Origin of the sequence: Carboxylicivirga sediminis (genome assembly GCF_018156225.1) — a bacterium.
Classification (GTDB): Bacteria; Bacteroidota; Bacteroidia; order Bacteroidales; family Marinilabiliaceae; genus Carboxylicivirga; species Carboxylicivirga sediminis.
In genome coordinates, this window is the sequence record NZ_JAGTAR010000002.1 from 230,686 (window position 1) to 282,880 (window position 52,195).

The window sequence follows — 52,195 nt, forward strand, 5'->3', positions numbered from 1 at the left end:
TAAAGTTTAACTGGGATATCCAACCTGAAACATTTAATGTAAACGGCAACCGCATTCTTTACTTTGGTGATCCGGTAAATCCTGTCAACCAGTTTTATGTCACCAGTGGTGCCAGCAACAAGTTTGCCTTCTGGGAAATCGCTATTAAGCAAAACATAGGCGTCGAGTTGGATATGTTCCGTAAACTATCTTTGACATTTGATTTTTACAAAGAACAACGTGAAGGAATACTGAGTGAACAGCTGATGCCAACCTGGGCTGGTATTGATGGTAAGATTATTAGCAACCTGGGTGAGTCAAAAACGCAAGGCTTTGAGTTGGAAGCCACCTGGCGTAACAAAACCAGATCTGGACTTAACTACTGGATAACCGGCATATTTGCCTACACTGAAAACCGTGTTGTAAAACGTGGCGACCCCGATGGCATGCCTGAGTACCAGAAATATGCCGGTAAACCCATTGGTACTGTTAATGCCTTGCTAACCGATGGCTTTTACGGTTCTTGGGACGACCTGTACAATCGACCACAATCTGAATGGAGTGGCAACCGTATACCAGGCGACCTGGCTTATCTGGACTATAATGCTGATGGCGTTATCAACGACCGCGACAGGGTACCGATGAAATATCAGTCGACTCCTAACCTGACGAGTAGTTTGCAATTAGGTATCGAATACAAAGGGTTCCATTTAACAGCCATGTTAACGGCTACCAATGGCATGTATCGTAATATGCCGGGCACCATGCTGTGGGAGTTCCAGAATGGTAATACCATGACATTCAATCATAGCCTCAACCGTTGGACGCCTGAAACAGCCGAAACAGCGGAGCATCCGGCGCTTCACTTGCAGGGTGATAACAAACACAATATGCAAACGAGCCAGTTTACTTATCGCGATGCCAGTTATATACGTTTGCGCAACGCCGAATTTGGTTACACGCTACCAAAAAAGACAGCTCAGAAACTGCTGGGCATGACAAAATGCGAGCTCTATTTAAGTGGAAACAACCTATTAACATTTACCGACTTTGATAACCGCATCGATCCTGAACAAGGTACAACCAATCTATATCCGATTGTTCGCAGATTCAATGCCGGAGTAAGAATAGGATTCTAAAAACACACAGATATGAAACGAATAATATATATAATCATATTGATACCAGTCTTTTTCTTGAGCTCGTGCTACGATTATCTGGATAAAGCACCTGAACAAGAAGTTGACATTAACGTGGTACTGAGCGATTATGCATCATTTCGCTCCTACACCGACTATTTGTATTTCCTACGAAAAGATTATTTTGAATGGTTCCACCGTGGTTTACCTTGTGCAAACTCCGATGAGGCAGCTACAACCAATACCTCGTGGATGGACTCGTTCAAATATAAGAAAGGCGACAACTGGCAGGCACCGGACTACAAAACTACCTACGAACTGGGTTATGCAAAAAAAGCTGACAACAAGGAGTATGGTAAGGAATCTCCCATTATTGCCAATGCTATGCAAGGATTGCGTGTGGCTAACACAGCCCTTGAATACTTTCATGTATTAACCGATGCCACTGAGGAACAAAAGCACCAGATTAAAGGCGAGATACATTATTTCAGGGCTTGGTATTACATGCAGATAATTCTTCGATATGGTGGCATGCCCATTATCGATCAAACCTATGGACCAAGCGACGACATTAATCTTGAACGCCTATCCTATCAGGAATCGAATGAATGGCTGCTCGAAGAGTTTGACCGCGCCATTGAACTATTGCCCGAAACCTGGCCACAAAATGAGTTGGGACGCGCTAACAAAGGCATGGCTTATGCCGGCAAAAACCTGGCACTGCTCTATGCTGCAAGTCCTCTGATGAATCCTGAATTGGGACATGAGTATAATATTGAGCATTGCAAAGCTCTGTGCGATAATGCCATTAATCTTTTTGAAATGGAACAGAAAGGCATCTATCGTCTTTACACGCTGGATGAATACGATGATATATGGTACAGCAAAACCAAACCGGTATCCGACGAAGCCATTGTATACGTGAACTTTAAAACCCGCGAAAAAGGTGATATGAAGGTAGGCGGTGTTTGCCACCGACTGGGAGGTTTCCAATTTTTCGACTCACCCACTCAGAATGCTGTGGACCGCTATGAAACCTTGAATGGTCTGCCCATTAGCGAGGACCCAACGTATGATCCCCAGAATCCATATGTCAATCGCGATCCTCGCCTGAACAAAAACGTTTATGTGAATGGCGATGTTATTGCCCGACAAGGTACTACTGAATTTAAGTTTGAACCTTTTGTAGGTGGATTAGATGACCCCACTAAAGAAAAAGCCGGTAAATTCAGAAGTGCTCGTGGCGGATACCTAATGCGCAAACACTGGCCCTTTGGCGTTAATAACAAGGCCAACGATTGGGACGGCTGGTTCAAGCCATGGATCAACTATCGTCTGGCACAGGCATACCTCGATTTTGCAGAGGCTGCCAATGAAGCTTACGGGCCAACAGGTGCAGTACCAGGCACGAGCATTACCGCACTGGAAGCAGTGAATATTATTCGCAGACGCGCACAGATGCCGGAAGTAAATAGTCAATACACTGGTTCGAAAGACTTATTCAGAGAACGTATTCGCAACGAAAGAGCTGTTGAGTTGATGTTTGAGAACCAACGCAGCCACGATTTACGTCGATGGATGATTGCCACCGAAGTAATGAAGGATCTGAAAAGAGCGCATATTACAAATAATAATGACGGCACATTTACCTATGGAGCTGTTCTGCTCGACGATATTTACCAGCCCATTTTTAAGGAACGTAACTATTGGTATCCGGTACCAAACAACGACGATTTTCTGTCAACATCGTTTGAGCAAAACCCAGGCTGGTTATAATCCTATTTATTGAAAGAAAAACGAAACAAATGAAGATAATATATCATAACATAAGAGTCATGGCAATGCCTCTGTTACTGTTAGTATCGATGTTGTTTTTAATACCTCAATACGGTATGTCGCAAAAAAACAATATCACCATCAGCTCAACCGTAACAGATGCCAATGGCATCCCGGTTGCCAACGCCATGGTACGCGTATTTAACAAGGGAAAGGTCATCCATACCAATAACGATGGCCTCTTCAAACTAGAGGTGAATAGCGATGCTGCTATTTACATTTCGGCCAATGGCTTTGAAACGCAAATGTATGAACTAAGCCAGGGCTTACCAGAGAAAACAATTACGCTTGCTGCCCTTACCCCATTCTTGTTCCCCGAAGACCAGATCAATATACCTTTCGAGACTATTGAAAAGAACAGGCTGACGGGAGCTGTATCTGTAGTTGATGGAGACGAGCTATTAAGCTATCCTGATCTGTCGATGCTGAATTCATTGGCGGGTCGTGTGGCAGGTCTTTATTCAACTCAAAACAGTAGCACACCCGGATGGAACTCTCCAACTTTAACAATCAGAGGATTGGGGGGCTTAGGCAATAATCGCCCGCTTATCCTGGTGGATGGTTTTGAGCGTGAGGCTAATGCTCTGCTACCCGAAGAAATTGAGTCGGTTGAGGTATTGAAGGATGTAACAGCCAAAATGCTTTATGGAAGTAAGGCTGCCGATGGCGTTATTGTTATCACAACCAAAAGAGGTAAAAACAACTCGCGTGATGCCAACATCAGCATGGAATATGGTATAATGGCACCAACCAGCGACCCTCAATGGCTGAATGCAGCTGACTATGCTACCCTGTACAATCAGGCGCGGGCCAACGATGGTTTGGCACCCATATATTCCAACGATGCCATAGCCGCCTACCGCAACGGTTCGTCACCAATATTGCATCCCAACAACGACTTTAATGGCATGTACCTGAATAACCATATGCCAATGAAACGCGTTACTACTGAATTCAGGGGTGGAGGCAAAAGCTCAGCCTACTATGTCAATATGGGTTATACCGGCACCGGTGGTTTAGAAGATATTAAAGAACCCACCGAATACAATAAATTCAATTTGCGTGGGAACCTGGATATTGATGTTACCAGCGTTACTTCAGTTAAAATGGATATCGCAGGTCGTATGGAGTATCGCCGTTCTGCTAATATAACAACACAAGATTTCTTTGGAGCCTTGTCATCGCATCGCCCGAATGAATATCCGGTATTTATTCCCACCGATTCGTTGGCACTACTTGGAGGTAGCTATCTGCACTCTGACAATATTTATGGATTAGGCAATGAAACAGGCTATAAAAAACAGGAAAACAGAAATATACAATTCAACCTGGGCTTACACTTCAACCTGAATAAATACATTGAAGGTTTGTCGGCTGGTGTAGCCTTATCATACGATAACGAAAACTATTACCGCTATGCCAATGCCATAAATTTTGCATCGTACCAGTTGGTACCAACTTACACCGATGAGGAGTATAACCTGGTTAAGTTACGTCAGGAAAACCATGGTTCGCCCGATAAGCTATCGGAAAAAGATAAATCATATAACCACCGCGTAGGTAGCACCTGGAATATTGATTACAGTCGAACATTCAACGGTTCTCATGAATTAAATACCAACCTGGTGTTGCAACAATACCAGACACAGCGTTACAATCAGATTCAGTATGACAAGTTTGCCAACTACGGACTGCGCATTAATTATGCCTACAAAAACAAATACGTAGCCGAGTTAAACACCTCTTTAATGGGTAGCTCTCATTTTACTGGCAGCAATCAGTTTGGTTTATTTCCAGCACTGGGGCTTGCGTGGATCATTAGTAACGAAGACTTTTTAGCCGACAACGCCAGTATTAACTATCTTAAGTTGAAAGCTTCGGGTGGTGTTATGGGCAGCGATAAAGGCCTCAGCTACTTCCTTTATGAGGATCAGTACTCACAAAACGGATCGGTAAGCTTCGGCCCTACCAACAAGAATAATCGCCGCGTTTACCAACTTGACAAATACGGCAATGCGGACTTAACCTGGGAGAAACGTCGCGAAATCAACGTGGGTATCGAGTCGCTACTTTTCAACAATACCTTAAGTGTAGAGCTGAATTACTTTAATATTTTTGATTACGACATCATCACATCACCATGGGCCAATCATCCAAGCTACATTGGGACTAATCTATACAGTGTTAATCATGGCGAGGTAGTAAACAATGGTTTCGAAGGTGATATCATCTATTTCAAAAATATGGGTGATTTCAAGCTATCGGCCGGTGTCAACTTTGTGTATTCAAAGTCAGAGGTCCAAAAAAGCATCGAGTTGCCTTATCCAGCCGAACTGCAATACTTGTCAGGTGTAGGCCAGTCAGTGGATGTAATGCGCGGCTACGCGCACAATGGTTTCGTAACAGATGCTGATATAGCTGCAGGTTACACGTCAACGCTGGGTGCCGTTAAAGCTGGTGACATTATGTATGCCGATATAAACAATGACGGTGTCATTGATCCAAAAGATCTGCAGGTGATTGGCAACTCATTTCCTCGCCTGAATATGGGTATGCACATCAACCTGCAGTATAAAGGTTTTGGATTATATGCTTTAGGCGTATTTCAGAATGGTTTCGATGTGATGAAGAACAACCGCTATTTCTGGAACTATGGCGAACGCAAATATTCTGCTGAGGCCATGAGCAACGATTATGTGCCATTAACTACAACCAATGGTACCAATAACTTTACGGGGTCCAATTACTGGCTGGAAGATGCCGGTTACTTCAAGCTGAAAAATGTGGAATTAAGCTATCTATTCCCCGAAAAGCTACTGCCAAAGCTATATATGAAAAAGGCAAAGGTATTCGTTAGAGGCACAAACCTGCTAACCATCAGTCAATTTGACAACTTGGATGCCGAAAATATTGATGCTGGCATTAATGATTTCCCATTGATGAAAGCCATTACCGGTGGTATTTCTGTAACCTTTTAATGTTAAAAGATGAAGACACAAAAATATAATATTACTAGTCTGTTCCTGATTCTACTCATGGTTTTAGCAAGCGGATGCAGCGATTACTTTGAACCCGAAATAGATAAGAACAGAACTGAAGAGCAAATATGGAGTATACCCGATTATGCCGAAGGCATTTTGATGGCTGCCTATAAGGAGATTCCAGACATGTACAATACTTACGGAGGCGATTTTCTGGACTGTGCCACAGACAATGCCACCTCAAACAGGTATGGAGCTTCTGTTGATAAACTGCGCGCAGGAGGCTGGTCATCTAATTACAATCCTTTGGATGTATGGGGTGCCGCCTTCAACCAGATTCGTAACATTAACCTGTTTATCGAAAATGGCCTGGACATCACCTATGTTGATTACAACAAAGAGATTGATTCAGCTAAAAAGGCACGTTTAAAAGGAGAAGCCTATTTTCTGAGGGCCTGGTACCAGTGGCAACTGTTGCAAAACCATGCCGGACCCAATGAGCAGGGCACTGTGCTAGGTTATCCCATTTTAACACGGGTATATACGCAGGACGAAGAAGTAAAGTTGGCACGCAACACCTATGCCGAATGCGTGCAGCAAATACTGAACGACTGCGATACCGCTGCAGCCTACCTCCCGCTGGAATACCTCAAAGGAGATGAAATTCCGGAAGAGATCAATGACAACCAGATTGGCCGCGCAACTGCCACGGCAGCCCTGGCTCTTAAATCGCGGGCCGCTTTGTATGCCGCCAGTCCGTTGTTTGCTAACAATGAAACTGACAAATGGGCAACTGCTGCTCAACTGGCTAAAGCGACCATTGATGTTATTGGAGCACTGCCTTCTATCGATGAAAAGTTTTATAACGACGAAAATTCGCCAGAGCTGATCATGCGCAAATATGCGCTAAACCGTGCACTGGAAAGCTCTAACTTCCCTGTAGTACTATTTGGGCAAGGACGCACCAACCCAAGTCAGAACCTGGTGGATGCATTCCCTATGGCTAATGGCTATCCCATTAGCGATGACTTAAACAGCGGGTACGATGAATCAATGCCATACGAAGGTCGGGATCCTCGTTTCTACCGCACTATTCTATTTCATGGTGCATTATTTAAGGACTCAACCATTGATATGTCAACAACAGGCTTAAATTCCGAACTGGCCAGTCCTGAGCGTGCCTCACGTACCGGGTATTTCCTGCGCAAATGGATGAGTCCGGATGTTAACCTGGAAGTTGGTAACGCCAAATCAGATAATCACTATTTTGCCTTATTCAGAAAAGTAGAGCTGTACCTGAATTATGCTGAGGCTGCTAACGAAGCATGGGGTCCTGAGGCCGATCCTTTAGGACTGGGCTTAACTGCTAAAGATGCCATTAACGCCGTTCGAAGCCGTGCTGGAATTGGCTCAACAGCTTATGCTGATAATGTGGCGAGCGATGGAGCAGATGCTTTCCGAAGCCTGGTACACAACGAGCGTCGTATAGAGCTGTGCTTCGAGAGCCATCGGTTTTATGACCTAAGGCGTTGGAATAGTTCCCTTGAACAACTGAACACTACCATCAAGGGCGTTAAAGTAGAACGCATTGTCAGCGATGTTGATACCACGTTCCAATTAACACCTATCGATGTGGAAAACTATCAGTATGGCCAGCACATGTTCTATGGGCCTATACCTTTCAGCGAGGTGATTAAATCTGGTGAAATTGTGCAAAATAAAGGTTGGTAACAAATGATTAAGAATATCAACCCCAAACAATTAAAACATAACATAATGAGACAGATATTATTACTACTTTCAGCGGTGTTGTTGACACTCACCAGCTGTGAGAAATACGAGGACTACCAGTACGACTACGAGTACACCGCTACTTACTTTGCCTTACAGAAACCTGTACGCACCATTACACAGGCCAACAACATGGCGCTTCAGGTAGGTGTTACCATTGGCGGAGTACGTGAAAATAACCAGGAGCATATTGTCAATTTTGAAATTGACGAAACCCTGTTGGAAGCGACACCTTTTGCACTATTGCCAGAGGCCTATTATAGCTTAAGTGATGCCAACAAAATGGTTATTCCCAAAGGAGAATTTCTTGGTTTAGTTGATGTTGATTTGAACGAAGAGGCTTTTATGGCCGATGAACAAGCGCACCTCAACCATTATGCATTGCCCTTGCGCATTACTGAAACAACAGCTGATTCAACACTTGGTAATGCTGAAAACCCAATGGCTGGTAAAGACTATACCATACTGGTTGTAAAATACATTAACAACATGCATGGGTATTATTACCAGAAAGGGAACGAATACATTACTGATGCAACAGGTGCTGCCATCGATACGATTGAATATAGCCATGAAGAACTGGTCAGAAACGAAACCAGAATGGTTGCAACCGGCGGCAAAGATAGTGTTGTAATTAACGGCGTTGGCAGCCATTTGGATGGTACTGTGATAGATAAAGTAACTTATACCTATAAGATGGCCTTGCAAAGAGATGCCAACGGAAGCATTAGCATTATAAATGTTGCAGAATCAGACATTAATAATGTGGAAGATTTAGGTAGTAGTTTTGATTTGAGTAAACGCCTGTTTACGCTCCATTATAAATGGATTGATGCCGACGGACTGACGCATACCGTTGAAGAAGAATTACTATTTCGTAATGACGGCATCTTGTTTGAAGAGTGGTCATTAGAATAACAGCATCATTATCAGTGCAAACAGTTAAAGCCCTGCAATAGAGCTATTGCAGGGCTTATTGGCTAAAAACATCAGCAACCTATACACTAAATTTATCTCATCTCAGTTTTACTCTAAAAACAAAATCCTATGAAAGAGCTAACAATCCTACTTTTTATGGTGCTTATAGCCTTGCCGGCACAGTCCAGGGGCCCAAAGTTCCAGAAGAAAGTTACGATGAACTACATTGTACCTAAAAATGCCCTGCAGATGGGTATTGAAAAGGTGGCCGACTCCACCTATCACTACTGGTTTAGGCGCATGATAAACGATGATTATACCGAAACCTTTCAGTTTATGACCACACAAAAAACCATTATGGCTGAAAGGTTTAACCTGGACTGCAAGGAGGGAACCATCATCCGCGATGGGCTCTATCAAAAAAGCTACAAAGGCGAGGTTATATCCGAAGGCAATTATCGCAACAACCACCGCGATGGCTATTTTTGGGTAAAAAACAAAAAAGGCAAGCTCATCCAAAATGAAGCTTATAAGTGGGACGGACAGCATGAGCAAGGCCTCATCGCCTATTTGAACAGCGATGAAACCATTGCGCGTAAAACGTACCTGCGTGATAAAAAAAAGCACGGCAAGGACTTATTCTACTACAAAAACGGCCAGATGATGATGAGCTGCGAGTATGCAAACAATCAGAAGCATGGCGAGCTGACTGCTTATTACCCCGATGGCCAGCTTCGACGGGTAGAGATGTATGAGAACGACTCACTGGTTTCGGGTGAAATGCTTGATCTGAATGGTAGTAAAATACCTTGGGAACCGGCACAACAATCGTCAATTGATGCTGACCAGCTGGCACGTATCAAAGCCGACATTCACGCTATTATAGAAAGAAAACAGCCTGATAAGGCTCGTACCAAGCATTTGTCATTTGGCTTCACCCTCAATTCTGAGGGGAAGATACCCCCAAAATCGTGTCGATACAAAACAACGCTCAACAAAGAGGTTACAGCTGCCATTACCAGATATCTAAGTCAACTTAAACTTGAACCTTGCCGCCATGAAAACCAATCGGTTAATGCATACTATAGAATAAAACTGAATTTTGCTGAAGACATCAGTTATGATATTTCAATGGAGCGATTAAACCAGTATGAAGGCAATACCACACTCTTCTATGGTGCCAAACCCATCGATGATTCCGAACCACTTTATTTTATTGTTGAACAGATGCCAGTTTTTCCTGGAGGTGAACAAGGTCTGAGGAAATACATTTCGCAAAGTGTAAAGTATCCGGTAGAAGCCCAGAAAATGCGTGCACAGGGGCGTGTATACATCTCATTTGTGGTGGATAAAAACGGAAATTTAAAAGATATTAAAGTAGCCCGAAGTGTGGATTATAACCTTGATAAGGAAGCTCTGCGCGTAATCAGTAATATGCCTAAATGGATCCCAGGTTATCTTAATGGCGAGCCTGTAGATGTGTCTTATACAATTCCTATAAATTTTATCCTTCAATGCAATGCGGATAGAATGCTCAATGTTGATAACTTTTAACACCTATCAATAAAACCGTGTAAAAAACCTGACATGATGTAGAGTCCTGTCAGGTTTTTTTATGCCTTATCACATCCTCATCTTTTCCAAGCATACACTCCTTTTTACTAAATAACTGTACAATCATCTGCTGCACACTGCAGCAAGGTTTCCAAATGTTTGGAAGTGTTCACGCTGACGGCAGCAAGGTTTCCAAATGTTTGGAAGTGTTCACGCTGACGGCAGGAAGGTTTCCAAATGTTTGGAAGTGCTCCCGCTGACGGCAGCAAGGTTTCCAAATGATTGGAAGTGCTCCCGCTGACGGCAGGAAAATTTCGAAATGGTAAAAAAGTCATACGGTTCGCATCCTTATAGGCATCTTGATGATAAGGATGCGGCCCATTATGAATTCTATAGCGTTTAATCCTCCAGCTGCATGGCAGGACGCGGCCAGTCGGCATCCACAAAACCGGGCTCTTTCTTCGGCTTGTTCACCACCACCTCTTCGGCCCCTTCGGTATGCAAGTCCCAGTTATCGGTTCTGAAGGGCGATGCCGGAAAGCTCTCGGCATTATACAGCAGGTTCTGTTGCGAGGGATTCATGGCCCATGCATAGCGCACCGCCAAAGGTTTAGCCACCTTGGGTGAGCTCACCACAACAGTATTTCCTTTTATCTCGGCTTGGGCCCAATACCACTTTTTGTCGGCACCGGCAATGGCAAAGCTGTTCAAGGGCGCCTCTGTGGCTTTGGTCAGGCCCTTACCCACCCCATCGAACGACAATACTATACTATTACCTTGGCTTGTATGACTGGTATAATACGGCCCGTGCCCCACCACATCTTTATGGTACACATCGCGCAGCACCGTGCAGGCATGGCGTACACCGATGGGCTTCTTATTTTTAGGGTGCAAGGCTATGGGGCTACCCGTATCGATGGATACCACCATGCCCACATTCTCCATCTCCTGTGCCAGCTCCAGCATCATCTGCCTTGATACAGCCCAGGGAGCTTCCACCCCTTCCACCGCCTGCTTCTGCTCAATGCCCCAACCGGGCAATTGCGTCATCGAAAAATAGAAGTCGCTCTGCGTGTGGCCCTCCGAATGCGTGTACCACAGCTCGCGATAAGTGTTAATCAGGCGCTCAAGCTGCCCTTTAAAGGCCAGGGCCTGTTGCACCGTTTTGGAGTTGCGCTCGCCCTGGTACCAGATGATGCCCCTGATGCCATAACCCAGTAACGGATGCACCATGACATTATAAATATGCTGCGGATACTGATTGCCCAGGTTGGCCGGTTTGGTAATGATGGGCGCCATTAATGTTTTGTTCCTACTCTTCATGGTATCGCCATTGGCCATAGCCTGATGGTAGGTCTTCAAATCGGCGAAATACTGATTCAACATACTATCAGGATCAATACCCAGCTTGCTGGTCTGCCGAAGCGTTACCTCATCCAGTCCCTGCTTATGGTAGCGGCTGCGGGCTATATCGTCCTGTTTCTGCCATGGTATCCAGCCCTCCACGGGCGTGCCGGCATAGGCCTGCACAATGATGCCCACCGGCACATTGAGCTGCCGCTGAAGCGTTGAACCAAAATACCACGACACCGCTGAGGTGGCAGCAGCCGATTCTGCATCTGATTCCTTCCATTGGCCAGTGGGACAATCGTTTTTAGGTTCGTGCCAGTGCTGACGGTCCGATTTATAGATCCGTAGATTCTCCTGTTTAGCGTGCTTAAGGTCCTCTTCAGCCGTAAAGGTGTTGCGCAGGGCCCAGCCCATATTCGATTGCCCCAGACAAAGCCATACCTCGCCAATGGCCACATTCTTTATGGCGATTTGTTCTGATGATGTTTCAATTGTAAGTGATTCGCCTGTGCGGTAAGATGGCGTAGGCAATAGCACTTTCCAGCGGCCAGTCTCATTGGCCAGAGCTGCAACCTCTTCACCCCATGAGGCGGTTACACTCACATTATCGCCAGGCTTTGCCCAGCCCCAAATAGCGTTGGAGGTATTTTGCTGCAACACCATGTTACTGTCAAAAAATGTGGGCAGCTTCAGTTGTGCTGTTCCCGCTACTGGAAGGATACATGCCAACAGCATCAAGCCTAGGTATTTCAAAGAGGTGATACTTCCCAACAAAGACTTAACGATAGATTTCATCATATTTTGGATTGATTTTGTAAACATACTATTATCGTTTTAGGAATTTCCGAACCAGATAGCCCTCGTCCATTTTCAGACGCAGCACATACATGCCTTTAGGTAACATGGCCACATCAATCCCCCTGGTAATAGCCTCATCACTGGCCGAGCAACACACCTTGCCGTTTACATCAATCACTTCAGCACACGAGCCATCGTAGCCCTCTATGTATATTTTTTCGCGAGCCGGATTCGGATATAAACTTACCGACTGCGCCATACGCTCTGTAATAGCTGTGCTCACCGGCTCGCGAGAATTGGGATCGTTATTAAAAAGGATGTCATCCACATAGATATCCACCGGACCAACCTCGCTGGTGTAATCCACCTGTATCCACACTTTGCCGCAAGCACTGTATTCGGCCCCCATGTCAAACACCAGGTCCTGCCAGGTATTCAGCTGAGTAGCATCATAGGCCAGCATACTTTCGGTGATTACCTTGCCCGAGTTGTCGCTTTTCGATAGTTGAAAACGCGTACCCGACGCCCTGCTTTTCAGCACTTTCATGTGCACATAGCGGGGAGCATCAAACTCTTTCACCACGGCCGAGGTACCAATGTAGTTGCGTGTATTATCGGCCCCGCGTGTCACCTTCAGCACCGTATTACTGGTATTAATGCCTGCTTTCAAAGGATTAGCCACAATATCAACCTGCACAGCTCCCAGCACTCCATACTTATAGGATGTGTTTTCAAAATCTTCGGAATAGATAGTACCATCGGGCGGATAAATCGTCCATTTATCTTCAACCACCACCAGATTAGGCGCATGTCCTACCCAGTTAGCATCAGCAATCACCTTCACAAATTCGGCATATGTTTGCGCCACATCGCCGGTTGACTGGTAGGTATTAAACACGGACAGAATGGGATCGCTGCTCTGCTGCATCTCCTCCAGCAGGTATTGCCGATAGGCTTCAATCTCATCGGCATAGCCCGGATCATCAATCAGGTTGTTGAGGCAATCGGGGTCATTGGCCACATCATAAAACTCTTCTGGAATACGTGTCAGGATGAAATCGCAACGCTCCTGCCAGTAGCTGTCGGTTTGCCCCAGGTTAAGCATGGTTTCGAAAAAACTGGCACCCAACGATGAACTGTTGTAGGTGGTGCGCCCATCGTGCCATGGGTTGAAGATATAGGCGTATTGTGTGTTATGCACCTTACGGAAGGCGTAAATATTTTTACCGATGGTGGTATTATAAGTTGTAAAAAGGCGCTTCCGGCCGTTCTGTTGTTCGCCTCGCACGTGCGGTAACAGCGATTGCCCGTCTAATCCTTCTGGAATACTGATGCCGGTGGCCTCGCAGATGGTAGGAAAAATATCCAGAACGGACACCAGCTCGTTGATATCGGTACCGGGCGTTACCAGCTCACTGCCGTTCCAGCGCATTATCAGTGGTGTTTTAGTACTGTGATAGTATATATTTGATTTGATACTTGGTGCTGCCATGCCATGGTCCGACAGGAAGAACACCAAGGTGTTATCAGCAATATTCTGTTCGTCGAGCACCTGCAGTACTTTGCCCACCACATCATCGCAGCGGCGCGACGAACAAAGGTACTCGGCCATTTCGGTGCGCACCGTCTCGTCTTCGGGCAGCCAGGCTGGCATAATGACATCCTCAGGATAAAATATTTTTGAAGGGTGGGATAGCTTTTCGCTCAGCGTAGAGCCCACACTGCTCAATTTATAATAAGGCCGGTGTGGGTCGTGCGAATTCACAATCAGGTAAAAGGGCTTGCCCACATCGTTTAAGGCCGAATCGATAACAGTGGATACCCTGTCGTAAAATACATCGGTGTTACGCTCCATCTCTTCGTCGATGGCCCAGGGGGTCACACCTTCGTAAGGGGTGCTGTGCGCTACCTTACCCAATATACCAACAAAATAGCCATTGGCATTAAATACATTGGGGATGGTAGGTATGTTTTTAATACGTAAATCATGGAAGCCCTCTCCTCCACTACGGTGCGGCAAACGCCCCGTATTAATGGCATTACGCGATGGCATGCAGGCTGTTGAAGCCACGTGGGCATTGCTAAAGATAATGCCGTCGGCCGCCAGCTGATCAATATTGGGGGTGACACCTTCAGCCTGTTGCTCTCCATTGAAGCAGCCAACGGTGTTCCAGTTCATGTCATCGGCTGTTATAATCAGGATATTGGGGCGCTGGCCAGACAAGCCAACACAAAAACTTAGCAGCAGTGCAACTATTGCATATTTCATTTGATTCATCGATTTGGAATTATTTTATGTTAGCACAGCTTAACACAAGACAAGAAAAGGTTCTCATCTGATTTCATATGGCTATAACCCGCCTTCGCTTCATACCTTTTTAATTATTTTGATTTCGCCATCTATCTGGTTAATCACCAAAAAACAAAATCCAGATAACTTGGGCAGGGTATTCTGAGCCCGATACAAATCTTCGTTTACAATAGGGTAGCAAGTTCCATCGGAAAAATGAACCGATGCGAATAAAATGTTAGCCAGCTGACCATTTTGTATAGTCTCTTTCATCTCAATCACGTTTAAGTACTCATCACAACACACTATACTTTCATTAAATAATGAAGTAACAAGAGCTATATACAAACTCCTATCTCCCGTACTTACGAGTGGTTATATTCAGCCACGTGTTTCCGGCACCAACTTCTTTTTGCGTTTTTTAGTCAATCAGTAGGAGAAGGACTAAAAGCTCTTTGGCTGTTACTTCATTACAATTATCTACACTTACTTATTCTTTTGCGCTTTTTTATGCTTCTGCCATTTGGCCATTTGCTCCTTGGTACACACCTTTTTCATGTCAGCCATGTATGCTTGCATATTGGCCTTTCTAACATCCTTAAGTTCTTGTGAACCTTTGGCATGCTCCTTTGATGCCTTTGCATTCTTCAATCGCAACTGGGTCTTCAGTTCAATCATCTGGTTTTGCTGATCCTGACTCAAATCCATCACTTGTGCCATCTCAGTCACTTCCTGCTTTACGGCATCCTGTGCTTTCTTGCTCAACTTCTGTGCATTTACGTTAGTCATCAGTGCCAATGCACAAATCATCATCGTCAATTTTAAAATCTGCTTTTTCATAACTCTTTCCTTTTAATTTAGTTGATTATTTTATCCTATTAAATGGCACCTTGAATAAGCCACGATCGGGCATTTGCGAATCCATACGATGGAAAGCATCCAATAGCTCATTAAACTTCTCGGGGTAGGCTTCCGACAGGTCGTGGCGTTCCCAGGGATCGTTTTTGATATTAAACAATTTAGGTTTGATGCTGTGCTTATCCATGACCATATCCTTGGTCATGTGCAACACCTTCTCCTGGTCGTTCCAGGTAATCTTCCAGTCGCCTTCGCGATAAGCATAATCATCCTGATAACGCCAATACAGGTAGTCATGCGGGCTTTCCTTCTTTTCATGGTTCAGGTAGGGCAACAAATTCACTCCATCGTAGCCGGTTGAAGGCATATCAATCCCCAGAAAACCGGTGATGGTTGGTGCAACATCAATAGCTATCACCGGTTCGTTGTAGCGTTTGCCGGCAGGCACCTCGCCAGGCCACTTCACACAAAACGGCACACGGATGCCCCCTTCGTAGGTATCCCCTTTATAGCCGCGCAGGCCGTTGGTTTTACTCATCACAAAGTCGCCGGTGTTAATTTTGGTTGGCCCCGCAATAGTAGCGGGTGAGCCATTATCCGACAAAAAGAAAATAGCCGTATTCTCGCTGATACCGCACTTTTCCAGGATCTCCATCAAGGCGCCCACACCGTCGTCAATGGCCAGTGTCATAGCAGCCAGTATGCGTCGGTATTTATGGTCGTATTCATACAGCTCATCCACACGGGCCAGGTCCTCCTCAGTTGCCGACCACGGATAATGCACCGCGTTGTAGGCGACGTATAAGAAGAAAGGCTCATTGTGATTGGCCTCAATAAAACCGACTGCTTCTTCATTAATTTTAGTCGTCAGGTAATCGCCTTTTTTGTAGTTCACAATCTCGTTGTTGCGATGAATGGGCCAGTTATCTTTACGGGCCTTGTAGGTTGTATCGGCCCAAAAGTAATCGTGTCCGCCAGCCAGAAAACCATAGAAATAGTCGAAGTTGCGGTTCCACGGCAGAAACTCGTCCTGCGCCTTACCGAAGTGCCATTTACCAAGGGCACCGGTTGTGTAGCCGGCTTTTTTCAGCATGTCCTGCAGCATGGGCTGGTCCGTTGGAAAGCCCCCTTTGGAATTAGGCCCGAAATTACCATTGATACCAAATTTATTCTGGTAGCGTCCTGACATCAATCCGGCGCGTGATGGGCCACACACCGAGCAAGTAACGTATCCCTGGGTAAAGTAAGTTCCTTCGGCCGCCAGCTTATCAATATTGGGCGTTATCATATCCAGTGCACCATGGTAGCCCACATCCCCATAGCCCATATCGTCCACCAGGATAATGATAAAGTTAGTTGGCTTTGGTTTGTTGGAAGCTATGACACCACCACTAAACATCCATAAAAGGCCTAGTAATAAAGGTATTTGTCTCATCTTGATTTCTATTTACATTTATGAATTTCGGATAGTTCTGATACACCCACCTCATTAAAGGCTTCAATGGCAAAGTAATACTCTTGCTTGCTATTCAGTGCCCTTACCTCACGTTCACACCCTTCATCGGCCCACACCTGGTAGCACGAGTACAGCTTATCGGGTGCGATGCCCCACAGGATGTTATAGCCAACAGCTCCATCAACCACTTGCCAACTGATAAAGGCATTACGGTCATCTGTATCGCGCTTAGCTATCACTGCCTGAGGCTGAGCTGGTAATTGGCCTCGCCCTTTCCCGAATATCCTGATGTCTGACAGAGCCAGGTTTTGAGTTGGTGTATGAATGTTTTCAAATTTGATGTAACGTGCCTCAATACTTTCAGGCAGCTCAATGTATGGGTTAGAGCGATTAACCATTTCGGCACTTTTATCTGCAATCAGACTCCACTTTTTGCCATTTAACGATGTATACACCTTATAGCGATTATACACCTTCTTCAGATGACTCTCCAAATCGCCTCTCACGGGATAAGGTGCATATAAGGAAGTATCGTGCTGCAGATAATCGCTGTAGTTCAACTGAATGGCATTGACCTGGCAAGCATCACCTAAATCGATGATGGCATACTCACCAGCCTTATTATCCTTTGCCACCCAATAGGTCCTGGGGTTTTCATCCGTCAGGTGCTGTCCGCCTAATGCATCATCCTTCTGCGATGAAACCTTTACATCTTTTTTATAGGATAGTAGCATCCAGCCTGCAAACAAGTCGTTGCTATCGGTCCATTTCTCATTGGCCTTCAACTGGGGGAAATCGGCAAAACGGCTGTTGGCATACATCAGGCCATCCTGATCAAAACAGGCCGGCAGCATGCTAATGCGGCGCTCAAATACCCAATTGACACCAATCCAGCTGGTTCCCGTATTCCAGTAGTTGCCATGCTTATCCTGAAATAAGTTACCATGCCCGGCGCCATTGAGAAAACCTCCCGGCTTATAGGCCACCGGGTTATTAGGCGCATACTCCCATGGTCCGAGAGGAGAATCGGCAGTGTATACCCCATTGCCATACATATTTTCACTGGTACCTGGTCCGGCATAAGTCAGGTAATACTTCCCGTTGTACTTATCCACCTCTGGTCCTTCGATATAAGGGTGCATATTGGAACGATGGTCGCGACCAAAGCGCTCCCAGCCATGTAGCTCAGGATACAGGTAGATCATTGCTTTCTTACGACTATCCAAATCAAAATGTGAAGATGTTTTTGTACTAATAAGCTTTGTGCCATATAAGGGATACAAGTTGGATGAACCCCAGTAAATGTACCATTGCGACTGTTCATCGTCGTAAAACAGGCCCGGATCCCAGATGTTGCCATCAGCAGAGGTTGGAAAGGTCAGACTTTCTTCATAAACAGCCCATTCGCCTGCGGCTGGATTTACACTGTAAAACACCGGTACTTTTCCTTTACGGCTTGAGGCCATCAGAAACAAGGTATCGTTATGCGAAATGGCTGCCGGTGCAATCATATCTTTGAAATACAATTCCTGCCCATTCCAGTTTTCAACACTGCAGGTTGAGCTCTGTTCTTTAAAATAGCTGACCGGCCAATCGCCTTTGGGAATGATGCGTGTCCAGCTGACCAAATCATCAGAACGCCAGTAACCACGTGCCGAAGTAGAAAACAAGTAATACCCTTCATGCTTACCATTGATATGGTGATTGATAAACACCGGGTCGGCACTTCCCCGGGCGATAATAGGTGGGTGATCTTTAAAATTAGAGCGATTATGAGGTATGAACTCACCATACTGGTAATCCACATCAACGGGGTTACACCAGGTCGTCTGTCCCTCTGCCACGGTTTGAACCAGGCTAATGGCACATATGAATAATAGTAGGATTCGAAACATAGTAAGGATAGAAAAGGCAGCCCGCACTTAACAATACAGGCCACCTGATTAAACAATTATTTCATATGTCTCAATCGCTTTAGCGACTTTTGAAGGTACTCATCAGTTAATTCATCAGAATCCTGATATTTCACTCTTAGTTCTTCCAAACGTTTATGCAGGTCCGTCTGTAAATCAGCATACTCAGGCTGCCCATAGATATTATTCATCTCATTGGGATCTTCCTGCAGGTCATACATCTCCCACTCATCCACATCGTGATAGAAATGAATTAGCTTATAGCGCTCGGTGGCAATACCATAATGACGCTTCACCAAGTGCCAGCTTGGGTATTCATAGTAGTGATAGTAGTGCTCCTTACGCCAGTCGGCAGGTGTTTCACCTTTTAACAATGGCACAAAACTGCGGCCTTGCATATCTGTTGTATTCTCTACTCCGGCAATTTCCATGAATGTTTGTGCAAAATCGAGGTTAGAAACTATATCACCGTTAACACTACCCGGCTTAACAACATGTGGCCATTTAACTAACAGAGGGGTGCGCAAAGACTCTTCGTACATAAAGCGTTTGTCAAACCAACCGTGCTCGCCCAGATAAAAACCTTGATCGGAAGAGTAAACAACAATTGTGTTGTCTTCTAATCCGGCTTCCTTCAAATAATCCAGCACACGTCCAACGTTTTTGTCTACTCCGGCAATACAAGCCAGATAATCCTGCATGTAACGCTGGTACTTGAAACGCACTAAATCTTTCCCTTCAAGCTTGGCATTATTATAATATTCGATGATTGGGTCATACACTTCATCCCAGGCTTTTTCCTGTTCTTCATTCAAGCGGGCAGTGGTACCCAGTTTTTCTGCATTGAACATTTTTAAGTCGCGATCCATGCGCATAGTCACCTCAATGGACATATCCTGCTCTTTAGCTGCTCGCCCTCGGTTTTCGTAGGTATCAAACAAGGTAGGTGGCTCAGGGAACGTTACGTCCTTATAAAGTGATAACTCATTAGGTCCGGGCTCCCACTCACGATGAGGCGCCTTGTGTTGCAGCATCAGCAAGAATGGCTTGTCTTCGCTCTGTGCCTGCTTCATGTAATTAATGGCTTTATCGGTAATGATTTCAGTCACATAACCGGTTTCAGTGTGCTTACCTTCGGCTGTTTGAAATTCAGGATTGTAATAAAACCCTTGCCCCGGTAATACCTCCCAGTAATCGAAACCGGTTGGTTCAGAGCCCAAATGCCATTTACCTACAATCCCTGTTTTATAACCAACCTGTTGCAGCAGCTTTGGGAAAGTGACTTGTGAACCGTCAAACCTGGTTCCGCCTTCGTTGGAAACAAAACCATTGAGATGACCATACTTCCCACTCAAAATTGCGGCACGCGATGGACCACAAATAGAGTTGGTGACCAGGCAGCGGTTGAATAGCATACCATCAGCTGCAATGCGATCGATATTTGGTGTTGGTGCATATTCTTTAAGCATCCCACCGTAGGCGCTGATAGCTTGGTAAGCATGGTCATCGCTAAAAATAAACACAATATTGGGCCTGGTAGCTTTTGTTTCTTTCTTTTTGGCTGGCTGACAGGCAACCAACAGAACGATTGCAATCAGTAGCATCAATAGACTTTTTCTCTTCATAACAAGTTAATTATTTACGTATACGGTTTTTAGGAGCACCCCACCACTTTGAGTCAGGTAGCTGGCTGTCCCACTCATCAAAAATTCGTTGCATTTCTTTGGCCAGTTCAGGAAACTGAGCTGCCAGATTATGTTGTTCGTTAGGATCATCGGCCAGATTAAACAGCTCAGCAGCATCGGTATCTTTTCTGCCCCTGTCGTTCCAGCATAGCTTCCAGTCGCCCTTTCGTATGGCATAATCATCGTCCCTTCGCCAGTATAAAATATCGTGTGGCGTGCCATCATCTTTACACATAAGAAAAGGTAACAGGTTAACACCATCGAAATCATTATCCTTATCAAGCTCAAGATAAGCCGCTAAGGTTGGTAATATATCCAGGTTAATAACCGGCTTATTGTAAGTACACGGCTGTAATATGCCGGGCCATTTTATCAGGAAGGGCACCCTTATACCTCCTTCGTAGGTATCACCTTTCCAACCACGCAGACCTCCGGTTGATGACATGTAATCATCGGGTGTACTGCCTTTTGCCTGCCCCTTAGGCGAACCATTATCGCTAATGAATACAACAACAGTATTTTCAGCAATCCCCTGCTCTTCGAGTGCTTTCATTACTTCACCAACACCATCGTCAAGAGCCAGCACCATGGCAGCAAACTTACGTCGGTTGGGCAACTCAATGTGTTGCAGGCGCTCAATATATTTATCAGGCACTTCCCATGGATGATGTACCGCATTGTATGCCAGGTAAAGAAAGAAAGGCTCCTCTCCGGCTTTTTCAATAAAATGAACCGCCTTATCGGTGAAAACTTCTGTGAGGTAACCGTCAAATGTTACGGGTGTATTATTATCAAACAAAGGCCATATACCTTTTTTGTCTCCCATTTCAAGACCCGATTTGTAGTAGGAATGTGAGCCGTTAAGAAATCCATAATAGTAGTCAAAGCCTTTTTGGCTGGGGCGCTTCGACTCAGCCACGCCCAAATGCCATTTGCCTACCATGGCTGTTGTGTAGCCTTTTTCTTTTAGTAATTCAGAGGCCAGCAGCTGGTCGTCAGGAATACCCGAACCCTGCGAAATTGGTGAGTGCGGCCAGCCTGAAGCACTGCAGTTCTCACCCAAACCAAAGCGTTGTTGATATTGGCCAGTCAGCAGTCCGGCACGCGAAGGGGCACAAACGGATGCAGAAACATACCCCTGATTAAATATGACCGATTGCCTGGCTAACTTGTCAATATTAGGCGTTGAAATATTTTCAGAACCATTGTAGCCCACATCACCAAAGCCCATATCGTCGGCATAGATAATTATAACATTAGGCTTTTCAGAAGCTTTCTCTGAAGGTGCTGCATACAGCATTAAAAAACCTTGATTTACTAGTAGAAGCAGAATAAGCTGCAGTAATCTTAATTGTTTTGACATGTTGTTTCAATTTATCAACCATAACGAAAATATCAACAACTACATGCAGCTTCAATTAATTGACCTTAACATCAATTTCAACACCAAAAAAAATAGTTTATTTTACCCATACGGATGCATACTCTTTTAAACATCAAACACCATAAGCTCCTAATAGAATGCTCAATAAACCATTTACATATTTTAAAATGAAATCATAAACTCAGTCAGGTTCTCATTTGGGCCCAGATGTAATTTCCGTCGGATTTTATACCGATGTACTTCCACACTCCGCGGCGAAACATTCATTAAAGGCGCAATCTCCTTAGTTGAGAGGTTCATTTTCAGGTAGGCACATAAGCGCAGATCTTTTGGAGTTAAATCATCGTAGGAACTTTTGAGTCGTTTAAAAAAGTCCTCGTGCGCCTTATCAAAGTGCATGCGAAACACATTCCAGTCATCTTCATCCTCAATGCTGTGGTCAATCATGCGCAAAATTCGGTTCATGTACTTCTCGGGATAACTAACTTTTAAGTGCTCACTTTGCTTCAGTATTTCCTGCTTTACCTCATTCAATACTTCCTTGCGTTTGATGGTAGCAATGGTGCGGTTAGCCAGCTCGGTACTCTGGTGCTGTATTTCTTTCTGCAGCAACTCATTCTTCAGGCGAATCATTTTTTCTTCGTTGCGCAACTGTTCTTCTTTGTGCTGCTCATTCCATGCTTGCTTCTCGTCCTCAATCAACTTATTATGATAGCGCTTTAAAATCCTATTAATAAGCCATGAGATGCCAACCAATATTATAAGAGCCAGAATAGACACACAGATAATAAACCAGGTTTTGGCAAAGTAGGGCTCTTCAATCTCAAATGAATATTGGACAGGGTACAATTGTTGTCCGAATTCCCCTTCTCCTTTTACCAGCAGTGTATATCTGCCCCATGGCAGCTTCGTGAAATTGATTTTATTTTGAGGATTCCCTTTTATCCAATTCTTATGATAGCCGTCTAATTTATACCAATAGCTTGATTTGTGATTGACCGAGCCAACCGACATATATTCAAATATCAGGCGACTATTGGCATATGGTACTAGTGCAACAGTGTCATGCCTATCCAGGGGTAATTTGTACATGTTATCGTCCAGGCGATAGGCTGCATTTTTAATATAAATGGTATCAGCCAGGGTTTGTTCCTGCTCAAAAGCTGAGTTATAAACAAGTGCCAGTCCGTTTTCTAGTCCAAAAGCCGTGGTAGTATCATTTAAAGCTACTATTACCGGGTATTTCTCATCAAGCGAGTTATGTGGATCGTTGAAGGCAAACTCAAATTCCTTTTTTACTATGCCGCTATTAATATTGAAAAGTGCCACTTTGGGAGGTAATGCAAACCAGTAGGACTGAAACCCTCCTTGCCTGACTGCGTTGGCAAAAGCATACTCACCGAGCTGCTCTTCTATGCGCTTATAGCGTACAACGGTATCGCGCAGCTCATCAAAAGTGAACAAACCATCCCGGGTTGTAAAAATGATTCGGCCATCCAGCTTTGACACTTTGCTTCCGGCATTCTGTGGCAAACCCTTTTCGAGTCCATAGCGCTCTTTTTTTAGTGGTTCATCAATATTAGAGATACTAACTTTAAAGACCTCGTTGCGCCTGGTGTGCGAAACCCAAATATTATTGTGATGATCAATTGACATACTGCGCGATGGTTCAAAAAATCCTTTTAGAATACTCTTCAAGGTAAATCCATCCCTTTGTTGGCCAAATAAAGCCAGTGAAGTATAAGAATTCTGCAGAAGATAATCTTTGCCTTCAAGGCTAATTGATACAAAGTTTTGGCCGCCACCGATATCAGCAATTTGTTTCACTGCATCACCTTTGATTTGAAAAGTGCCCAGGTTATGACCGCACAACAACACGTTCCCCTGATTATGTAGTGACCACACCTGCCCCTTCAACTCTTCAATGGCTATAAAATCAGCTGAATTTAACTCACTCAATGAAACCCCATTAATGGGATGATAATAAACACCCTGATTAGTGCCAACAAAGAGTTTATTTTGATAGATGGCAGCTGCATGCACCACGCCCCAATTGGCTGCATTATTAGTAATATAATGAACAGGACGATTAAACTCTACACATGCAATACCCTTATTTAGTGCGACCCACAAACGCTTTTGCCTATCACACTTTAGAGCATGGATTGTATTACTTTCAAGTCCATTGCTCACATTAAGATGTTCAACTACCTGTCCTTGTTTATTAATTTTAAATATACCCTTATCCAGGGTGCCGATGTAATAAAAGTTCCCATCAAACGCGCCAGCATTGATATTATAATCCTTCATTTGTTGCTGCGCTTCACATTCCCATTCCCTTATCTGGCTTTTACCATCCCAAATGTAAAGTCCTTTTTTAGCCGATCCTAACAAGAACTGTTCACTTCCAAACGGAAGAAACACTCTTGTGTAAGCACGGTTTAGGACCTTGCTTCCCGCAACTTCGGCAAACTCGCTGTTGCTAAATTCGATGATATTTCCACGTGTTTTTTGAGTAATAATCCTATTGCGAACATTGCTCAAAAAGATGATACCGCTTCCTATCTCATGAACCGTAACGGTATCGTTTTTATAGATATACAGCGTATTGAATGCCTGAAAAATAACCTCATCATTTTGTGTATGAACAATCTTCCAAATCATATCATTATGCAGAACGTCCCGAGCCAGTGTATCCGATAAAGAGGTATATTTCAGATTACCCCAGGCATTAGCCTCCCAGTAACCAAACTCCTCAAAAGAGCCCGTGTAAATACGCTCACCACTAATTAAAACTGAACGAACACTGCCCTGACCAGGTGTTTTGTACAATTGCCAGGTATTGCCATCGAATTGCAGCAGTCCGGCTTCATTACCGACATAAACAATTCCTCTTTCATCAAAATCAACAGACCAGTTTTTACTAAACCCGCCATATGTATCTTTCAGAATATTATTAACCTTATTGGCTGCTTGAAGTGCACTAAAGTTAATACTAAGAAGACTGACTATAATCGCGACTGACCGAAAGAACTGTTTACAAATCATCATATTATTCCCGCAAAAAAAGCAATATACAAAAACAAGTACTGGAAATATCTCATACTATCTAAAAGCTAATCATAAACTCTGCCAAATTACTTTCTGCCGGTAAATTCAGTTTCTTTCTTAGTCGATAACGATGTACTTCAACACTCCTTTCAGAGATATCCAGGAACGGAGCAATTTCTTTGCTCGATAAGTTCATCTTCAGGTATGCACATAAGCGCAAATCTCGCGGAGTTAATTCAGGATATAACTGTTTCAGTCGGGTAATAAAGTTATTATTGGCTTTATCAAAATGCTGTTCAAACATAGCCCAGTCGTCTTCATTATGCATATTTGATTCAATCAAATCAACCAGCTTCTTATAATACTTATCCGGATATCGTATCCCAAGCTTCTCTTTCTGTGCTGTTAGTTCCTTTTTAATAGTGGCAAGCACTTCTTTGTTACGAATAGCATTTAATGCGCCGGTAGCTATGTAGGTATTCTGTTGTATAACTTCATCTTCGAGCTGAGTTTTTAATTGCTTTAACTCATACACTTCAGTTGCATCAACTGCATTTATTTCCTGTCTGGCAGGGTTCAGATATTTGTTAAGATTCCGTTTAAAGCGCAGCAAAAGGAGTAAAAGCAGACTTAAAGCAAGCAGACACCATATAATAATAACGCCTGTTTTTAGATACCAGGGTTTTAGCACAATGATGCTGATAAGCCTTTCTTCTGTTGCTTTACCCCATTGATCATAGGCGAGTATACGAATATGGCTCATGTTTTGGGGCAAGCGGCCTAAATTAAACTCTGGCTCACTGCCCTGGTAAGAAATACTATCTGCGTCAGTAATTACGTCCAGTTGATATTCCATCTGCCTTCCGGGTGAAGCAAGTGTAGCCACACTCACCTTAACGTCCTGATTCACATAAGGAAGAGTAATGATATTACTCGAAGGGTTCACTACCGACATTTCCTTTTTTCCTGCTTCATACGACAATTGTACTTTTACACCATACACGTTTTGCTCACTTTTCTGCAAAAGGTCATCATGATAGTAGATACCCAATCCATTTTCCATGCAAATAAATGATGCCAGGGAGTCAATAGTTATGATATTCTCAAAATTCTCAACCATCCCCAAGTGTGGCTCAACAAATTTATACTGCAATACTTTGGATATACTACCATCTATTGTGCGGAACAATGCCAGGCTATTATTATTAATCAACCAGTAGGCGTCCTGCTTTTGTTTAACAATTTTGTGCGCACTCTTGAATTTACCTAAGCGCTGGTTCAATTCCTGGTAATAAACAATTGAGTCTTTTAGCCCATCATAGGTGTATACACCCTCAGAACTGGTGATAATGATTCGCTTATTAAACTCATACACCTCACTTTGCATGTCCTTTGGCAACCCATGCTTGGCCGTGTATACATTATAGCTATAGGCATCTCTTAGGTTATGTTGCAAACGTATATTGTAAAGCTCACTCTTTCGATCGTGTTGCAGCCATATTTGGTTTTTATGATCGACCGCCAGCGACATAGTCGGTTCTGAAAAACCTTCAACCGTACTTTTGAATTGCCATCGCCCATCAGAGCCTTTCTCAAGCACCACAAGGTCAGAATAGGTATTCTGCAGCAGGTATTCTTTACCTTTAACCTTAATCGTCTGAAAACTTCTTCCCCCTGCATGAGTCGTAATCTTCTGCACCTTATTGTCATCAATAAGAAAAGTACCTTTATTATGACTACAAAGCAGTTGTCCATCCATCACCTGAATAACCCAGGCTAATCCCTGCAGTTCTGATAATTGCTTAAATCCATCAAAAGACAAGAGTTGTTCACCTGGCGTATATGGTTTATACCAAACACCTTTATTTGTAGCCAAATACAATTTTCTCTGATGATAGGCTACGGAATGAACAGCCCCTATACGCTTTTCAGAATCAATCAGCAGTTTAAGCGGCGCATTTAATTCGAGGTAACCAATTCCCACACTCATGGTAAACCATAACCTGTTGTGAGCATCAAACTTCAGAGATAGAATGGTATTATCCTGCAGATAGTTGTGGGTATTTACTTTGTATACTATTTCCCCCTCGGAATTTATTATCAAAAGTCCCGAGTGAATGGTGCCAACATAATAATATCCATCATGGAAAACGGCACAATTAATATCTTCGTTTATGAGCTGCTCATTTGCAGGCACCTGCCAGCTTTGCAGCACATCGTCATTCCACACAAAAACACCTTCACTTTTGGTTAGTAACAAAGCAGCTCCATCTTTATAGGGAACAACAGCTTTTAAACGTCTCTGTTTGAGCAAATCTGACTGTAACACCTTTTGATAGCCGTAGGGTGTAAGCTCAAGTAATTCGCCTCTTCTGGTATTACCCCACAGTCGTTTATCGTACTTCTCAAGCAAGGTTGGTGGATTATTCACCTCGATTTTTTGCACCTGTTCGCCGTCAAACTTAAGCGTCATACTGAAGCCCTGGAAGACAATGTTGTGCTCTACATCTTCGTAAATGCGCCAGATTTCCTGGTTATGAAAAGTGACATTCAGTAGTTTATTATTGATGGAGGTGTAATACAACTGACCTTGAGCATTACGTTGCCAAAATCCAATTTCTTCGGAAGAACCGGTGTATATTAAACCATCGGAAGCTACACATATGGACCGAACTCTTGAATGAGCAGGTAATTCATTGAGTGTCCACTGTACGCCGTCGAAACTTAACAAGCCCTGATCATTTCCTATGTAAACATATCCATCATTGCCATGATCGATACACCAGTTGCGATTACTGGCCTGGTATTGGTGCTTATGGAATGTGGTGACCTGTGGCAAAGAAAAATCAATGGCACATAAGGCACTTGTAAAACAGTTTAATACCAATAAACATGTTACTAAAATTGCCTTATGTACCATTGTAATTCCCTTTTTTTGTTACGAATAAAATTAACAATTCATATGAAGAATCATATACACATTAGCTTATTTCTTATGGACGGCACTAAAGCTAATGTCATCCAGATAAACGGGCTGTCTAAGCATTCCACTGGTTGATTGAAAGATAAAAGCTATTTGTCCAACAGCTCCTTTAAACGCCTGACAATCGAATTCCAGCTTTTGCCAGCCTTCATCTGCTTTTGCTTTATTTACTGGCTTAAACCTCACTGCTTCGCCTTTATTACCTTTTATCTCAACAAGCACTTCACATGGTTCTTTCATTTTTACATTTAAATTCAGGTAACGCTGTCGGCGCTGAAAAGCAGATGTTTTCATGATGACAGCCATTTGCTGATTGCCCGCCTTTGCTTCAGGCTGAAGCATAAGACAGTTATCTGAACCATTCAGTGCATCCTTTCGTGGATTGCTTTTAAAAATAGGCTGTCCCATATTTTTCCATGGCAAAAATTGCTCAGCATTGATGCTTTCAAAATCTTCATGCGGATGACGAACATATTTACCGACTGCAGGGCTCCAGCCCCATTGTTTTGGTCCAGCTGCATCTGACCATTTAGTATACTGCTCCTGAAGCTCTTTTACCACTTCTGGATGCTTTTCATATAAGTCAGTGGATTCTGTATTATCTTTGGCTATATTGAATAACATCGGGCGGCCTTTTACCTCGTTTTTAACCAGCTTCCACTCGCTGTTCCTAATGGCCCATCGATGGTTGATACGCCAGTACATCACATCGTGCACACTTCCTTCTTTTTCAGTGTTGATGTAAGGCAATAAATCATGCCCAGCAATAGCCTTGTCCTTCTTCACCGACACGGCATTCAGGATAGTTGGTAAAATATCAAGCGTACTGACTGCCTCATCAAACACCTTATTTTCTTCTATTTGAGCAGGCCATGACAGGCAAAATGGCAAACGAATGCCTCCTTCAAACAGGGTACCTTTTTCTCCCCGATATGGCATGTTATAGGAGTAATTACCCTTTATTTTACCACCATTATCACTCACAAAAAAGATGAGCGTGTTTTCACGCTTACCAGATTTTTCCAGTGCATCCAGTACTTTTCCCACATTGGCATCCATAGCATACTGCATGGCGCATAGAGTGCGTCGTTTTGGATGATTGATGTTTTTAAATGGTTCCTGATAATGTGCCGGGGGCTCCTGGAGTGGTCCGTGAACCGCATTAAAAGCCAGGTATAGAAAAAATGGTTCCTGACTCTCCTGTTTAACAAACTGAGCAGCCTCTTGTCCGAAAGCATCTGTAATATAACGCTTTTCTGAACTCACCGGTTGCGTATTCCTGAATAAAGTTCTACTCTCATTATCACCGGGGTAATAACTTGCGGCACCGCCCAAGAAACCATAAAAATAATCGAACCCGCGGTTGGTAGGAAAGTAGGCATCGGCCTCATGACCAACATGCCATTTACCAATACAAGCTGTCCGGTAGCCTTCCGGTTTCAGGTATTCGGGAATAATCTTCATCTCGGGCGGAATACCCGCCAACACATCTGGCCGTGCTCTGAACGGGCCAGGGTTATCATCAAAACCAAAGGTTTGCTGATAGCGTCCTGTGAGCAGTCCGGCCCTGGATGGTCCACAAACAGGTGCTGTCACATAGCCACTTGTGAAGTAAACCCCACTTTTGGCCAAAGCATCGATGGCAGGTGTTGGTATCTCGTTACTCTGCTGATGATAGCCAACATCGGCATTGCCTAAATCATCAGCTACTATGATGATAATATTAGGTTGCTGGGCCCAAAGCACCGGGCTCAGCAACAATAAAGCAAATACTAATAAGTTTCGCATTACAAATGGCATTATCGTTTTTAAATCGTTTCCTTGTATTGTTCCTGCAACTCATCCAGGCGTTTCTTCAGGTTGCGGGTAATCTCCTCATAACCTGGCTGCCCATACAAATTATTCATTTCTGATGGATCTCGCTGCAGATCATACAATTCCCATTCATCCATTTTATGGTAGAAATGAATGAGTTTATAGCGTTCGGTGCGCACACCATAATGTCGGCTCACTGAATGAAATCCGGGAAATTCATAAAAATGATAATACAAGGCATCGCGCCATTTATCCACTTTCTTATTTAGCAATAAGGGTTTGAACGAGAGCCCCTGCATATCATCAGGTTGTTCCAATCCACAGAAATCAAGAATGGTTTGTGCAAAATCCAGATTTTGAACCATCTGATCGATTTGCGTGCCGGGCTTGACAGCTCCGGGATATTGAATCAGAAGTGGCGTGCGGAAAGACTCCTCGTACATAAAACGCTTATCGAAAAAGCCATGCTCACCCAGATAAAAACCCTGATCGGAGGTGTAAATAACGATGGTATTTTCATCCAGGCCACTCTTTTCCAGATAGTCTAACAGACGTCCTACATTCTCATCAACCGCAGCAATGGTGCCCATGTAATCCTGCAGATAACGCTGATACTTCCAAAGAGCCAGTTCTTTGTCGTTGAGATTCATTTGATGAAAAGCATCGTTGACAGGACGATAGGCTTCCCAGAATTTCTCCTTCTGCTCATCGGTTGCACGATTAAACAGGTGAGGCCATGGGTCGTAGCGGAAACTATCAACACCGGCTGCCACGGTCATTTTCAGATCGTGACCTTCGTACATATCACGATAGATATTCATCTTTTGCTTATCTGCAGCCACACGACCGTCATAGTTGTCAAAATAAGTATCGGGTACCGGAAAACTCACCGAATCATACCTATTGTAGTGACGCTCGGCAGGCCACCAGTTACGGTGTGGCGCTTTGTTTTGCACCATCAGCATAAAGGGCTTGTCCTTATCACGCCCTTTCTGAAGCCAATCCAATGACTTGTCCATAATGAGGTCGGTTGCATAGCCATGGTTCATAACTGTATCTTTCCCGCTAATGAAATCGGGGTTGTAGTATTCGCCCTGGTCATTGAGCACCTCCCAGTAATCAAAGCCCTGGGTTGGCACGCCTTTCAGGTGCCACTTACCAACTATCGCCGTTTCGTAGCCAGCGACCTGCAGGTACTTTGGCAGCGTTGGCTGGTTTTGATCAAACTTATCGCGATTGCGGGTAAAACCGTTGATATGGCTGAATTTCCCTGTCAGAATGGTGGCACGACTTGGCCCACACAATGAGTTGGTACAATAGGCCTTATTAAAAATTGCCCCATTTTCAGCAATGCGGTCGATATTAGGAGTTGGTGCTACTTTTGAAATACCATGTCCATAGGCACTGATGGCCTGTATGGCATGATCATCCGATGTAATCAGAATAATATTCGGATGTATTTTGGTGGGTTTGGTTGCCGAGCACGACAATGAAACCGCCACAAAAACAGCCAGTACAATTTGGGTTATTCGCATATTAATTTTCATCTCTTCTGGTTCTTGGTCTGTTACTTACTTCAGGGTAAAATCGATTTGATTATCTGTATCTGAATTGGTTCCCACATAAACGGTGAAGTCACCAGGCTCTGTGCCAAAGCTCATATCCTGTCTGTAAAAAGCCAGCATATCTTCCGTAATGGTGAATGTTAATGTTTTTGTCTCGCCTTTCTTGATGAACACTTTCTCAAAAGCTTTCAACTCTTTCATCGGGCGGGTTACCGATGCCACCTTATCGCGGATGTATAACTGTACCACCTCGGCACCATCAAGATCGCCGGTATTGCTCACTTCTACCGTTAAAGTGATATCGTCACCCGAAGACATGCTGGACTTATCCAGCTTTAGATTTGCATACTCAAATGTGGTATAGCTCAAGCCATAGCCAAATGGAAACAGCGGTGTGTTTGGCACATCCAGATAGCGCGATTTATAGGTATCTTTGGGCTTCTCAGGGTTAAACGGACGACCAGTGTTTTTATAATTATAATAGATAGGAATCTGCCCGACATTACGCGGCATGGTCATCGTTAGTTTACCTGATGGCACTTGTTTTCCGTAAAGCAAATCGGCCACTGCACGGCCACCTTCCGTTCCCGGATACCAGATGTTCATCACCGCATCTGCCAGCTTAACTTCTTTCTCGATGGTCATTGAGCGCCCGGTCATGTAAACCAATACAAGCGGTTTGCCCAACTTAGCAATCTGCTGAATCAACTCTTTCTGAACACCCGGAAAATCAAGTTTGGTGCGACAAGCTGCCTCGCCCGACATGCTCCATTTTTCCCCCATCACCATCACTACTTTATCAGCATTTTTGGCTTGCTGAATGGCCTTGGCAAAACCTGAGCGATTATCGGAGTTTACATCACAGCCTTTCGAAAATGTAACATTTCCGTTTCCTCCATTGGCTATTATGGCATCTAATATGGTAGCCTGAATGGCCTGCGGCTTGCCGGCTGCTTTCCAGGAACCAAGCAAGTCTCTTTTTGAGTTGGCTAGCGGCCCGATTACGGCAATTTGTTCGCTTTGCTTCAAAGGCAGGGCAGCCTGCTCATTCTTTAATAAAACACACGATGCTGCGGCCATTTCATAAGCCAGTTGACGGTTTTTATCTGAGAGTATTTCAGCCTGCTCAAATGCCTCATTGCAATATTTGTATGGATCATCCATGATGCCCAGCTCAAACTTCAGACGCAGCACATTTCGAACAGCATTATCCAGCTCCTCCATCGTTACATCGCCACTCTCAACAGCTTGCTTCAGGTGATCCATGTACACACCACCTTCCATGTCCATATCAACACCAGCTTTCATGGCCAATACGCCAGCCTGGTACTCGTCCTTTGCCACGCCATGAGGAATCAGTTCATTGATGGCTGTATAGTCGGTCACCACCATGCCATCAAAGCCCCACTCATCTCGCAAAATATCTGTCAACAAATATTTATTGGCCGATGCCGGTACTCCATCTAAATCATTAAATGAAGTCATCACCGTGCGGGCACCTGCGTCAACCGCTGCTTTGTATGGAGGCAGATAGGTTTCTCGAAGCACCCTGTCCGACATATCCACACTGTGGTAGTCGCGCCCGGCTTGAGCAGCTCCATAAGCTGCCATGTGCTTCACGCAAGCAAGCACCGTTTCATTGCTGCTGATATCATCGCCCTGAAAGCCCTTCACCCGTGCTTCTGCAATTCGTTGACCCAAATAAGGATCTTCGCCGGCGCCCTCAGACACGCGCCCCCAACGCGGATCGCGACCGATGTCACACATAGGCGCAAAAGTCCAGTGCAAACCTGATGCCGCCGCCTCACGTGCTGCCATACGGGCACTTTGCTCAATGAGTTCTAAATCCCAACTAGCCGATTCGCCCAAAGAAATTGGCGTGAGTGTTTGATGCCCGTGAATAACATCGTAGCCAAACAAAAGCGGGATACCAAGACGAGTCTCATTGACAGCCATCTCCTGCAACTTGCGTGTATAAGCTACAGTATGGGCATTAAATATATTACCACAGCGGCCTTCCTTAATGGCCTCTTCTTCACCTTCCCTTAAAACCGGGCCTGTTACATCCCATCGACTGGTAAATAAAACTGTCTGACCAATTTTTTCATTGATCGTCATTAAGTTCAACAGACTATCAACACGCTGTGATAGGTTATCATTTTTAGAATGGTATTGGCGCCCTGACTGCTTGCAGCCGACGATCAACACCAATAAACTCAATCCAATTAAGATGCTTCTTACTGTATTCATCTTATCATTTCTTTTTTATAATTCTCTTTCCTTATTCCGTTTCCAATCGCTTTGTTTATAGTGTATCTACCTACTCCATATCAATTAGCAAGAGCCGGTACAATATACTCATGCAAGTAACTGAATGGCTGTTTGGTCCCATAGCTTGTAAACACGGCTACAGTCTTGAGTTCGGGCAGAACGAATATAAATTGTCCTAATGCCCCACGAGCTGATATCACTTCGTAGGATTTCCCCTGATAATCGACCTGATGCTGCCACCAGAAATAGCCATATTGGTTTTTACCATTGTTGACCTTAGCCGTTGTGGCTTTAATAATCCAATCTTTGGGCACCACCTGCTGCTGCATCCAACGACCCTGATTAAGTGTAAGAACACCCAATTTGAGCATATCGCGCGAACGTAATTTGAGACCAGCCGCCGCTTTTGTTAAACCGCATGGGTTTGTTTCAAAATCATAATCTTCAATCCCTAAAGGCACAAAAAGATGGTCGTGAACATAGTCCTCAAGTTTGCTGCCGGTTGTATTATAAATGATGTGATTAATAATCTCCGGATCGATGCCCTGGTATTTATAGTGTTGACCCGGTGCAAGCAAAGAACAATTGGATAGAATTGATGGTATACATTGGTTTACCCCTAGTTCCTTACTCATTGTATGGTCTTCATTCAACCTTATTCCAGATTGCATGGAAAGGGCATCGGCTAATGAGATATCTTTTGCAAAATCTGACAAATCACTGGTGCTTAGCTCGGGCAAGTACTTCAATATCTTATCCTCCTCACTATCCACTTTACCTTGAGCAATAGCAATTCCCAAGGCATAAGCTGTTACACTCTTCGTGATTGACATCTGAAAATGAGGCTTATCCCATGCTGCATCAGCAAAGTACTCTTCCACCACCAGTTTGCCATCTTTAAAAAGTAAAAAGCTATCGACACTGCCCTTTTTGCTTGATCTGATACGCTCAGGATCGTTATACCAATCCAGGTTATCTTTTTCAATAAGACGAATAAGCTGCATCAATTTTTCCGTTTCAATAATCACATTATCAACAGCCGCCACTGCCAGCCCATCGCCTCTGTCAAACGGCACCTGATATGCCTGATTGTTACGCTGATTAAAATCCGCCAGATGCACCCTTCTTGCTTCAGAAGGGCGAGTTACCTGCGCCTTTTCACCAGCTACACCGTCAGCTTTTTGATGCTGCGCCATCACCATTAAATGAAGGCTTATCAGGAGTAGCGATATGGTGATGATTCTTTTCATTATTACTTGCCGATAATTGTATTAGTTTTTAACTAACTTTTTGGTGATAAAAGCCCGGTCGCTACTCAGACACACCAAATAGTTGCCATTGGCCAGATCACCAACTGAAAAATCAACACGTGACGTATGCGCTGTTAACACATTGACCTCTTTCACCAGTGTGCCGCTGATATTATAAACCCTTAAAGAATCATAGCCTTGTCCGGCACGGATGCCATCTAAGCTTACTTGATTAGAAGATGGATTAGGGCTTAACACCACCTCATCCTCCATCTCACGGTCGCGAATAGCACTTGGCTTTTCTGAGAAAAAATCGTTGTACTTGTTAAAAAAATCGGTTCCCAGAAATTGTGGCAATGCTGCCAGGCCAAAGAACATGCACGAGTAATCAACCCCTTCCACCTTGTTGGGTTTCCAATCCAAATCGCTGTAGCTATATTTCCACAGAATAGTGGTGCCCGGTAGCACATCTACCTGACCAATCTTGCGCGGATCTTTCAGCATCGACAACAGGTCTTCTCGCACTCTATCGGGTGCTGCAGGCGAAAATCCAGCGAGGATATGAGGTGATACATTCAGGTTCTTATTCTGGTCGGCTGAAGTACCCATGTTTTTAGGTAAACAAATGCGATCAACCTGATACTTGCTATCGGGCGCTCCAACGCCGGCTCCTGTACCATATTCATAAGGCTGCCAACCAAGCGCTTTCAAATCCACGTCGCCCGCATCACTGCGGTCGGCCCACCAGGCCGAGTCCGCTTTCATGGCCATCCGCATTTCGTCAATATAGGCCTTATTGGACGAGAAGTGATTGACAAAATTATGGTTGAACATGAATGTAAACATAGACGTGAAGCGGGCCAGAGATGGCGAGGCCACTTCAAAATCACCATTTTTACCATTGTAAACAGCATGTTTCAGGTTAGATGGATTCTCATAATGCTTCATCCAAAGCTTATGTGCTGGCGAATTCTCGTCATCAGCCTGATTTTTAGCGAACCAGGCAACAATCATGTATTCATTAAACGGCACGGTCCAATTTCCATTAGGTGTGCCGTCCTCGTACATACCGAGGGCGATTTGTCCTTTATCCACATCGCCCACAAATACAGAGTGATCGGTTGTGTTATACAAGTTGGTTGCCAACTCATATATTTCGGTGTTATCCTTAAAGTAGTTACGGGCAAACAACGCGCCACCCAACATCAGATCGGTATCGATGGGGCTCCAGTTTGAGCCACGTGCTGCACCGGTATTAATGTCATAAAAGTGGATAAAACAGCCTTTAGCAGTGCGAGGCAGTTTAAACCCCGGAACTTGTCCAGATACCGCTTTCAGAGTTTGTATCACCTTCTCTTCAGCACTTGGTTCCCAACCCATGGCATGCCCTACACATAGCGACATAAGCCCCATTCCGATATTGGCTACCGAGCCCCGGTCGGTTGTGCCTTCCATCTTTACCATATCGTAATAGGCTCCGTTGGTATGGCGCAGGGCCTGGTAAAACTTATAAGTATTGTGGAATAATTCTTCCAGTAACTGATCGTCGGTTTTTTGTGCCTTTACGTTAACCGCAAGGGCTAAGGTAAAAACCAGTAATATCTTTAATAGATTCATCTTGTACAGTTTAAAAGTTAATGCTTAGCCTTTTTCCCCTTCTTATCAGCAGCCTTGTTTTTCTTCTTCAGTTCTGCTTTTCGCTTGATTTCTTCCAACTGCTCATCTGGCATCAGGCTTCTTTTTGTCGGGAATTCATTCTGCATATAATCATTCACCAACTTCTTATCCTGACGATTATCAAATAGAGTGAGCGCCGGGTCTTTCTTTTCCACCATCCAGTTGCGTAATGCCTGCTGCAACTCAGCCAGCTCCTTCTGATAATTGGGATCATCAATCAGGTTATTGGTGGCATCAGGATCATTCACCACATCGTATAGCTCCTCCGGTAGGCGGTAGCGATACATTTTAGCCCACTCGAGGTACTCGGCGAATTCAGGATCCTTCTCGATGGTTTTTAATATCTCGCCTTCGTTGGAGTTGGAATAGCGATAGCCCGTCATGTGCCATGGGTTGAAGATGTATCTGAATCGCTTGTTATCAACTGAACGCATGGGTGTGGCTTTTCCGCCAATTTTATAATCAATCTCACCAAAATGATAGTCGCGGTCTTTTTGATTTTTGCCTTCAATCAGTGGCATTAAAGACTTGCCATCGGTTTGCTCATTAATTGTGATGCCTGTCGCATCCAAAAAAGTAGCGAACAAATCCACTTCAGCCACCATATGTTTGTCATCCACATGCCCTGCTTTCATGCCGGGATGGTGAATGTAAAATGGTGTTTTGGTGCTGGCCACATAGGTATTGGCCTTGGCAAACGGAAAAGCAGACCCATTATCCGAAAGAAATACAATCATGGTATTATCATATAAGCCAGCATCTTTAAGCGCATCAATCACTGCATTAAAGGTATCATCCAAACGACGAACTGAGTTATAGTAACACGCTAGTTCGTAACGCACCTGTGGTATATCCGGCAGATAACCCGGCACCTCCACCTCATCTGGCGAATAAAGTTTTGACGGCCGCTCCTCGCCTTTTTTCATTGGTTTCTCCGGATCGTAAAACGGGCGGTGCGGGTCGTGCGAGTTCACCATAAAATAGAAGGGTTTACCTTCGTCTTTGCAACGCTCAAAAAACTCGGTGCTGAATGCAGCATATTTCGATGGACTGCGACCAGCTCCCAATTCGGCATAGTCGTGCACATAGTCCCATTTAAACTGCATATCGGGTGTTGAGTGATTTACTTTACCTAATATACCTGTGAGATAGCCGTTATCCTGAAAAGTTTGCATAGTAGTGGGCACTTTCTTTTTCATGTGCATAAAGCCCATCATACCACTTGACACGCCATACAAACCGGTAGCCATAATACTGCGGCTAGGCATACAAATAGGCGTATTGGTGTGTGCCTGGTCAAAACGCACACCCCCATCGGCAAACTTATCCAGATTGGGTGTCAGGTCAGGAATATTACGTCCAAACGTGCCGCTGGCCTCGTAACCCAAATCATCAGCTGTGAATAACAATATATTGAGAGGCTTATCCTGGGCCCGGGTTACACCCAGGCTCAGAACAAAAGCTAAAACTATAATTATTCGATTCATCATATCGTGTAAATAATCGCTGTTACCAGCCGTTAAGTTTACTCACTGTCTAAAAATGTACCTTCGATATTAAAGGTCTGTGGTGCCAGATAACCCGGATTCGGACCATCCTTATCAGCCACCATATGGAACATGAAACGCAGTTGGTTAGAGGCGCTTACCGGCAATGAAGCCTTATCAATGGTAGCGGCCATTTCGAAATAGCCATAACCTGTTACATCATCAACTCCGGCTGTTGGGGTAGTCCCCAATGAGGTAGCCACCTGTTGCCAGCTGTTTACGGCTGCTTTCTTCTCATCCTGAGTGGCCATAGCCAGAATGGCCTGGTATTCTTCTTCTGTACACACTCTAATATCGCAACGTAACAAGCCTGAGGTTAACTCAGCTGCCTTATTGGCTAAGAATGAAGCATCAACTCTTACTTCCAGCACATCGCGAACATCAACCACCTCATTAAGAATAACGATGGATTGCGATTTGTTGGCTGTTTCGGTATCGAAGCCAATATCTCCGTTAAATGGCAACCAACGCAGTATTGGTGTGGCATCAAACTCATCAAGCGGATGGTTTATATCGGCCTGAACATTCCAAAATGCTTTACCGCTCTTGAGTGCTCCATAAATCAGGTGGGTTTGTAAACCACCAACCAGGGTTTCAGGCTGATCGTTTCGCGGACCGAGATCATCACCCGACAAATCCATGGCAAAAATAGCCTGATCGTATGGCAGGTTGAGTTTTTTCACATTCACAAGCAGTTGAGCCACTTCAGGCTGACTCACGGTGCCTGTAAACGTTAAAGTATAGGTACCAACTTCAAATGGTCCCACCATTTTTACCACGCCAATATCAGTGGCACCCTCTTCGACATAATCTGATTCTCGTCCGAATGTAAACACATCGGCTGGTGTCATTAATACCTCTTCAATGCCCATGTTGGCAAACAGGATGCTTACGCCGGGTAATAAACCTTCAAGCACATTCCCCACTTCGTCCACCGGCTCGCCTGCCGGATTAACCAACAATTCTATCTCGCTAGTGCCGGTTGGCGTTTGAATACTGATAGCCGGTAACAGGTCCTCCACCACTTCCAGTTTAATGGCTTCGTTATTTTGCAAGGTTCCATAGTCATTGCTCACTTCAACAGCAATAGTATAACTACCCAGTTCAAGTATATTATCGAGTGGCAAGGCAATCAATCCGCTGGCATCCATTGTAAACGGGTGCGCTTCAATCACCACCGCCTCTTCAGCTTCCAAGGCCAGGTAGCTAACGCTCAATAAGCTGTAAGTCATTTTACCTTCGCCCCGTACCAGAGGTAAACCCGATGTCCACTCGGCACCTTGATTCACTGTGGCTGCATAATTCTGATAATCGACCACCGAAGGAGCCGCATTTAGTTCCAGAACATCTTTGTCTTCGGTACAGGCCCAAAGACCTAAAATCAGTAATATGAATATAATATATCGTGTCATAATTGTAGTGTTTTAATTACTTCCAAAGAGGATGTTGCTGCACATTTTTATTAAGCGTAATCTCATCATTTGGAATAGGGAATACATTGTGACGTTCTTCCACCGCGTTACCCGGATAGGTCAGAAACTCATCTTTAGCCGGATCGTAATCAGGGTGATTAATTATTAAAGAATTCTGCTCTTTCATGGCCTCTACCAAAGTGCCCCAGCGTACCAGGTCAAAGCGGCGCAAACCCTCGAAACACAGCTCGCGGCTGCGCTCATCTTTAATCACTTCCAACAGTTCTTCCTGTGTTAAGGCCAAGCCCTCTGAATCCAGCAACTCCTGAACGGTTGCTGCACCAGCACGCAGGCGAACGGCATTAACATTATCAATGGCATCGAGTGTTGGACCATAAAGCTGGTTAACAGCCTCGGCTTTCATCAGCAACACATCGGCATAGCGCAATAAGGGGTAGTTGATAGATGTACGCCACTTATTAATCGCACCATTTTCGAGCACACGGGCCGTATATACGTCATCGCCCGAAGCATTGGTGCCAGACACCACTCTTTGTACACGGCGCCATTTACCACCATACCAACGCAACTTGTTGCTGATATCTCCAGGAAATGAATAAGCACCATCCTTAAAGTTGATGTTGTATGGAATGCTGTTCCAGCCATGGCGCTCATCGGGATTTGAACCAGGCGTTTCTTCAAATTCGGCTCCGTAGAGCTGATTTAAGGTTGCAGTGATATAGACTAATGGATTACCTTCAGGATCATCATTTACTTCGCCGCCAACTTTAGGACCGTTGTAGTTACCGATGAAACCACCTAAATCGCGTTCGGTAGTGTATTTAAATACCACTTCCCACATAATTTCGCGGTTATCCTGAATTTCCTGAATCTGATTCAGGAACACTTCACTGTAATCGTCGAGCAAGGAGTGACGGCCTGATTCAATAATAGCATTACAATGTTTCACCACCTGGCTGTAGCATTCCTCAACACCCACATCACCACCATTAACACGTGTTCCGGCCAGGTGCAGATAGGCACGTGCCAGTAAGCCGTGAGCTACCGATTTGGATACCCGGCCAAAAGCGTAAGGTTCATCGGGTAACATACCGGTGGCAGCACTCAGGTCCGCAATAATCTGGTTATATACCACTTGCGGCTCCTGACTTTTGAGGTGTAAATCGCCATTATCTTCAGCTATATCAACAAATGGCAAGGTACGTACCGGCACATATTCAAACATGCGTACCAGGTTCAGGTAAGAGAAGGCACGCAAGGTTAAGGCTTCCCCAATCATGGCCTGACGCTGTTCAAACGTCATATAGGCTATTGTATCGCGGCCCTCAAGGTTATAAATCAAATCATTTGTTCTTGAGATAAGCGTATAGGACATGGTCCATATTCGTTTGATATCGGTATTAAAGGCATTGTAGTTGAATTTCGATATCTCACTTCCGCGTGTACTGCTAGCCAGCTTATTGTGCAAAAACTCATCTGTACCGGCACTCAGCCAAATGGACATGTGCTCCTTATACAACTCGGCTAGTTGGCTATACACGCCGGCCAGAGCCATCTCGGCCTGATTCCTGTCTTTATAGTAATCATCACGTTCAAATTCATTGGTTGGGTCCAATTCGAGAAATTCACAAGACGTAAGACCAGCCACTACAATGACAAACAGTGATATGTAATATTTCAATTGCTTCTTCATGATTTCATCTTTTTAATTAGAATGTCATATTTAGGCCAAACGTAAATGAACGTCCTTTTGGATAGGCCGAATAATCAATACCACGGTTTAAGGCTTCGTTTCGTACCGACACCTCAGGGTCGTATCCTGAATACTTGGTGAACACAAACAGGTTGTCAACGGTGGCTGACAATCTGATTCTTTCAATATTCAGCTTATTGGTTAGTGTCTTAGGCAGTGTATAGCCCAATGCCACATTCTTAATTCTGATGTATGAACCATCTTCCACCCAGAAGTCGCTCATCATTTTACCACTGTAAACAGGTATGTAAGTCTGATCGCCTGCCGGAGCAGCCCACACACCATATTCTATCGGGTTATCGGGTGTCCAGCGGTTGGCCACTTCGCCCATATAGTTACGGTTGCGCTGGGCTCCCGGCACGCCAAACACGGCACGGTTACCGTTAAAAATATCGTTACCATATGACCAGGTCACCAACACACCTAAGTCAAATCCTTTATATTCGAAGGAGTTATGCAACCCACCATGATGAATGGGATTAGGATCACCTATGATTTCACGATCGTTCTCGTCCACAATGCCATTGCCATCCAAATCGGCATACTTTGGCATACCAGGCCCCAGCTTACCGGCCGTGTAATCCAGTCCGGTCACGCCATCCTTCAGAATGTATTCGCCCGTGGCCGAATCGTGAATAAAATCATCCACCTGATAGATGCCTTCCATGCGGTAGCCATACATGACACCAACAGGCTGCCCAACAAACAGACCATAGATATTTTCTTCGGAGAAGATACCTCCTACGCCCGGATTGTAAAGGCGCTCATCCTCGCCAACACTAAGGTTCTTCACCTTATTGCGATTGAAGGAGATGTTAAAGTTGGTGGTCCACCTAAAGTTTTTCGTATCAACGTTGACTGTTTGCAGTGTTATTTCCACACCGTAGTTGCTGATACTTCCACGGTTTTCTTTTACGCCTGTAAAACCAGCTGAAGGCGGAACCAGCGCATCCAACAACAAATCATTAGTCAGCTTGTAGTAGCCTTCTGTTTCCAGCACTATACGGTTTTTAAGGAAACCCATTTCAAGTCCGGCATTGTACTGCTGCGTGGTCTCCCACTTAAGGTTGGTATTGGCCAATTTCTTTTGGTAGATAGCCGGTATGTATGAGTTACCGAAGTAATAGCCATTACCACTACCTAATGTCACCAATGAATCAAAGTTACCAATACGATTGTTACCCGTAGTACCATATCCACCTTTCACTTTCAGGTTCGAAAACACATTCAGATTTTGAATAAATGGCTCTTCGATGGCCCGCCATGCCAGCGCAAATGATGGGAAATACCCAAACTTATTATCTGTTGGAAATTTAGAAGATCCATCTGCACGCATTGATGCAGTTAACAGATACTTATCAAGATAGGTGTAGTTAACACGGGCTAAACCTGACATCAGGCGGGTATTTGACAAACCGGATGTTGACACCTGCGGGTTGACACCTAGCACAAAATTATTCCATCCGAAATCATCAAACGGAAAATTATTACTCTTCATGTAGGTATCGTAAATTTTGGTATCCTGCAGTGTAAAACCGCCCAACACATTCAGGTGATGGTCATCCTTCTTCAGGTTATACGTTAATGTATTCTCATTGATCCACGAACGACGTTGAACATTACTCACACTACCATTGATACCTTCAGTTCCTCTGTCAGCCTGGTTGGTACCTGTGTTAAAGAAAGTTTTGACTTGTTTATGATCAAATGTATAACCAAAAGTAGTTCTGAACTTTAGGTTTTTAACCACTTTATAATCGAGGTAAGAATTGACCTGTACCACATCCCGGGGTTCTGAACGGTCGGTATTCTCCAATGTTTGGTCAGGCGGGAAATAGCCTGCATTATAATCATCCTGCTCATCGTCTGATTCAATATCATCTAATGGCAAAATAGGACGGAACATAATGGCACTTTTAATGGCACTTACAGTCGAAGTTGATATCTTCATGCCGGTATACTCAGTATTAGTATACGACGCATTTATACCCACTTCCAGCTTATTATTGATTTTATGATCGACCTTTAAGCGACCAGTGAATCGTTCAAAGCCTGTATTAATCATGGTACCATCTTCATTAACATAACCAAAGGAAGCGAACAGTTTGGTTAAATCATTCCCTGCCTGCATAGATGCATTGATACGACTGAAGTTCCCAGGTTTAAAAATCTCATCCTGCCAGTTGGTGCCTTTTACGTTTCTGTATTGTTCCGGATCGCCATAGCTCAGGTTGTTCTGTTCCTGCTGCAACCTGGCAAACTCATATGGTGACAGCACGTCTAAACGGCGCTCCTGTGGAATGACGCTCACACCCTGTTGAACATTTACATTCACACGTGTTTTGGCCTCATCGATACCGCCTTTGGTAGTGATTATTACCACACCATTTGAACCACGCGAACCATATATGGCCGTTGCCGATGCATCCTTCAGAATGTCGATACGCTCAATATCTTCAGGTGCGATGGTGGTGATGTAGGTCGGATCATCAATGGGGAATCCATCTACAATGTACAATGGGTCGGAGTTTCCTGTAATGGAGTTGCTACCACGGATTTCGAACACCATGGCCTGTCCTGGTGCCCCATCGGCCTTATTGAGGCGCACACCCGCCAAACGACCTTGCAGCATTTCGTCAACCGACGGCGCCGCATTATCCTCAATCTGGCTGAGTTTAATGGATTTGATGGACCCCGTAACATCTTTGGCTTTGGTAGTTCCATAACCTGTTACCACAATCTCCTCCAATTGCTCCGAATCACTTACTAAAGCGACCCTCAACTGCGTTTTACCACCAACAGGTATTTCCTGCGTTTCCATACCAATAAATGAGAAGATTAGCACATCGCTCTCTTTTACGCGAATGTTAAACTTGCCTTCATAATCGGTAATTGTTCCTTCGGTGCGCCCTTTGATACGAACCGTAACACCGGGCATAGGATCGCCGGTTTGTTCTTCAACCACCAGGCCTGTTACCTTCTTAAACTGTGCCTGTGCCAACACATCTGCACTAATAAATAGCAAACTAATTACTACCGTGAGATATATTGCCTTACTCAAATATGTTTTTAATATCATCATCTTCACTTTGATTGGGTTAATACTTTGCTCTTACCTGCCACTTATAAACAAATGCTTCGCGACCCAGATTTCCCAGTTCAGGATTCAGGTGAACGGCTTTTAAAGCCATGCGCACCTTTTTACCAACATACTCTACCGGTATATCAAAGGCCTGCGTACCTTCGCCTGCAGCCAATAGGCTGGATTCCTTTATAGGATTAGAGTAAGGCAGCATGCCAGGCGCAATGTTCGCTTCTATTTCAAACCATGGCGATGCAAAGGGTTCTTCTTCATTATAAGCCTCATCATCGCAAACTAAGAGTGCAAAGCGCTGATTGAAATCATTGTCGATGTAACGTTTGTAGGCGGCTATCTCGGCATAGGCACTTATAGCACCTTCCAGCTGAATTGCGTCGCTCACCACTATAGACACACACTCGGTTGTACTGGAGGCGGTTTTAAAGCTGAGGAAAAATGTATTAACCTTTTCTCCTCCGCCCGTTTGATCCATCACAACAGGTGCTGTAGCTACGTGCCATGAGTTGGTGAATCGATTGCCCTTAAAGATGGGGCCGTTAGTTGATTCGCTCAGCTCGGTGGTATAATCTTCCTCGTTAACAACATCGGTGTAACTACCTGCCAAAGTAGATGCAGAGCTGTTGATTAAACCAAGGCTCACCTCATTGGGTGTTTTGTACTCGGCATTATAGGTCAGTTTACCCACATTGGCACCGATAATCTCAATGGTGATTGCCTTGGGTGCGTTGTAACTACCCAACTCGTTGACTACGCCTACATCGTAAGTTTTAATCAGCTTACTATCATCGGCCACATCCACCTCGGCGATTTTTTCAATTTCTCCGGTTAGCTCATTTATTGCAAAATAGTTGAAGGGGTCATCCAACGAAAAGGTATATGGTCCACCTCCATTAACGTTAGCCGGTGAAGTGAGATCGCCCGTTGAAGTACCGTAAAACGAATACAGTGACGGCACATAACTCAGTTTGCTTGGTTGCACCTGCACCGCGGTAAACGCAAAAGCATCTTCAAACACCTCTGAACCTGACGGGTTGCTCACCTTAACAGCCAACGAATACTCCCCAGGAAGTAAACGACAATACTCTTTAATGTTGATGTTTCCTTTATTACTATCAATAGAAAACGAGGATGCTTTCACCTCATCCGATGCCGGACCATCGATAGATTCGATGGTAAATATAGCTCCTTCACCCCCCATTACTGTTGGCGTCACCGATACGTAATCATCACCAATGTGGTAAGTATCGATAGACATGTAACGTAATGAATGAGGTACGCCTGCATACTTCTCATCATCGAGGAAGGTGTCACAGGCCGTCACAAAAAACAATAAGGTAACAGGAAGCAACAACTGTTTCCAATTAAACCTCTTTTTTCCATTTTCCATAAAACTGGTTTTTCAATTACTTACTGATTCATCTAAAAATCCCGAAAAACATTTTTTCTTTTTTTCAGATTCTTTAACAGCAAATATATTTTGGGCTCAAGCGCCTTCTAAAAAAACAACTGCAATAGAACTTTCATTTAATATGTTTTAGCCGTTCAATCGCCGATATATTACCCCAACAATACAACTTCAACTAATCCATATATCCCTAACTTTATGAATATTACATTAATTTATTTTTTAATCTTTTCATTACATCTTTGTTTGAAAAATAAATGCACATATAGCTCATATATTAACTCTACTTTAGTTATAAATATACAAAAAAGGATGCCCGACATGGACATCCTTCCTTTTTGACAGTGCAATTATGTTATTCGTTTAAATCTTAGTTACCTTTCCGATCTTTGAAATGCCAGTTTCAGTAATAGCCCTAAGTAAATAGGTGCCATTATTGAGGTTATTGAGTGACAACTGACTGACATTGACACCACGCTCAACAGCCACCAAGGCACCATTCAATGCATATACTTCAATAATTGCCACTTGCTCTAACCCTTTGATGCTTACATCACCATTGGTTGGATTGGGGTAAAAATACCCCTGTTCAGTTCCGATATTTTTAATGTCAGTTGACAGATTATCAACGAAGGTCAGCTCATCAAACCATATTGTACCATCAGCATTGGGCGTGGTTGCACCCATGATAATGCTCAACTGGTTATAGGTATTTTGCAAGCTGGCATAAGGCATATCTGAAAAGTCAAACCTAATTTCGCTCCATCCGGCATTACTTGTCACCGTACCTTTTTTTACCAAAGCATCACTTCCATCTTTTGACAGCTCAATTTGCATGTCTGTACTAATATCGGATCGTACCTTTAACGACAGGTATCTGTTTACCATCAGATCCCAAAACTGATCGCCCAGATTAACTGACAGAGTGGTTGCCGTTGTGGCTCCATTGCGTACTATTCTGCCTGTATTTAGTGAAGCATTGGCGTCACTATTATCCGGATTATTAACCACCCGATAGGCTGAACCTGCACTGTTTTGCAACTGCCAGTTGAGCTTGGTCTGATTATTCTTAAAGAGACCTCCCTCAAAATCCTCGGCAATCACTTCGGCGCCTGGCACTTCATACTGCTGCTTCAAACTGGCCAGTTTGAGCTTTAGCGCCTTAACCATATCAGCATAGGCTTCATTCTTATACACATTATTGACTTCGTGAGGATCATTAACTAAATCGTAAAGCTCCCATGCGTCATCGGTATAAAAATTAATGAGCTTATACTGACTGGTTCGCACGCCTTCATGACGCGGAATTCCATGCTTATTATGATCGTAGTAATGGTAATAGACAGCATCGCGCCAATCAGCTGGCACATTGCCTTCTACCACATTCTTAAACGATTCACCCTGCATATCCCCAGGTATCTTTATATCCAAATAATCGAGCAAGGTTGGTGCAAAATCGATGTTTTGAACAAATTCCTGCACTTTGGTATCAGGCATGATGTGATTAGGGTATCTCATCAGTAAAGGCATCTTCATGCCATCTTCGTATATAAAGCGCTTTTCGTAATAGCCATGCTGACCAGTGAAGTAACTTTGGTCGCCACAATAAATCACAATGGTATTATCTGTTAACCCATTATTATCCAGATAATCGAGTATCCGTTTAACATTTTGATCAACACCAGCTACCACCTTGAGGTAATCTTTAATAAAACGCTGGTAAGCGTAGGCTTTACCACTCTTCTCACCTGGTACCACCTGTCCGGATGCCACCAATGCATCGTATTCAGCATTGGCTTTATCATAATAGGCATGATAGGCCTGACGCTGCTCTTCGGTCATTCGATCCAGCAACTTATAATCTGCCAAATTATATTCGCCATACCTAGGGAAATAATTGTATGCCGTTGATTCAATGTCGAAACGCAGGCGGTTAATTGCACTCGATGCATACTTTTCGCGCGTACTGTAATCGTCATACAGTGTAGCCGGCTCAGGTATAGTTTCGTCTTCGTATAACTCCAGGTTACGAGCCATGGGCATACGCGTAACATGAGGTGCCTTATAGTGCACCATCAAACAGAAAGGCCCATCTTTGTTGTCATCCAGCCATGTTAATGACTGATCAGTTATCACATCGGTGGAATAGCCTTCCACTTGAGTGGTTGTGCCCGTTTGCGCTTTGAAAGTCGGGTTATAGTAATATCCCTGGCCACCGCCTTCGGTTAGTATATTCCAGTAATCAAAGGCATCACCCGGGTCTTCGCCTTTAAGGTGCCACTTACCTATAACTGCAGTGGTATAACCATTGTTTTGAAGGATGCGAGGCAACTGCTGTTGCGTATTATCATAGGGTGAACCATTACCATATACCCCGTTTTTATGACTGTGCTTACCCGTTAATATAGCCGCCCGGCTGGGCTGACAGATGGAGTTGGCGCAATAACTATTGAAAAAAATGGCCCCCTCATTGGCTATCCTGTCGATATTGGGTGTCTGGTTAATACCATCGCCATACGCACTAATGGTGCGGTTTGCATGATCATCAGCCATAATCAACAATATATTTGGCTTCTGCGCGTAGGATGCCATCACCATCAATAGGCCAAACACTATTAAAATACTTTGCCTCATGTCTCTCCTTTTTACTATTTAAAACAAAAGGGCATACCAAAGGCAGCCCTTATACATAACACTAATAGATTTTAGCGCTTTAATACCTTCTCAGTATAAACTTTACCTTCTGCTTTAGCTTTAACTATGTATAAGCCCCCTGGTAAATTCGCAATATTTATCTGGTTAATTTCATCACCTTGTAACTGTGAAACCACACGACCTGTCATATCAAACACAACCACTTCGCTAACTACTGTTTCACTGTTAATTTTTATAAGATTATTGTCGTTGATGATTTGGGGTGCTTTAACAAGCTCATCGCCAATGGAAGTTGGAACATTATCAGGTATTTCTGTTACTAATTCAAAGTCGTCAAAATAAATTTCTAAATCCTCAGCCCGCTCATCATTCCAATCCAATTGAATATGGAAAGCATCATAATTATCAGTTTGAGTTTTAGTTGAGATATCGAAATAACATTGCATCCACCCACTCTGATTTGGTGCTAAACCATCCTCGCCATCAACACGGTTTTTAACAACGCCTATCCATATTCCAGGAGCAGGAGAACTTACATTGTCAGCATTCCAAATACCAGCTTTACCACGTGGTTTTAGCACCGTGGCCGGAGTTCCACCTGTCACATAAATATTAACTTTTACAGCAGCAAAGTCATTAGCTTGAAACGTTGTAGCTTCGGGTAATTGAAACATTACTGCATCAATCTTATTTCCTCCATTATTGTCAATTGAATACGCATTAGCTTTTAACACTGTTTGTGAAGAATTTACAGCATCTGGAGCTGGATTAGCAACTAAACTAGTTGTTTGCAACCCGCTCCCCCCAATTATTACAGGTCCGTATTGCAATGACGTTTCAAAATCACAAATGACTTGTGCCGACAGTGTACCAACAGATACTGCCACGATAAAAGAAAGTAATAGTTTTTTCATAACATATAGATTTAATTCAACAATAAGAACAAAACTAAGGGTCATTATACGCGAATAGAATAATTTCACCTATCTACCACTTTCATTGCCACAAACAAATGACACTATAACACCTATACAAACCCACAAATACCTAAACTATAAATCTTATTAGCAAGCGATTGCACAAACATCAATTATAATCTCGTGATATAATAAAATACCAATAATGACCTAAAAACGATTAAGGAGGATAACAAGGATTCGTAATGAATCTGATAAACCAAGGTACAGTTATGGCACCTCACACGATGACAGAGTACCTGTCAATTGGTTAAATCTGCAGTTTTAAGACTATCAAACTGCTTCCGTTTGCGAAGCGCCCACCCATAAAATCCAACAGGTGCAAAAACAAAGGTTGGCAAGGTACTGATGAAAGGCTCAGGCGTACCTTTTAGCGAATGCATGCCAAAGGTGAGCAAGGAAGTGAGTAATGTCGGAATCAGCACGGCCATCAACAATGCTTTTCGTCGCTGTCCGATTCTAATGGCTATATTCTCAGTCATTTTAGTCATAACTCCTCCAATAATAAAGGTGTACAACCCTTGCTTGGATGCGGCCACCAGCGCCAGCTGCCAACCATGCGCATAGTTGACTGCAAACACAATCGCTCCTAGAAAGAAGGCTCCTGCTGTTCCCATCTTGATATCAAAAAATGAATTACCAGTGGCTGCTGTATTGATGCTCATACCATTCTATTAGATTTCGATGCCGATAAAAGCAAAAATGATACCAAGACATATTATACTATAAACAAAGGCTTTGGATTACATCGAGGCCAAGTTGAGGTTTAAATAATACTTAATTACAGCTTTCGTATAGTTGTTATCATTCATAAGAGGTATTGAATAGGCATAATACAACAAGGCAATATTTCCACTTGATGACAGGTTACCTACTAATCTGAATAAGGAGTGTTCAAATAGTGATCGCTAATTAAGTAATGGTTCATGACATTTTAAATAAGCGAAACAATTGACGCATATCAAAAAAAATCCCCCTGACAATCAGGAGGATTTGTGACCCCGGCGGGAATCGAACCCACATCATAGGAACCGGAATCCTACATTCTATCCGTTGAACTACGGGGCCAATCGGACGCCAAAGTTAGAAAATTATTTGGATGCATCAATCTGAATATCTCAAAACGTTAGTGGGTACTAGAGATAGCGACACAAACGATTCCCCCTTTATATCTTCTAACCTCGAGCCTGTTTTCATTGTATTAGGCAAACACAAAACTCATTCACGTCCTTGAATTTCATTTTAATACTTTGGATATTAGCAAAAACTATAAACCTAACTACTATGAGAAGATTAATAGTCCTAACATTCCTATCACTTTTATTTTTGAGTACTTATGCACAACAAGACAGCTTAACGCTAACTAACAATGACTCGATGATAGGTGAAATAAAAGGCATGAGTCAAGGCGTGCTAAAAATTGAAACTGATTATAGCGATGCTGATTTTGCAATTGAATGGGATGGCATCAAGTCCATATCAACAGAAACTTACTTTCTTATTACATTATCAGATGGCCGACGATTTAATGGCAAAATCAGTTCAACAAGTGATGAGCAAATTGAAATAATCACTTTAAACGAAGGCTCAACATTGGCTTCTCCTGAATCTATTGTATTTATGGAATCGGTTGATCGGGATTTCTGGAGTAAAATGAATGCCTCTATTGATTTTGGTTGGGATTTAACCAAAGCTAATAATCTGCGCCAGGCATCATTGCGAAGTAATTTAGGCTATCGCGCCGAGATGTGGTCCATCAACACGTATTACAATGCTTTTACATCTAATCAGGATAGCGTCAGCAAAGTTAGCAGAAACGATGCTGGTGTTGGATTCAGATACTATTTCCAGAGAAACTGGTTTAGCGGATTATCAACCAGCTTCTTATCAAATACCGAACAAAAAATACTCTTACGTACCAATGGCAAGCTAGGTGCAGGTACCTATATTATTCAAACCAATGCTGCTTACTGGAATATCTCCATTGGCGCCTCATTCAACAGCGAACGCTACGAAAATTCGGCTGATGATCGCCAAAGCCTGGAAGGATTTCTGGATACTGAGGTGAATTTATTTGACGCAGGCGATCTTAGCCTTCGCTCTAAAATAGCACTTTACCCGGGCATAACAGAATCTGGTCGCTGGCGCTCCGATTTTAATTTTGATATCAAATATGACTTACCAAAAGATTTCTATATCAAACTGGGTATCACCCTTAACTACGATAACCGTCCGGTTGAAGGTGCATCCGAATCTGATTATGTCTTTGCAACAGGATTTGGCTGGGAATTATAAGCATCCGAAACACAAAAAAGCCGAAAGAAATACTTCTTCCGGCTTCTTAGTAGCGGGGGCCCGACTCGAACGGACGTCCGCCTTAGGCGGATATGAGCCCTCCTATTTTTTATTAACCATATCCCAGATAAATTCACGCCCTTGCCCTCCTTTTAACTGCTTTTCTCTTCGCAGAGTCTCTGCTTTATCCTCAAATGATTCTGTATAAAGTAAGTTCCAAGGGCGATATTTGACAGTATAGCCTTTGTTTGATCGTTCATTGTGTGATAAAAGCCGCTTCTTTAAATCACTTGTATAACCTATGTAAATCTTATTGTATCTTTTTGAATACAAGACGTAAACGTGATACATTTTTAATTTGAAGGTAAATAAAAAAGCCGAAAGAAATACTTCTTTCGGCTTCTTAGTAGCGGGGGCCCGACTCGAACGGACGACCTTTGGGTTATGAGCCCAACGAGCTACCAACTGCTCCACCCCGCAATATAT

31 protein-coding genes and 2 tRNA genes (1 of these 33 cut by a window edge) are annotated in these 52,195 nt (G+C 43.8%); 7 read left to right on the forward strand and 26 right to left on the reverse strand.

What is annotated here, in order from left to right; translation table 11 throughout:
• From KDU71_RS02785 to KDU71_RS22965, 6 genes are all read left to right on the forward strand, one after another.
• Positions 1-1,118 carry the 3' portion of a SusC/RagA family TonB-linked outer membrane protein gene (locus KDU71_RS02785; protein ID WP_212188374.1) on the forward strand. It extends 1,960 nt beyond the left edge of the window, so the window shows 1,118 of its 3,078 coding nt (coding positions 1,961-3,078); its start codon lies beyond the left edge, outside the window; its stop codon occupies positions 1,116-1,118.
• A gap of 12 nt (positions 1,119-1,130) precedes the next feature.
• Positions 1,131-2,894, forward strand: coding sequence for a RagB/SusD family nutrient uptake outer membrane protein (locus tag KDU71_RS02790; RefSeq protein WP_212188375.1), 1,764 nt, complete (start codon positions 1,131-1,133; stop codon positions 2,892-2,894).
• 29 nt (positions 2,895-2,923) lie between these two features.
• Positions 2,924-5,932: a SusC/RagA family TonB-linked outer membrane protein gene (locus KDU71_RS02795; protein ID WP_212188376.1), complete on the forward strand. Its 3,009-nt coding sequence runs from the start codon at positions 2,924-2,926 to the stop codon at positions 5,930-5,932.
• Between the two features lie 9 nt (positions 5,933-5,941).
• Positions 5,942-7,666, forward strand: a complete 1,725-nt coding sequence (locus KDU71_RS02800; RefSeq protein ID WP_212188377.1) for a RagB/SusD family nutrient uptake outer membrane protein — start codon at positions 5,942-5,944, stop codon at positions 7,664-7,666.
• A gap of 45 nt (positions 7,667-7,711) precedes the next feature.
• A complete protein-coding gene (locus KDU71_RS02805) occupies positions 7,712-8,644 on the forward strand; it encodes a DUF1735 domain-containing protein (protein ID WP_212188378.1) in 933 nt (310 codons plus the stop codon).
• A 129-nt stretch (positions 8,645-8,773) separates the two neighbouring features.
• On the forward strand, positions 8,774-10,198 hold the full coding sequence (locus KDU71_RS22965; RefSeq protein ID WP_244828089.1) for an energy transducer TonB: 1,425 nt from the start codon (positions 8,774-8,776) through the stop codon (positions 10,196-10,198).
• A 399-nt stretch (positions 10,199-10,597) separates the two neighbouring features.
• Here KDU71_RS22965 and KDU71_RS02815 read toward each other — a convergent pair whose 3' ends face one another.
• The 24 genes from KDU71_RS02815 to KDU71_RS02930 all read right to left on the reverse strand — a co-directional run bounded on the left by KDU71_RS02815 (position 10,598) and on the right by KDU71_RS02930 (position 50,482).
• Complete coding sequence (locus tag KDU71_RS02815) at positions 10,598-12,346, reverse strand: sialate O-acetylesterase (RefSeq protein ID WP_212188379.1); 1,749 nt, start codon at positions 12,344-12,346, stop codon at positions 10,598-10,600.
• A gap of 28 nt (positions 12,347-12,374) precedes the next feature.
• The gene (locus tag KDU71_RS02820) at positions 12,375-14,615 is read right to left on the reverse strand and encodes a sulfatase-like hydrolase/transferase (RefSeq protein WP_212188380.1); all 2,241 of its coding nucleotides are present in this window, start codon (positions 14,613-14,615) and stop codon (positions 12,375-12,377) included.
• A 99-nt stretch (positions 14,616-14,714) separates the two neighbouring features.
• Complete coding sequence (locus KDU71_RS02825) at positions 14,715-14,909, reverse strand: hypothetical protein (protein WP_212188381.1); 195 nt, start codon at positions 14,907-14,909, stop codon at positions 14,715-14,717.
• Between the two features lie 213 nt (positions 14,910-15,122).
• Entirely contained in the window at positions 15,123-15,476 is a 354-nt protein-coding gene (locus tag KDU71_RS02830) for a hypothetical protein (protein WP_212188382.1), read from the reverse strand.
• 25 nt (positions 15,477-15,501) lie between these two features.
• Entirely contained in the window at positions 15,502-16,929 is a 1,428-nt protein-coding gene (locus KDU71_RS02835) for a sulfatase family protein (protein ID WP_212188383.1), read from the reverse strand.
• 8 nt (positions 16,930-16,937) lie between these two features.
• The gene (locus KDU71_RS02840) at positions 16,938-18,845 is read right to left on the reverse strand and encodes a family 43 glycosylhydrolase (protein WP_212188384.1); all 1,908 of its coding nucleotides are present in this window, start codon (positions 18,843-18,845) and stop codon (positions 16,938-16,940) included.
• Positions 18,846-18,901: 56 nt separating this feature from the next.
• On the reverse strand, positions 18,902-20,488 hold the full coding sequence (locus KDU71_RS02845) for a sulfatase family protein (RefSeq protein WP_244828091.1): 1,587 nt from the start codon (positions 20,486-20,488) through the stop codon (positions 18,902-18,904).
• Between the two features lie 10 nt (positions 20,489-20,498).
• The gene (locus KDU71_RS02850) at positions 20,499-21,911 is read right to left on the reverse strand and encodes a sulfatase family protein (protein WP_212188385.1); all 1,413 of its coding nucleotides are present in this window, start codon (positions 21,909-21,911) and stop codon (positions 20,499-20,501) included.
• A gap of 183 nt (positions 21,912-22,094) precedes the next feature.
• On the reverse strand, positions 22,095-24,983 hold the full coding sequence (locus KDU71_RS02855; RefSeq protein ID WP_212188386.1) for a helix-turn-helix and ligand-binding sensor domain-containing protein: 2,889 nt from the start codon (positions 24,981-24,983) through the stop codon (positions 22,095-22,097).
• A 58-nt stretch (positions 24,984-25,041) separates the two neighbouring features.
• Positions 25,042-27,903 (reverse strand): helix-turn-helix and ligand-binding sensor domain-containing protein, encoded by a 2,862-nt coding sequence (locus KDU71_RS02860; protein ID WP_212188387.1) that lies wholly within the window; start codon positions 27,901-27,903, stop codon positions 25,042-25,044.
• Positions 27,904-27,969: 66 nt separating this feature from the next.
• The gene (locus KDU71_RS02865) at positions 27,970-29,754 is read right to left on the reverse strand and encodes a sulfatase-like hydrolase/transferase (RefSeq protein ID WP_212188388.1); all 1,785 of its coding nucleotides are present in this window, start codon (positions 29,752-29,754) and stop codon (positions 27,970-27,972) included.
• Positions 29,755-29,774: 20 nt separating this feature from the next.
• Positions 29,775-31,328 carry a sulfatase family protein gene (locus KDU71_RS02870; protein WP_212188389.1) on the reverse strand — a complete coding sequence of 518 codons (1,554 nt, stop codon included), beginning with the start codon at positions 31,326-31,328 and terminating at the stop codon, positions 29,775-29,777.
• A gap of 24 nt (positions 31,329-31,352) precedes the next feature.
• Entirely contained in the window at positions 31,353-33,596 is a 2,244-nt protein-coding gene (bglX, locus tag KDU71_RS02875) for a beta-glucosidase BglX (protein WP_212188390.1), read from the reverse strand.
• 80 nt (positions 33,597-33,676) lie between these two features.
• Positions 33,677-34,867, reverse strand: coding sequence for a serine hydrolase domain-containing protein (locus tag KDU71_RS02880; protein ID WP_212188391.1), 1,191 nt, complete (start codon positions 34,865-34,867; stop codon positions 33,677-33,679).
• Positions 34,868-34,888: 21 nt separating this feature from the next.
• The gene (locus KDU71_RS02885; RefSeq protein WP_212188392.1) at positions 34,889-36,484 is read right to left on the reverse strand and encodes a T9SS type A sorting domain-containing protein; all 1,596 of its coding nucleotides are present in this window, start codon (positions 36,482-36,484) and stop codon (positions 34,889-34,891) included.
• Between the two features lie 17 nt (positions 36,485-36,501).
• The gene (locus KDU71_RS02890) at positions 36,502-38,034 is read right to left on the reverse strand and encodes a sulfatase family protein (RefSeq protein WP_212188393.1); all 1,533 of its coding nucleotides are present in this window, start codon (positions 38,032-38,034) and stop codon (positions 36,502-36,504) included.
• 35 nt (positions 38,035-38,069) lie between these two features.
• Positions 38,070-39,503, reverse strand: coding sequence for a hypothetical protein (locus KDU71_RS02895; RefSeq protein WP_212188394.1), 1,434 nt, complete (start codon positions 39,501-39,503; stop codon positions 38,070-38,072).
• A 16-nt stretch (positions 39,504-39,519) separates the two neighbouring features.
• Positions 39,520-41,217, reverse strand: a complete 1,698-nt coding sequence (locus KDU71_RS02900) for a RagB/SusD family nutrient uptake outer membrane protein (RefSeq protein WP_212188395.1) — start codon at positions 41,215-41,217, stop codon at positions 39,520-39,522.
• A gap of 16 nt (positions 41,218-41,233) precedes the next feature.
• A complete protein-coding gene (locus KDU71_RS02905) occupies positions 41,234-44,359 on the reverse strand; it encodes a SusC/RagA family TonB-linked outer membrane protein (RefSeq protein WP_212188396.1) in 3,126 nt (1,041 codons plus the stop codon).
• 16 nt (positions 44,360-44,375) lie between these two features.
• Complete coding sequence (locus KDU71_RS02910) at positions 44,376-45,764, reverse strand: hypothetical protein (protein ID WP_212188397.1); 1,389 nt, start codon at positions 45,762-45,764, stop codon at positions 44,376-44,378.
• A 381-nt stretch (positions 45,765-46,145) separates the two neighbouring features.
• Positions 46,146-48,416: a sulfatase/phosphatase domain-containing protein gene (locus KDU71_RS02915; protein ID WP_212188398.1), complete on the reverse strand. Its 2,271-nt coding sequence runs from the start codon at positions 48,414-48,416 to the stop codon at positions 46,146-46,148.
• 71 nt (positions 48,417-48,487) lie between these two features.
• On the reverse strand, positions 48,488-49,351 hold the full coding sequence (locus KDU71_RS02920; RefSeq protein ID WP_212188399.1) for a T9SS type A sorting domain-containing protein: 864 nt from the start codon (positions 49,349-49,351) through the stop codon (positions 48,488-48,490).
• A gap of 305 nt (positions 49,352-49,656) precedes the next feature.
• On the reverse strand, positions 49,657-50,079 hold the full coding sequence (locus KDU71_RS02925; RefSeq protein ID WP_212188400.1) for a hypothetical protein: 423 nt from the start codon (positions 50,077-50,079) through the stop codon (positions 49,657-49,659).
• A gap of 331 nt (positions 50,080-50,410) precedes the next feature.
• A tRNA-Arg gene (locus KDU71_RS02930) sits at positions 50,411-50,482 on the reverse strand.
• A gap of 216 nt (positions 50,483-50,698) precedes the next feature.
• Between KDU71_RS02930 and KDU71_RS02935 the strand changes: the two genes are divergently transcribed.
• The gene (locus KDU71_RS02935; RefSeq protein ID WP_212188401.1) at positions 50,699-51,709 is read left to right on the forward strand and encodes a DUF481 domain-containing protein; all 1,011 of its coding nucleotides are present in this window, start codon (positions 50,699-50,701) and stop codon (positions 51,707-51,709) included.
• Positions 51,710-51,811: 102 nt separating this feature from the next.
• Here KDU71_RS02935 and KDU71_RS23390 read toward each other — a convergent pair whose 3' ends face one another.
• Both KDU71_RS23390 and KDU71_RS02945 read right to left on the reverse strand, forming a co-directional pair.
• Positions 51,812-52,060 (reverse strand): GIY-YIG nuclease family protein, encoded by a 249-nt coding sequence (locus KDU71_RS23390; protein WP_212188411.1) that lies wholly within the window; start codon positions 52,058-52,060, stop codon positions 51,812-51,814.
• A 56-nt stretch (positions 52,061-52,116) separates the two neighbouring features.
• A tRNA-Met gene (locus KDU71_RS02945) sits at positions 52,117-52,189 on the reverse strand.
• Between the last annotated feature and the right edge of the window lie 6 nt (positions 52,190-52,195).

Coding starts and splice junctions, on each gene's coding strand:
- KDU71_RS02925 (WP_212188400.1), bottom strand. CDS start 50,079: ATGAGCATCAATACAGCAGCCACTGGTAATTCATTTTTTGATATCAAG.
- KDU71_RS22965 (WP_244828089.1), top strand. CDS start 8,774: ATGAAAGAGCTAACAATCCTACTTTTTATGGTGCTTATAGCCTTGCCG.
- KDU71_RS02790 (WP_212188375.1), top strand. CDS start 1,131: ATGAAACGAATAATATATATAATCATATTGATACCAGTCTTTTTCTTG.
- KDU71_RS02900 (WP_212188395.1), bottom strand. CDS start 41,217: ATGAAGAAGCAATTGAAATATTACATATCACTGTTTGTCATTGTAGTG.
- KDU71_RS23390 (WP_212188411.1), bottom strand. CDS start 52,060: ATGTATCACGTTTACGTCTTGTATTCAAAAAGATACAATAAGATTTAC.
- KDU71_RS02825 (WP_212188381.1), bottom strand. CDS start 14,909: ATGAAAGAGACTATACAAAATGGTCAGCTGGCTAACATTTTATTCGCA.
- KDU71_RS02910 (WP_212188397.1), bottom strand. CDS start 45,764: ATGGAAAATGGAAAAAAGAGGTTTAATTGGAAACAGTTGTTGCTTCCT.
- bglX (WP_212188390.1), bottom strand. CDS start 33,596: ATGAATACAGTAAGAAGCATCTTAATTGGATTGAGTTTATTGGTGTTG.
- KDU71_RS02870 (WP_212188389.1), bottom strand. CDS start 31,328: ATGAAAATTAATATGCGAATAACCCAAATTGTACTGGCTGTTTTTGTG.
- KDU71_RS02885 (WP_212188392.1), bottom strand. CDS start 36,484: ATGAATCTATTAAAGATATTACTGGTTTTTACCTTAGCCCTTGCGGTT.
- KDU71_RS02860 (WP_212188387.1), bottom strand. CDS start 27,903: ATGGTACATAAGGCAATTTTAGTAACATGTTTATTGGTATTAAACTGT.
- KDU71_RS02895 (WP_212188394.1), bottom strand. CDS start 39,503: ATGACACGATATATTATATTCATATTACTGATTTTAGGTCTTTGGGCC.
- KDU71_RS02880 (WP_212188391.1), bottom strand. CDS start 34,867: ATGAAAAGAATCATCACCATATCGCTACTCCTGATAAGCCTTCATTTA.
- KDU71_RS02795 (WP_212188376.1), top strand. CDS start 2,924: ATGAAGATAATATATCATAACATAAGAGTCATGGCAATGCCTCTGTTA.
- KDU71_RS02840 (WP_212188384.1), bottom strand. CDS start 18,845: ATGTTTCGAATCCTACTATTATTCATATGTGCCATTAGCCTGGTTCAA.
- KDU71_RS02850 (WP_212188385.1), bottom strand. CDS start 21,911: ATGTCAAAACAATTAAGATTACTGCAGCTTATTCTGCTTCTACTAGTA.
- KDU71_RS02920 (WP_212188399.1), bottom strand. CDS start 49,351: ATGAAAAAACTATTACTTTCTTTTATCGTGGCAGTATCTGTTGGTACA.
- KDU71_RS02835 (WP_212188383.1), bottom strand. CDS start 16,929: ATGAGACAAATACCTTTATTACTAGGCCTTTTATGGATGTTTAGTGGT.
- KDU71_RS02805 (WP_212188378.1), top strand. CDS start 7,712: ATGAGACAGATATTATTACTACTTTCAGCGGTGTTGTTGACACTCACC.
- KDU71_RS02800 (WP_212188377.1), top strand. CDS start 5,942: ATGAAGACACAAAAATATAATATTACTAGTCTGTTCCTGATTCTACTC.
- KDU71_RS02815 (WP_212188379.1), bottom strand. CDS start 12,346: ATGATGAAATCTATCGTTAAGTCTTTGTTGGGAAGTATCACCTCTTTG.
- KDU71_RS02820 (WP_212188380.1), bottom strand. CDS start 14,615: ATGAAATATGCAATAGTTGCACTGCTGCTAAGTTTTTGTGTTGGCTTG.
- KDU71_RS02830 (WP_212188382.1), bottom strand. CDS start 15,476: ATGAAAAAGCAGATTTTAAAATTGACGATGATGATTTGTGCATTGGCA.
- KDU71_RS02845 (WP_244828091.1), bottom strand. CDS start 20,488: ATGAAGAGAAAAAGTCTATTGATGCTACTGATTGCAATCGTTCTGTTG.
- KDU71_RS02890 (WP_212188393.1), bottom strand. CDS start 38,034: ATGATGAATCGAATAATTATAGTTTTAGCTTTTGTTCTGAGCCTGGGT.
- KDU71_RS02935 (WP_212188401.1), top strand. CDS start 50,699: ATGAGAAGATTAATAGTCCTAACATTCCTATCACTTTTATTTTTGAGT.
- KDU71_RS02905 (WP_212188396.1), bottom strand. CDS start 44,359: ATGATGATATTAAAAACATATTTGAGTAAGGCAATATATCTCACGGTA.
- KDU71_RS02915 (WP_212188398.1), bottom strand. CDS start 48,416: ATGAGGCAAAGTATTTTAATAGTGTTTGGCCTATTGATGGTGATGGCA.
- KDU71_RS02855 (WP_212188386.1), bottom strand. CDS start 24,983: ATGATGATTTGTAAACAGTTCTTTCGGTCAGTCGCGATTATAGTCAGT.
- KDU71_RS02865 (WP_212188388.1), bottom strand. CDS start 29,754: ATGCGAAACTTATTAGTATTTGCTTTATTGTTGCTGAGCCCGGTGCTT.